Origin of the sequence: Emcibacter sp. SYSU 3D8 (assembly GCF_039655875.1) — a bacterium.
GTDB lineage: Bacteria > Pseudomonadota > Alphaproteobacteria > SMXS01 > SMXS01 > RI-34.
This window is the reverse complement of sequence record NZ_JBBYXK010000001.1, coordinates 225,966-281,127: the sequence shown is the minus strand read 5'-3', so window position 1 is coordinate 281,127 and position 55,162 is coordinate 225,966. Positions and strand designations below refer to the sequence as shown.

Annotated in this window: 59 protein-coding genes and 2 tRNA genes (2 of these 61 only partly in view); 29 read left to right on the top strand and 32 right to left on the bottom strand. The window is 64.0% G+C overall.

The window, feature by feature from the left end; translation table 11 throughout:
- On the bottom strand, positions 1-612 hold the 5' portion of the coding sequence (locus WJU21_RS01440; RefSeq protein ID WP_346321597.1) for a YicC/YloC family endoribonuclease. Its footprint begins 279 nt before the window's first position; 612 of the gene's 891 nt are visible here — the first part of the coding sequence; its start codon is at positions 610-612; its stop codon lies beyond the left edge, outside the window.
- A gap of 60 nt (positions 613-672) precedes the next feature.
- Here WJU21_RS01440 and WJU21_RS01435 point away from each other — a divergent pair, with 60 nt between their 5' ends.
- The gene (locus tag WJU21_RS01435; RefSeq protein WP_346321596.1) at positions 673-1,428 is read left to right on the top strand and encodes an SDR family NAD(P)-dependent oxidoreductase; all 756 of its coding nucleotides are present in this window, start codon (positions 673-675) and stop codon (positions 1,426-1,428) included.
- 287 nt (positions 1,429-1,715) lie between these two features.
- Positions 1,716-2,186: a J domain-containing protein gene (locus tag WJU21_RS01430; RefSeq protein ID WP_346321595.1), complete on the top strand. Its 471-nt coding sequence runs from the start codon at positions 1,716-1,718 to the stop codon at positions 2,184-2,186.
- Between the two features lie 6 nt (positions 2,187-2,192).
- On the opposite strand, the gene mltG is transcribed toward WJU21_RS01430, so the two are convergent.
- The 5 genes from mltG to fabD form a co-directional block, all read right to left on the bottom strand.
- On the bottom strand, positions 2,193-3,149 hold the full coding sequence (gene mltG, locus WJU21_RS01425; RefSeq protein WP_346321594.1) for an endolytic transglycosylase MltG: 957 nt from the start codon (positions 3,147-3,149) through the stop codon (positions 2,193-2,195).
- Between the two features lie 99 nt (positions 3,150-3,248).
- Positions 3,249-4,514, bottom strand: coding sequence for a beta-ketoacyl-ACP synthase II (gene fabF / locus WJU21_RS01420; protein ID WP_346322432.1), 1,266 nt, complete (start codon positions 4,512-4,514; stop codon positions 3,249-3,251).
- Between the two features lie 33 nt (positions 4,515-4,547).
- A complete protein-coding gene (locus WJU21_RS01415) occupies positions 4,548-4,781 on the bottom strand; it encodes an acyl carrier protein (RefSeq protein WP_346321593.1) in 234 nt (77 codons plus the stop codon).
- A 129-nt stretch (positions 4,782-4,910) separates the two neighbouring features.
- Positions 4,911-5,648, bottom strand: a complete 738-nt coding sequence (gene fabG / locus WJU21_RS01410) for a 3-oxoacyl-[acyl-carrier-protein] reductase (RefSeq protein WP_346321592.1) — start codon at positions 5,646-5,648, stop codon at positions 4,911-4,913.
- A 9-nt stretch (positions 5,649-5,657) separates the two neighbouring features.
- The gene (gene fabD, locus WJU21_RS01405) at positions 5,658-6,599 is read right to left on the bottom strand and encodes an ACP S-malonyltransferase (protein ID WP_346321591.1); all 942 of its coding nucleotides are present in this window, start codon (positions 6,597-6,599) and stop codon (positions 5,658-5,660) included.
- A 215-nt stretch (positions 6,600-6,814) separates the two neighbouring features.
- On the opposite strand from fabD, the gene rpsF reads away from it, so the two are divergent.
- From rpsF to WJU21_RS01355, 10 genes are all read left to right on the top strand, one after another.
- Entirely contained in the window at positions 6,815-7,180 is a 366-nt protein-coding gene (rpsF, locus tag WJU21_RS01400; RefSeq protein ID WP_346321590.1) for a 30S ribosomal protein S6, read from the top strand.
- Positions 7,180-7,431 carry a 30S ribosomal protein S18 gene (gene rpsR / locus WJU21_RS01395; protein WP_346321589.1) on the top strand — a complete coding sequence of 84 codons (252 nt, stop codon included), beginning with the start codon at positions 7,180-7,182 and terminating at the stop codon, positions 7,429-7,431. Before rpsF ends, rpsR begins: the two co-directional genes overlap by 1 nt.
- A gap of 9 nt (positions 7,432-7,440) precedes the next feature.
- Positions 7,441-8,010, top strand: coding sequence for a 50S ribosomal protein L9 (rplI, locus tag WJU21_RS01390; protein ID WP_346321588.1), 570 nt, complete (start codon positions 7,441-7,443; stop codon positions 8,008-8,010).
- Between the two features lie 363 nt (positions 8,011-8,373).
- Positions 8,374-9,873: a replicative DNA helicase gene (locus WJU21_RS01385; protein ID WP_346321587.1), complete on the top strand. Its 1,500-nt coding sequence runs from the start codon at positions 8,374-8,376 to the stop codon at positions 9,871-9,873.
- Positions 9,873-10,655 carry an ABC transporter permease gene (locus tag WJU21_RS01380; protein WP_346322431.1) on the top strand — a complete coding sequence of 261 codons (783 nt, stop codon included), beginning with the start codon at positions 9,873-9,875 and terminating at the stop codon, positions 10,653-10,655. Before WJU21_RS01385 ends, WJU21_RS01380 begins: the two co-directional genes overlap by 1 nt.
- A complete protein-coding gene (locus tag WJU21_RS01375; protein ID WP_346321586.1) occupies positions 10,655-11,428 on the top strand; it encodes an ATP-binding cassette domain-containing protein in 774 nt (257 codons plus the stop codon). The genes WJU21_RS01380 and WJU21_RS01375 overlap by 1 nt, the downstream gene beginning before the upstream one ends.
- The gene (radA, locus tag WJU21_RS01370; protein ID WP_346321585.1) at positions 11,428-12,780 is read left to right on the top strand and encodes a DNA repair protein RadA; all 1,353 of its coding nucleotides are present in this window, start codon (positions 11,428-11,430) and stop codon (positions 12,778-12,780) included. The genes WJU21_RS01375 and radA overlap by 1 nt, the downstream gene beginning before the upstream one ends.
- Positions 12,781-12,786: 6 nt before the next feature.
- A complete protein-coding gene (locus tag WJU21_RS01365) occupies positions 12,787-13,353 on the top strand; it encodes a CvpA family protein (protein WP_346321584.1) in 567 nt (188 codons plus the stop codon).
- Between the two features lie 100 nt (positions 13,354-13,453).
- Positions 13,454-14,908 (top strand): amidophosphoribosyltransferase, encoded by a 1,455-nt coding sequence (gene purF / locus WJU21_RS01360; RefSeq protein WP_346321583.1) that lies wholly within the window; start codon positions 13,454-13,456, stop codon positions 14,906-14,908.
- Entirely contained in the window at positions 14,905-15,621 is a 717-nt protein-coding gene (locus WJU21_RS01355) for an SDR family NAD(P)-dependent oxidoreductase (protein WP_346321582.1), read from the top strand. Before purF ends, WJU21_RS01355 begins: the two co-directional genes overlap by 4 nt.
- A 147-nt stretch (positions 15,622-15,768) precedes the next feature.
- Here the strand turns inward: WJU21_RS01355 and der are convergent, their stop codons facing one another.
- The 4 genes from der to panB form a co-directional block, all read right to left on the bottom strand.
- Positions 15,769-17,121: a ribosome biogenesis GTPase Der gene (der, locus tag WJU21_RS01350; protein WP_346321581.1), complete on the bottom strand. Its 1,353-nt coding sequence runs from the start codon at positions 17,119-17,121 to the stop codon at positions 15,769-15,771.
- A 10-nt stretch (positions 17,122-17,131) separates the two neighbouring features.
- A complete protein-coding gene (locus WJU21_RS01345; protein WP_346321580.1) occupies positions 17,132-18,487 on the bottom strand; it encodes a PQQ-binding-like beta-propeller repeat protein in 1,356 nt (451 codons plus the stop codon).
- A gap of 12 nt (positions 18,488-18,499) precedes the next feature.
- Positions 18,500-19,183: a tetratricopeptide repeat protein gene (locus tag WJU21_RS01340; protein WP_346321579.1), complete on the bottom strand. Its 684-nt coding sequence runs from the start codon at positions 19,181-19,183 to the stop codon at positions 18,500-18,502.
- 92 nt (positions 19,184-19,275) lie between these two features.
- Positions 19,276-20,091 carry a 3-methyl-2-oxobutanoate hydroxymethyltransferase gene (panB, locus tag WJU21_RS01335; protein WP_346321578.1) on the bottom strand — a complete coding sequence of 272 codons (816 nt, stop codon included), beginning with the start codon at positions 20,089-20,091 and terminating at the stop codon, positions 19,276-19,278.
- A gap of 165 nt (positions 20,092-20,256) precedes the next feature.
- Between panB and WJU21_RS01330 the strand changes: the two genes are divergently transcribed.
- The 6 genes from WJU21_RS01330 (at position 20,257) to WJU21_RS01305 (ending at position 23,478) form a co-directional block, all read left to right on the top strand.
- Positions 20,257-20,604: a metalloregulator ArsR/SmtB family transcription factor gene (locus WJU21_RS01330; protein ID WP_346321577.1), complete on the top strand. Its 348-nt coding sequence runs from the start codon at positions 20,257-20,259 to the stop codon at positions 20,602-20,604.
- Positions 20,588-21,118, top strand: a complete 531-nt coding sequence (locus tag WJU21_RS01325) for an SRPBCC domain-containing protein (protein WP_346321576.1) — start codon at positions 20,588-20,590, stop codon at positions 21,116-21,118. The genes WJU21_RS01330 and WJU21_RS01325 overlap by 17 nt, the downstream gene beginning before the upstream one ends.
- Positions 21,119-21,274: 156 nt before the next feature.
- Positions 21,275-21,817: an SRPBCC family protein gene (locus tag WJU21_RS01320; protein ID WP_346321575.1), complete on the top strand. Its 543-nt coding sequence runs from the start codon at positions 21,275-21,277 to the stop codon at positions 21,815-21,817.
- A 41-nt stretch (positions 21,818-21,858) separates the two neighbouring features.
- Positions 21,859-22,476, top strand: a complete 618-nt coding sequence (locus tag WJU21_RS01315) for a YceI family protein (RefSeq protein WP_346322430.1) — start codon at positions 21,859-21,861, stop codon at positions 22,474-22,476.
- A gap of 54 nt (positions 22,477-22,530) precedes the next feature.
- Complete coding sequence (locus tag WJU21_RS01310) at positions 22,531-22,992, top strand: DUF4126 domain-containing protein (protein ID WP_346321574.1); 462 nt, start codon at positions 22,531-22,533, stop codon at positions 22,990-22,992.
- A 225-nt stretch (positions 22,993-23,217) separates the two neighbouring features.
- Positions 23,218-23,478 (top strand): hypothetical protein, encoded by a 261-nt coding sequence (locus WJU21_RS01305; protein WP_346321573.1) that lies wholly within the window; start codon positions 23,218-23,220, stop codon positions 23,476-23,478.
- A 7-nt stretch (positions 23,479-23,485) separates the two neighbouring features.
- On the opposite strand, the gene WJU21_RS01300 is transcribed toward WJU21_RS01305, so the two are convergent.
- The 4 genes from WJU21_RS01300 to WJU21_RS01285 form a co-directional block, all read right to left on the bottom strand.
- On the bottom strand, positions 23,486-25,030 hold the full coding sequence (locus WJU21_RS01300; protein ID WP_346321572.1) for a DUF2235 domain-containing protein: 1,545 nt from the start codon (positions 25,028-25,030) through the stop codon (positions 23,486-23,488).
- A gap of 99 nt (positions 25,031-25,129) precedes the next feature.
- The gene (locus WJU21_RS01295) at positions 25,130-25,954 is read right to left on the bottom strand and encodes an alpha/beta hydrolase (protein ID WP_346321571.1); all 825 of its coding nucleotides are present in this window, start codon (positions 25,952-25,954) and stop codon (positions 25,130-25,132) included.
- 121 nt (positions 25,955-26,075) lie between these two features.
- Positions 26,076-26,321 (bottom strand): hypothetical protein, encoded by a 246-nt coding sequence (locus tag WJU21_RS01290; RefSeq protein WP_346321570.1) that lies wholly within the window; start codon positions 26,319-26,321, stop codon positions 26,076-26,078.
- Positions 26,322-26,436: 115 nt separating this feature from the next.
- Complete coding sequence (locus WJU21_RS01285; RefSeq protein ID WP_346321569.1) at positions 26,437-26,739, bottom strand: alkylphosphonate utilization protein; 303 nt, start codon at positions 26,737-26,739, stop codon at positions 26,437-26,439.
- A gap of 149 nt (positions 26,740-26,888) precedes the next feature.
- On the opposite strand from WJU21_RS01285, the gene WJU21_RS01280 reads away from it, so the two are divergent.
- Positions 26,889-27,614 carry a glutathione S-transferase gene (locus WJU21_RS01280; protein WP_346321568.1) on the top strand — a complete coding sequence of 242 codons (726 nt, stop codon included), beginning with the start codon at positions 26,889-26,891 and terminating at the stop codon, positions 27,612-27,614.
- A gap of 49 nt (positions 27,615-27,663) precedes the next feature.
- Positions 27,664-28,503: a DUF3883 domain-containing protein gene (locus WJU21_RS01275; protein WP_346321567.1), complete on the top strand. Its 840-nt coding sequence runs from the start codon at positions 27,664-27,666 to the stop codon at positions 28,501-28,503.
- A 110-nt stretch (positions 28,504-28,613) separates the two neighbouring features.
- Here WJU21_RS01275 and guaA read toward each other — a convergent pair whose 3' ends face one another.
- The 5 genes from guaA to WJU21_RS01250 all read right to left on the bottom strand — a co-directional run bounded on the left by guaA (position 28,614) and on the right by WJU21_RS01250 (position 34,750).
- Positions 28,614-30,161: a glutamine-hydrolyzing GMP synthase gene (gene guaA / locus WJU21_RS01270; RefSeq protein WP_346321566.1), complete on the bottom strand. Its 1,548-nt coding sequence runs from the start codon at positions 30,159-30,161 to the stop codon at positions 28,614-28,616.
- Between the two features lie 11 nt (positions 30,162-30,172).
- Positions 30,173-31,450: an RsmB/NOP family class I SAM-dependent RNA methyltransferase gene (locus tag WJU21_RS01265; protein WP_346321565.1), complete on the bottom strand. Its 1,278-nt coding sequence runs from the start codon at positions 31,448-31,450 to the stop codon at positions 30,173-30,175.
- A gap of 6 nt (positions 31,451-31,456) precedes the next feature.
- On the bottom strand, positions 31,457-32,908 hold the full coding sequence (guaB, locus tag WJU21_RS01260) for an IMP dehydrogenase (protein WP_346321564.1): 1,452 nt from the start codon (positions 32,906-32,908) through the stop codon (positions 31,457-31,459).
- An 80-nt stretch (positions 32,909-32,988) separates the two neighbouring features.
- On the bottom strand, positions 32,989-33,714 hold the full coding sequence (locus WJU21_RS01255) for an RlmE family RNA methyltransferase (protein WP_346321563.1): 726 nt from the start codon (positions 33,712-33,714) through the stop codon (positions 32,989-32,991).
- Positions 33,695-34,750: a Ppx/GppA phosphatase family protein gene (locus WJU21_RS01250; RefSeq protein WP_346321562.1), complete on the bottom strand. Its 1,056-nt coding sequence runs from the start codon at positions 34,748-34,750 to the stop codon at positions 33,695-33,697. Before WJU21_RS01250 ends, WJU21_RS01255 begins: the two co-directional genes overlap by 20 nt.
- Before the next feature lie 187 nt (positions 34,751-34,937).
- Between WJU21_RS01250 and WJU21_RS01245 the strand changes: the two genes are divergently transcribed.
- Together WJU21_RS01245 and WJU21_RS01240 are read left to right on the top strand one after the other, a co-directional pair.
- Positions 34,938-35,011, top strand: a tRNA-Gln gene (locus tag WJU21_RS01245).
- Between the two features lie 139 nt (positions 35,012-35,150).
- Positions 35,151-36,344, top strand: coding sequence for a putative nucleotide-diphospho-sugar transferase (locus WJU21_RS01240; RefSeq protein WP_346321561.1), 1,194 nt, complete (start codon positions 35,151-35,153; stop codon positions 36,342-36,344).
- Between the two features lie 34 nt (positions 36,345-36,378).
- Here WJU21_RS01240 and WJU21_RS01235 read toward each other — a convergent pair whose 3' ends face one another.
- The 3 genes from WJU21_RS01235 to WJU21_RS01225 form a co-directional block, all read right to left on the bottom strand.
- Complete coding sequence (locus WJU21_RS01235) at positions 36,379-36,846, bottom strand: hypothetical protein (protein WP_346321560.1); 468 nt, start codon at positions 36,844-36,846, stop codon at positions 36,379-36,381.
- Between the two features lie 63 nt (positions 36,847-36,909).
- Positions 36,910-38,226, bottom strand: coding sequence for an NCS2 family permease (locus WJU21_RS01230; RefSeq protein ID WP_346321559.1), 1,317 nt, complete (start codon positions 38,224-38,226; stop codon positions 36,910-36,912).
- A gap of 11 nt (positions 38,227-38,237) precedes the next feature.
- Positions 38,238-38,735: a hypothetical protein gene (locus tag WJU21_RS01225; protein ID WP_346321558.1), complete on the bottom strand. Its 498-nt coding sequence runs from the start codon at positions 38,733-38,735 to the stop codon at positions 38,238-38,240.
- A 119-nt stretch (positions 38,736-38,854) separates the two neighbouring features.
- Between WJU21_RS01225 and WJU21_RS01220 the strand changes: the two genes are divergently transcribed.
- Positions 38,855-39,427, top strand: a complete 573-nt coding sequence (locus tag WJU21_RS01220; protein ID WP_346321557.1) for an AAA family ATPase — start codon at positions 38,855-38,857, stop codon at positions 39,425-39,427.
- A 31-nt stretch (positions 39,428-39,458) separates the two neighbouring features.
- On the opposite strand, the gene WJU21_RS01215 is transcribed toward WJU21_RS01220, so the two are convergent.
- The 4 genes from WJU21_RS01215 to WJU21_RS01200 all read right to left on the bottom strand — a co-directional run bounded on the left by WJU21_RS01215 (position 39,459) and on the right by WJU21_RS01200 (position 45,022).
- Entirely contained in the window at positions 39,459-40,244 is a 786-nt protein-coding gene (locus WJU21_RS01215; protein WP_346321556.1) for an SDR family oxidoreductase, read from the bottom strand.
- A 56-nt stretch (positions 40,245-40,300) separates the two neighbouring features.
- A complete protein-coding gene (locus WJU21_RS01210; protein WP_346321555.1) occupies positions 40,301-41,500 on the bottom strand; it encodes an acyl-CoA desaturase in 1,200 nt (399 codons plus the stop codon).
- 130 nt (positions 41,501-41,630) lie between these two features.
- Positions 41,631-43,985: a TRAP transporter fused permease subunit gene (locus tag WJU21_RS01205; RefSeq protein WP_346321554.1), complete on the bottom strand. Its 2,355-nt coding sequence runs from the start codon at positions 43,983-43,985 to the stop codon at positions 41,631-41,633.
- A complete protein-coding gene (locus WJU21_RS01200) occupies positions 43,985-45,022 on the bottom strand; it encodes a TAXI family TRAP transporter solute-binding subunit (RefSeq protein ID WP_346321553.1) in 1,038 nt (345 codons plus the stop codon). Before WJU21_RS01200 ends, WJU21_RS01205 begins: the two co-directional genes overlap by 1 nt.
- A 103-nt stretch (positions 45,023-45,125) precedes the next feature.
- Here WJU21_RS01200 and WJU21_RS01195 point away from each other — a divergent pair, with 103 nt between their 5' ends.
- Together WJU21_RS01195 and WJU21_RS01190 are read left to right on the top strand one after the other, a co-directional pair.
- On the top strand, positions 45,126-46,745 hold the full coding sequence (locus tag WJU21_RS01195) for a peptide chain release factor 3 (RefSeq protein WP_346321552.1): 1,620 nt from the start codon (positions 45,126-45,128) through the stop codon (positions 46,743-46,745).
- A gap of 68 nt (positions 46,746-46,813) precedes the next feature.
- Entirely contained in the window at positions 46,814-47,551 is a 738-nt protein-coding gene (locus tag WJU21_RS01190; protein ID WP_346321551.1) for a phytochelatin synthase family protein, read from the top strand.
- On the opposite strand, the gene WJU21_RS01185 is transcribed toward WJU21_RS01190, so the two are convergent.
- From WJU21_RS01185 to WJU21_RS01175, 3 genes are all read right to left on the bottom strand, one after another.
- A complete protein-coding gene (locus WJU21_RS01185; protein ID WP_346321550.1) occupies positions 47,496-48,131 on the bottom strand; it encodes an MAPEG family protein in 636 nt (211 codons plus the stop codon). The genes WJU21_RS01190 and WJU21_RS01185 overlap by 56 nt on opposite strands.
- Before the next feature lie 121 nt (positions 48,132-48,252).
- A complete protein-coding gene (locus WJU21_RS01180; RefSeq protein WP_346321549.1) occupies positions 48,253-48,747 on the bottom strand; it encodes a type VI secretion system tube protein Hcp in 495 nt (164 codons plus the stop codon).
- 105 nt (positions 48,748-48,852) lie between these two features.
- Complete coding sequence (locus WJU21_RS01175) at positions 48,853-49,641, bottom strand: SDR family oxidoreductase (protein WP_346321548.1); 789 nt, start codon at positions 49,639-49,641, stop codon at positions 48,853-48,855.
- 188 nt (positions 49,642-49,829) lie between these two features.
- Here WJU21_RS01175 and WJU21_RS01170 point away from each other — a divergent pair.
- Positions 49,830-49,905, top strand: a tRNA-Lys gene (locus tag WJU21_RS01170).
- 50 nt (positions 49,906-49,955) lie between these two features.
- Here WJU21_RS01170 and WJU21_RS01165 read toward each other — a convergent pair.
- Positions 49,956-50,138 (bottom strand): hypothetical protein, encoded by a 183-nt coding sequence (locus tag WJU21_RS01165; RefSeq protein ID WP_346321547.1) that lies wholly within the window; start codon positions 50,136-50,138, stop codon positions 49,956-49,958.
- 342 nt (positions 50,139-50,480) lie between these two features.
- Here WJU21_RS01165 and WJU21_RS01160 point away from each other — a divergent pair, with 342 nt between their 5' ends.
- Positions 50,481-50,729, top strand: a complete 249-nt coding sequence (locus WJU21_RS01160; protein ID WP_346321546.1) for a hypothetical protein — start codon at positions 50,481-50,483, stop codon at positions 50,727-50,729.
- A gap of 9 nt (positions 50,730-50,738) precedes the next feature.
- Here the strand turns inward: WJU21_RS01160 and WJU21_RS01155 are convergent, their stop codons facing one another.
- A complete protein-coding gene (locus WJU21_RS01155) occupies positions 50,739-52,646 on the bottom strand; it encodes a PQQ-binding-like beta-propeller repeat protein (protein WP_346321545.1) in 1,908 nt (635 codons plus the stop codon).
- A gap of 120 nt (positions 52,647-52,766) precedes the next feature.
- On the opposite strand from WJU21_RS01155, the gene WJU21_RS01150 reads away from it, so the two are divergent.
- Both WJU21_RS01150 and WJU21_RS01145 read left to right on the top strand, forming a co-directional pair.
- A complete protein-coding gene (locus WJU21_RS01150) occupies positions 52,767-53,711 on the top strand; it encodes an alpha/beta hydrolase (RefSeq protein WP_346321544.1) in 945 nt (314 codons plus the stop codon).
- A 145-nt stretch (positions 53,712-53,856) separates the two neighbouring features.
- Positions 53,857-54,396 (top strand): hemerythrin domain-containing protein, encoded by a 540-nt coding sequence (locus WJU21_RS01145; RefSeq protein ID WP_346321543.1) that lies wholly within the window; start codon positions 53,857-53,859, stop codon positions 54,394-54,396.
- Between the two features lie 160 nt (positions 54,397-54,556).
- Here WJU21_RS01145 and WJU21_RS01140 read toward each other — a convergent pair whose 3' ends face one another.
- Positions 54,557-55,162, bottom strand: partial view of an ABC transporter ATP-binding protein gene (locus WJU21_RS01140; RefSeq protein ID WP_346321542.1) — the 3' portion only. 1,269 nt of this gene lie beyond the right edge of the window; the window shows 606 of its 1,875 coding nt (coding positions 1,270-1,875); the start codon falls outside the window, past its right edge — the gene reads right to left on this strand; its stop codon occupies positions 54,557-54,559.

The window sequence follows — 55,162 nt, the reverse complement described above, 5'->3', positions numbered from 1 at the left end:
GGGCACGCTCGAGCCTTCGAGCAGGTCCGATATCTGCTTCTGCAGCCGTTCGCGCATGGCGCCAGGCTGCTGCGAGGGAATGGCGCGCGCCAGATTGACCAGTTCACCGATGGCGCGGACCTCGTCGTGGAGCACCGCGGCCATGCGGGCGCCTTCGCTCCGGCGCATGGCGACGACACCGCGTACTGCCTCGGCTAGGCCGGCCAGCAAAATCTTGTCCCTCTCGGCCACCTGCTCGTCCGTGAGGCTGGTGTCCTTCACCTCGATAACGCCGCGCAGTTCCAGCAACTCTTCGATGCGAGGCTTCTTCAGACCGTGGCGCTCGGCGGCGGCCTTTGCGGCCTCTACCAGGCTGTCGAGCACCTGATTGTTCACGCTGACGCCGGCATTGGCGTTGACCCGGTCGAACTGCAGCAGGCAATTCACGCTGCCCCGCGACAGGCTCTCGGCGATCAGCGCCCGGGCCGGAATATCCAGGCTTTCCATGCCTTGCGGCATCCGCATGCGGACATCGAGGCCTTTGCCGTTGACGCTTTTAACTTCCCACACCCAGCGATATTCTTGCCACGCGCCGTCGAGGCGGGCGAAACCGGTCATGCTGGCGATGGCCATGGGGGCTCCTGGGTCGTTTCGGTGGGCGCGAACTATATCTTCCTCTGATGATTGGCGTCGATGGAAAACCCCAAATCTATCCTGATAACCGGTGCGTCAAGCGGCATCGGTGAGGCGCTGGCGCTCCATTACGCTGCATCGGGGGTCACCTTGCATCTGTGCGGGCGCGACCGAGCCCGGCTTGAGGGCGTGGCATCGCGCAGCGCGGCGCGCGGCGCCACTGTTTCAGCTGAGGTGGTCGACGTAGCCGACAGGGACGCCGTGCGCGTTTGGGTTGAACATTGCGACGGTCTCGCGCCGCTGGATCTGGTCTTCGCCAATGCGGGTGTCGGCATCGGACAGAGCGAAGGCGCAATGGAAGAGATTGCCGCGCAGACCTTCGCCATCAACGTCAGCGGGGTTTTTCATACCGCCCATCCTGCGGCGGACTTGATGCGCGGCCGCCGCCGCGGCCAGATCGCCATCGTCAGTTCGGTGGCGGGGTATCAGGGTCTGGCATCGGCGCCGGCTTATTCGGCCTCGAAAGCCGCCGTGAAAGCCTATGGCGAAGCGCTGCGTGGCTACCTGGAACCGGAAGGCGTCCGGATCAGCGTCATTTGCCCCGGCTTCGTCGTCAGCCGAATTACCGCGCAAAACACCTTCTCCATGCCGTTCCTGATGCCGGCGGACCGGGCGGCGCGGATCATCGCACGCGGTCTCGCCCGCAACCGGGGCCGCATCACATTCCCGTGGCAGATGGTGATCGCGGCGCGTGTCCTGGCCAACCTCCCCATGTGGGCGCTGGACTGGACAGCCAGGCGCGCGCCACGGAAGTGATCCGATATTACAATTCTTAACGTGCGCGGTAAAATAGGCTGAATTAACAGTATTTAGTGAGAATTATGGAGACGATGGGTTGGTGGTGTTCCGATACGACAGAGGAAGTCACTTAAAACATAAAGCCAACCAACAAATAAAATTGCCATATATTTTATTCGAATTTGATCTTAAAGAGCGAGACGCCGCAGGGACGCCGCTCTCGAGTATTCCAATGCATCCATGGGCCGGCACACCACGGCAGCTCTATGCTGCCGATCCCGTTGTTCATGCCGGAAGGACACGCCATGATCCTGGATAGAGAAAGCATGCAGAACCACAAGCACGTCGAGAAGCAGCGGGTCCTCGTTGTCCTGCAACTCACCTCGGGTGAGTGTCTTTTCGGCTTCTTTCATGCCGGTCATAGCGAGCGAATCTCGGATGTGCTGAATGACCAGCGGACATTCCTGCCGTTCGAGGTGGTCGACGGCGAGCGCATGATCCATGCCAAGACATCGATCATGCGAGTCTACGAGATCTGTAACGTGACCCGTCATTTTCACCATCCGGACCCGTATGTTGTGCTGAATGTCAGCCGGGCCGACAGTTGGGAAACCATCCAGCGCGCCTATCGTCAGCAGATGGTGCTGTGTCATCCGGACCGCTACGCGCACCGCAATCCGCCCGAGGCGGCGCTGGAATTGCTGGACAGGATTGCCAGCCGTCTCAATGAGGTGATGGACCAGATCAAGCCCAACCACATCAGCAGCGTCGCCTGAGGCTTCCTAGCGGACGCCCTGCCGCTCCAAGCTGCGCCAGCGCTGCACGTTGCGCTGGTGTTCGGCGTAGGTGCTGGAGAAGGCATGTCCGCCGCTGCCATCGGCGACGAAATAGAGGTCTGAGGTTTCCATGGGATTCATCACGGCCTTGAGCGAATCCAGTCCCGGATTGGAGATGGGCGTCGGCGGCAGGCCAACAAAAGTATAGGTGTTGTAAGGCGTTATGCCCTGCAATTCAGACAGCAAGATCGGCCGGCCCAATGGTTCGCCGCGCTTGATCCCATAGACGATCGTCGGATCGGACTGCAACGGCATGCCGGCGCGGAGCCTGTTGATGAACACGCCGGCGATGCGCGGCCGCTCGGCCGGTACGCCGGTTTCCTTCTCGACGATTGACGCGAGGATCAGCGCCTGCTGCGGTGTCTTCAGCGGCAGGTCGGGCGCCCGCTTGTCCCACAGCACCGCCAGGTTCGAGTCCATGGCCGCGCGCATGCGGGCAATGATCGTCTGGCGATTGTCTCCCAGGGTGAAATGATAGGTCTCGGGCAGCAGGCTGCCTTCCGGCGGCACCGGGCCCGGATCGCCTTCCAGCGCCGGCTCGGCGCGAATCAACGCGTCGACCTGCCGGACACTGAGACCCTCGGCGACGGTGAAGCGGCGCACCACGGTCTTGCCCGAGCGGAGCAGATCCAGGACCTGTCGCATGCTGGACGATGCCGGTATCCGATATTCACCTGCCTTCAGCATGCGGTCGGCACCGGTGATCTTGGTGGCGATGAGGAACAGTTTCCGGTTGTCGATGACACCGGCCGCGTCCAGCACCGACGCGGTCCCGCGCACACCCGCTCCCTTGGGAATGACAACGGTGGTCTCTTGCGCAGGGCCCGTAGCCGCATAGTACGACCACAGGCCGAAGATGCCGGCGCCGGTTACCGCCACGAAAGCGGCCACGGCTACCGCCACGGCCAGGAGGCGCCACCGTCGCGATGGTTTCCCGGCGGGTTCAGGCGGTGTCTGAAGAGGCTCTGAAGCGGTCGTCGGTTCGTCCGCCATGGGCCGCCGTCAGTCGAACTGCTTGAAGATCACGCTGGCGTTGGTGCCGCCGAAGCCAAACGAATTGGACATCACGGCGCGCACCTGCCGCTGCTTTGCCACGTGCGGCACCAGGTCCATATCCATGCAGTTTTCGGACGGATTATCCAGGTTGAGCGTCGGCGGCACGATCTGGTCGCGCATGGCGAGCAGACAGAAGATCGCCTCCACCGCGCCGGCGGCGCCGAGCAGATGGCCGATCGACGATTTCGTCGAGGACATGGACAGCCCGCTGGTCGCTGCGCCGAACAGGCGGCGCACCGCGCCGAGCTCGATCTCGTCACCCAGTGGCGTCGATGTACCGTGCGCATTGATGTAATCGATTTCGTCCAGGCCGAGGCCCGAACGCTTCAACGCCGCCTGCATGGCACGGTAGGCGCCGTCGCCGGAAGGCGACGGTGCGGTGATGTGATAGGCATCGCCCGACATGCCGTAGCCGACGATTTCGCCATAGATCTTGGCGCCGCGGGCCTTCGCATGTTCAAGCTCTTCCAGTACGACGATGCCTGCGCCCTCACCCATGACGAAACCGTCACGGTCCTTGTCGTAGGGACGCGACGCCTTGGATGGCGCATCGTTGAACTGGGTCGACAGCGCCTTGGCCTGGCTGAAGCCGGCGATGCCGATGGGGCAGATCGCCGCTTCCGCGCCGCCGGCCACCATCACGTCGGCGTCATCCAGCATGATCAGCCGGGCGGCATCGCCGATGGCGTGGGCGCCCGACGAACAGGCAGTGACCACCGCGTGGTTCGGTCCCTTGAAGCCGTGCTTGATCTGAATCTGGCCGGAAACCAGATTGATCAGGCGCCCCGAGATGAAGAACGGACTGACCCGGCGCGGGCCCTTCTCGTTCAGCGTCGTGACGGCTTCCTCGATGCCCGGCAGACCACCGATGCCCGAGCCGATCATGCAGCCCGTGCGCACGCGCTCGTTCTCGTCGGTCGGGTGCCAGCCCGCATCCTCAAGCGCGATATCGGCGGCGGCAACGCCGAACAGGATGAAATCATCAACCTTGCGTTGCTCCTTCGGCTCCATCCACTGGTCCGGATTGAAGGAACCATCGGTACCGTCGCCGATCGGGACATCGCAGGCGATTTTCGCCACGTAGTCCGTCGTGTCGAACTTGGTGATGGCCCGTGCACCCGACTGACCTTCGATCAGCCGACGCCACGGAATTTCGATACCGGCGCCCAAAGGCGTAACCAGCCCCAGGCCTGTAACCACTACTCGACGCATCACCCTGCCTGTTCCATTGATCCCGAATAGGGTTTAGCTGGCCTGCTCGATGAAATCGACCGCATCCTTCACGGTCAAAATCTTCTCGGCCGCGTCGTCCGGTATCTCGATGCCGAACTCTTCCTCGAACGCCATTACCAGCTCGACCGTATCAAGGCTGTCCGCGCCCAGATCGTCGATGAAGCTTGCGCTTTCGGTGACCTTGTCCTCGTCCACGCCCAGATGTTCGACCACGACCTTTTTCACGCGTTCGGCAACGTCGCTCATTTCAGTATTCCCTTGAAGGTTTGTCGTTAAACCGTTGAACTTGCTGCCAAAGATTTTGGCAGAATTTACCCTGCAGGTTACCCTTGGTTGCCGTGTCGTATCATAAATCCTCGACCTTGGCCAGCAACCTCAGATCATCGCCATGCCGCCATTCACATGCAGGGTTTGACCTGTCACATAGCCTGCTTCATCCGACGCCAGATAGACCACCGCAGCGGCCACATCCGGTCCCGAACCCATCCGGCCGGCCGGGATCCGGCCGATCAGCGTCTCGCGTGCCGGGCCCGCGATCGCATCGGTCATTGCCGTCGCGATGAAACCGGGCGCCACGGCATTTACCGTGATATTGCGGCTCGCCACTTCCTGCGCCAGCGATTTCGACATGCCGATCAGCCCCGCTTTCGAGGCCGCGTAGTTGGCCTGTCCCGGATTGCCGGTAACACCGACCACCGACGAGATCGAAATGATGCGGCCGAACCGGCGCTTCATCATGCCGCGCAGCACGCCGCGCGACAATTTGAACGCCGCCTTCAGATTGACATCGATCACCGTGTCCCAGTCTTCGTCCTTGAGGCGCATGGTCAGGTTGTCGCGGGTGACGCCGGCATTGTTCACCAGGACGTCGACCTGGCCCATCGCCGCTTCCGCCTGGCCGATCAGTGCGTCCACGGCGGCGCCGTCGCCCAGATTGCACGGCAGGACATGAACGCGGTCGCCCAGCGCCGCGGCGACTTCCTGAAGCGCCGCCTCGCGGGTGCCGGAGATGGCGACAATAGAGCCCTGCGCGTGTAACGCCTCGGCGATGGCGCGGCCGATGCCGCCGCTCGCGCCGGTCACCAGGGCGCATTTGCCGTTAAGGTCGAACATGACGGTCTCCTACAGATTCTTGAGCAACGCGTCGATTTCGTCGGGCGTTCCAGCGGCGCTGGCGGTCAGGTCCTTGTTGATGCGCTTGGCCATGCCGGTCAGCGCCTTGCCCGCGCCCAACTCGATCACCTCGGTGACGCCGTTGGCGGCCATGTACTCGACACATTCGCGCCAGCGGACCGAACCGGTAACCTGCTCGACCAGCAGGCGGCGGATTTCGTCGGGATCCGAGACCTGTGAAGCGATGACGTTGGCGACCAGCGGCACGGCAGGCGTCCGGAAGGCCACGGCGGCGAGCGCCTCGGCCATTTCCTCCGCCGCCGGCGCCATCAGCGAACAATGGAATGGCGCGCTGACCGGCAGCAGCATGGAACGGCGAGCGCCCTTCTCCTTGCCGATTTCGATGGCGCGCTCAATGGCCTCACGGTGGCCGCTGATCACCACCTGGCCCGGTGCATTATCGTTGGCGGCCGTGCACACCTGCCCCTGGGCCGCCTCGTCAGCGATCTCCCGGGCCACGTTCAGGTCGACGCCAAGGAGCGCCGCCATGGCGCCGACGCCCACCGGCACGGCGCGCTGCATGGCCAGACCGCGGCGCTTCAGCAACCGGGCCGTATCGGCCAGGGTCAAGCTGCCTGCGGCTGCCAGCGCCGAATATTCTCCCAGCGAATGGCCGGCCACGAACCGCGCCTTGTCGGCCAGGTTCACGCCGCCCTCCTTCGCCAGGATGCGCATCACGGCGACACTTACCGCCATCAGGGCCGGCTGGGCGTTTTCGGTCAGGACAAGCTGGTCCTCGGGACCGCCGAACATCAGCTTCGACAGGTTCTGTCCCAGTGCCTCATCGACCTCCTGGAACACCTCACGCGCCGTGGCGGAAGCCTCGGCCAGGGCCTGGCCCATGCCGACGGCCTGGCTGCCCTGGCCGGGAAACGTGAAAGCTCGGGTCATGTAAATCCGTTCCGTTGTTGCGGGTCCCCAAGAACGGCGCCACAGATAACGTCTCTCCTGCGTGTGTCAAGCGCCCGGCTTAGAATGCAGTCCGGGCTTGCCAGAGGAAAGTTTTTCCGTATATTGCGCGCCTTCACCGCTCCTTGCCGGTACTTGCCGGCTATGCCTGTGCGGCCTAACGGCGGCAGGCAATGTAACAGCCAGAAGGAGTTCATATGGCTTATTACGAACACGTGCTGATCGCGCGGCAGGATATTTCCAGCCAAGCGGCCGATACCCTGGCGGAAGAGTTCGCCGGGATCATCCAGAACAATGGCGGTTCGGTAACCAAGACCGAAAACTGGGGCCTGCGGACCCTCGCCTACCGGATCAAGAAGAACCGGAAGGGCCACTACATCATGATGAACATCGACGCGCCGCCTGCCGCGGTTGCCGAGATGGAACGCCTCGAGAAGATCAACGAGGACGTTATCCGCGCCATGACCATCCGCGTCGAAGTGCTGGACGAAGAGCCGTCACCGGTTCTGCGTACCCGCGACGAGCGTGAAGAGCGCCGTGGCCGCGAAGGAGGACGTTTCTAATGTCGACCACTGCACGTCCGCGCACCGCGCGCCGCCCGTTCTTCCGCCGCCGCAAGAGCTGCCCGTTCACCGGTCCGAACGCGCCGAAGATTGACTACAAGGATGTCAAGCTTCTGCAGCGTTATGTTTCCGAGCGCGGCAAGATTGTCCCCAGCCGCATCACGGCCGTTTCGGCCAAGAAGCAGCGTGAACTTGCACGCGCCATCAAGCGCGCCCGCAATCTCGCCCTGCTTCCCTACGTGCTGCAATAGGAGAGCCCGATGCAAGTCGTACTGCTTGAACGGGTTGAAAAGCTCGGCCAGATGGGTGATGTGGTCACCGTAAAGGATGGCTTCGCCCGCAATTTCCTTCTGCCGAAGAAAAAGGCGCTGCGCGCCACCTCCCAGAACCTCGAGTCCTTCAAGGAACGTCGTGCCCAGCTCGAGGCCTCGAACCTCGAACGGCGCACGGATGCCGAAGCTGTCGCGGTCAAGATGGAAGGCGCCCGCGTCGTCCTGCTGCGTCAGGCGGGCGAGAGCGACCACCTGTATGGCTCGGTCAGTCCTCGTGACATTGCCGATGCGCTGCAGGAAGCCGGTTACACGGTCGAGCGCAGCCAGGTTGATCTGGATCGTCCGATCAAGACCACCGGCCGGCATGAAATCCGCGTGTTCCTGCACCCGGAAGTGGCCGTTACCGTTGCCGTCGTCGTCGCCCGTTCCGAGGCCGATGCCGAAAACATGGAGCGCAAGCTCGAAGCCGTCAGCGCCGAGGAAGTCTTCGAGAACGAAGAACTCGCACAGCACGCCACCGAAGAGCTGTCCGAGGAAGAGCCGGCCGAAGAGGAATAGAAGGTTTAGGGAAGACGACTTGAACCATCGTCTAACCAATAATAAACAAACAATAAAAACACTGAGGAAACTCCCGAAGGGCGGCGCAAGCCGCCTTTCTTTTTGGGCCGGGCGCTGTACCGCGCAGGTTTGCGGGTCATCGGCGCAGCCGCATCGTCGAAGGCGCCTGAAACGCTCTCGCGTCATCGCCGGGCCGTCAGGTGAATCGGGGCCAGGCAACGGGACAAGATGTCCCCGTTTTTCCACAGCTGTGGATAAAGTCCTTGTGGATGAAATCAATGTTCCTAGGATGTTCTAATGACCCGGCCGTCATAATCGGGCTCAATCGCCCGCTTCGATTCTCCGCTCCAAGGAAACCGCCCCGTGCCGCCAGGATTCCAGGAAACCGCCCACCTCGCCCAGCTCGACTCGCCCGAGGGATTTGTCGGCCTGCCGCATAACCTGGAAGTCGAGCAGGCGTTGCTGGGCGCGATCCTTGTGAACAACGATGCCGCCAACCGGGTGTCCTTCCTGACGGCCGATCATTTTTTCGACCCGCTCCACCAGCGAATTTACGCGACCGCCATGCGGTTGATCGAGCGTGGCCAACTGGCCATTCCGGCAACGCTGAAGACCTATCTGGAGGCGGATGCCGGGCTGAAGGAAGTGGGCGGCCCGCAATATCTGGCCCGGCTTGCCGCCGCAGGCACGTCCCTGCTCCACGCCGAGGAATATGGCCGGACCATCTACGATCTGTCGTTGCGGCGCCAATTGATCCTGATCGGCGAGGAAACGGTCGAGAACGCCACCAACGGCGATACCGAGAACCCCGCCATTCACCAGATCGAGCATGTGGAGCAGAAGCTGTTCAATCTGGCCGAGAGCGGCCAGGCCGAGGAGGGCTTCAAACCGTTCTCCCGGTCGTTGAGCGTTGCGATCGAGAACATCGAGGCCGCGCACAAGCGCGAGGGCAAGCTGACCGGCGTGTCCACCGGCATGCGCGCCATGGACGATCTGCTCGGTGGGCTGCACAGGTCGGACCTGATCATCCTCGCCGGCCGCCCGTCCATGGGCAAGACGGCGCTGGCCACCAATATCGCCTTCAATGCGGCAAGGCGCTGGCAGCGATCGAAGGTCGAGGGCGAAGACCCGAGCAAGGGCGGCGGCGCGGTGGTGGGCTTCTTCTCGCTGGAAATGTCGGCGGAGCAGCTTGCCTCCCGCATGCTGTCGGAGCAGGCGGAAATTCCCTCGGAGAAGCTGCGGCGCGGCGACATGACGTCAGACCAGTTTCGCGCCCTGGTGCGGGCGTCGCAGGAAATCGAAGACATCCCGCTGTTCATCGACGACACGCCGGCCCTGTCCATCGCGGGCGTCATGTCCCGCGCCCGGCGGCTGAAGCGGCAGCACAATCTTGGCATGGTGGTGATCGATTATCTGCAGCTGGCGCGGCCATCGGGCCAGTCCCGCTCCGAGAACCGGGTTCAGGAGGTTTCCGAAATCACCCGCGGGCTCAAGGCTCTGGCAAAGACGCTCGATGTTCCCGTACTGGCGCTGTCGCAGCTCAGCCGATCGGTCGAGCAGCGCGAGGACAAGCGCCCCCAGCTTGCGGATCTACGCGAATCCGGCTCGATCGAGCAGGACGCCGACGTGGTGATGTTCGTGTACCGCGACGAGTACTACCACGAACGCAAGCAGCCCGAGATGGGCACCCCGGCCCACCAGGAATGGCTGGAGCGCGGTGAGCGCATCCGCGGTGTCGCCGAGGTGATTATCGGCAAGCAGCGCCACGGGCCGACCGGCGTCGCGCGCTTGCACTTCGCCAAGGAAACCACCAAGTTCGGCGATCTCGCCGAGATGGACCACTTGCCGGACCGCACATTTTGATCACAGTCAACAATCCCGTCGCCAATGTCGGACGCGCCACGCTGGAGTTCCTCGCGGATGTCGGGCGGCTGTGCATTTTTGCCGCGCAGGCGATTGTTGCCGTGTTCACCCCGCCCTTCTATTTCGCCAATCTGGGCCGGCAACTGCTGTCCGTAGGGTTCTATTCGCTGCCGGTCGTCGGGCTGACCGCCTTGTTCACCGGCGCGGTGCTGGCGCAGCAGATCTATATCGGCACCGGCAGGTTCAACGCCGAATCGACGGTGCCGACCATCGTCGTTTTCGGCATCACCCGCGAGCTTGGGCCCGTCATCGCCAGCCTGATGGTGGCCGGGCGGGTAGCCGCCGCCATGGCGGCTGAACTGGGCACCATGCGGGTGACCGAGCAGATAGACGCCCTGTCGACCCTTGCGACCAACCCGTTCCGGTATCTCATCGCGCCGCGCGTGCTTGCGGCGACACTGATGCTGCCCCTTCTTGTGCTGATCGGCGATGTGATCGGCGTGATGGGCGGATGGCTGCTGGCCACGGCCTCGCTCGGGTACAATTCGGTGGGTTACCTGCAGCGCTCGCTGGATTTCCTGGAATGGTGGGACGTCATCTCGGGGCTGATCAAGGCCGCCGTATTCGGCTTCATCATTGCGCTGATGGGGTGTTACCAGGGCTTCAACAGCCGCGGCGGCGCCCAGGGCGTCGGCCGCGCGACCACCAACGCCGTGGTGTCCGCGTCGATCCTGATACTGGCAGCCAACTACGCGATCACGTCGATTGTGTTCACAGACTGATGGATAGTCCCAAGCTCAGCCTGCAGGACGTGCGCAAGCGGTTCGGGAGCAAGGTCGTTCTGGATGGCATCGACCTCGATGTCTATGCCGGCGAGTCCGTGGTCATCATGGGCGGGTCCGGCACCGGCAAGTCGGTGATGCTGAAGTGCATCCTTGGCCTGATCCAGCCCGACAGCGGCCGCATCCTGCTCGATGGCCAGGACATCACCCATATCCATGGACGGGAGCGGGAGCAGTTGCTGCGCCGTTTCGGCATGCTGTTCCAGGGCGGCGCCCTGTTCGACAGCCTGCGCGTGTGGCGCAACGTCTCGTTCGGCTTGATCGCGGCACACCGGATGCGCAAACAGGAAGCGCGCGCCCAGGCCGTGGAAATTCTCGCCAAGGTCGGTCTCGCCCCCGAAGTTGGCGACCTGCGTCCCGCCGAATTGTCCGGCGGCATGCAAAAGCGCGTGGCGCTGGCCCGCGCCATCGCCACCAACCCGGAGATCATCTTCTTCGACGAGCCGACCGCCGGTCTCGATCCGATCATGGCCGATGTCATCAACAATCTGATCATCGAGCGGGTTCGCGACCTTGGCGCCACGGCGCTGACCATCACCCACGACATGGCCAGCGCGCGCAAGATCGCCGACCGGATCGGCATGCTGCACGGCGGCAGAATCATCTGGATCGGGCCCGCCGCCGACGTCGATAATTCCGGCAATCCCTATGTGGAGCAGTTCATCCACGGCCGCGCCGAGGGTCCGATCACCATGACCGTGCGGAGAACATAGTGGCGAAGGCCGCGGAAAATTTCGTCTGCCAGAATTGCGGCACGTTCTACCGCAAATGGCAGGGCAAGTGCGACGGCTGCAACGAGTGGAACACCATCGTGCAGGAAATCGGCGCCGATCCGATCCCGCGCGGGCTGACCATCGGCAAGGGCAATGTCATCGAACTGACCGGCTTGACCGGCGAGACCGAGCAGGCGCCGCGGATGGCCACCGGCATCGCCGAGTTCGACCGGGCGTGCGGCGGCGGTCTCGTGCCCGGATCGGCGTTGCTGGTGGGCGGTGATCCCGGCATCGGCAAGTCGACCATCCTGCTGCAGGCGGCCGCCCTGCTCGCCCGCCGGAACGTGGCCTGCGTCTATATTTCGGGCGAGGAAGCGGCCGCACAGATCCGCTCCCGCGCCGCGCGGCTGGGGCTGTCGGATTCGCCGCTCGAGCTGGGTTCGGAAACCAGCCTGCGGAACGTCATGGCCACGCTGGAACAGCGCCGGCCGCAGATGGTGGTCATCGACTCAATCCAGACCCTGTTCGCCGACAATGTGGAATCGGCGCCGGGTTCGGTCAGCCAGGTGCGCGCCTGCGCTCAGGAGTTGATACGGTTCGCCAAACGGCGCCAGTGCACGGTCGTCCTGGTGGGGCATGTCACCAAGGATGGCCAGATCGCCGGGCCGCGCGTGCTCGAGCACATGGTCGACACGGTGCTCTATTTCGAGGGCGAGCGCGGTCACCAGTTCCGCATCTTGCGGGCGGTGAAGAACCGGTACGGCGGTACGGACGAGATCGGCGTATTCGAGATGACCGACAAGGGCCTGGCGGAAGTACCCAATCCGTCGGCGCTGTTCCTGACAAACCGCCGCGAGCCGGTGAGTGGCGCGGCGGTCTTTGCCGGCATCGAAGGCACACGGCCTGTGCTGGTCGAGATTCAGGCGCTGGTCGCGCCGTCGCCACTGGCCACGCCGCGCCGCGCGGTGGTGGGCTGGGACACCGGACGGCTGGCCATGGTGATGGCGGTGCTCGACGCCCGCTGCGGCCTGGGGTTCGGCGGCCAGGACGTGTATCTCAATGTGGCCGGCGGGCTGCGCGTCAGCGAACCGGCGGCCGACCTGGCGGTGGCGGCGGCGCTGATATCCTCATTGACCGATGTTCCCGTCCCCGCCGAGACCGTGATCTTCGGAGAAATCAGCCTGGCGGGCGAGGTTCGGCCGGTGGCACAGACCGACGCGCGGCTCAAGGAAGCGGAAAAGCTCGGCTTTTTCCACGCCTGGCTGCCAAATTCGTCGAAGACCGCCAAGACCAGCCTGCGTCTGACAGAACTGGAGAAGCTGCAGGCCGTCAACGATCTGTTTGTTGTCTGAACGATCATGGAAAGCATCAACACCCTTGATCTCATCATTGTCGCCGTGGTCGGCCTGTCGGCAATCATCGGCATGTTCCGGGGACTGGTCCGCGAGTTGCTGTCGCTGGCGGCATGGATCGGTGCGGGCTGGATCGCGCTGACGCTCTACGAACCAGCCAGGGAGCTGATGAACCGCTGGATCGACGATCCATTGTGGGCTGGCATCGTCGCCGGGGCCGGACTGTTCGTGATCGTGCTCGTGGCGCTGCTGATCATTGCCGGCTTCCTGTCGCGCAATACCAAGCGCGCCAGCATGCTCGGACCGGCGAACCGCATGCTCGGCGTGGTTTTCGGCATTCTGCGGGGCGGCGTTGTGGTCGCGCTGGTCCATATCGCGACCGTTCACGTCATGGGGCTCTATGGGAGCGAAGGCGAGCAGGAAACGGATCCTCCCAAATGGGTGGAAACTTCGCGGCTTATGCCCCATGTAAGGGCCGGTTCGGCTGCGCTGGAACGCCTCGTGCCGAAACACATGCGGCCGGACGCCAAGGCAAAACGGCAAGACTCCCATCACGGAACGAAGGAGCTGTAGTGCATTCGGGAACTGACATGATCCGTGAATCGGGATATACACCCCGACAACAGCAGATACCGAACCTGCTAGTGACGCAACCGGCGGAGTCAGGGCCGAAGTGACGGTATCCACCAATCCATTCGACGACGACAAGCTGCATGAAGAGTGCGGCGTCTTTGGCATCTACGGCCATCCGGATTCCGCAGCGCTGACTGTGCTGGGCCTGCATGCGTTGCAGCACAGGGGCCAGGAAGCGGCCGGTGTCGTGAGCTATGACGGCAAACAGTTCCATTCCGAGCGCGCGCTGGGCCTGGTTGGCGACACGCTGAGTTCGGAAAGCGTCATCGCGTCCCTCCCCGGTGACTCGGCCATTGGCCATAATCGGTATTCCACGTCGGGCGGCACCGTGCTGCGTAATGTCCAGCCGCTGTTCGCCGAATTGTCGGGCGGCGGTTTCGCGATCGCCCACAACGGCAACATCACCAATGCCATGACGCTGCGGCGCATGCTGGTCAGCAAGGGCGCCATTTTCCAGGCCAGTTCGGACACCGAGGTGATCATCCATCTGGTGGCGCTGAGCCAGCAGCCGCGTCTGGTCGACCGCGTGGTCGATGCGCTGCGCCAGATCGAGGGCGCCTATTCACTGGTGATGCTGACCCAGAAGAAGATGATCGGTATCCGCGATCCGCTCGGTATCCGGCCCCTGGTGCTGGGCGAGATGGAGGGAGGCGTTCCGGTGCTGGCATCGGAATCGGTCGCGTTCGATATCATCGGCGCCAAGTATGTGCGCGAGATCGAACCGGGCGAGATGATCGTCTTTACAGAAAATGGCATCCAGAGCCTGCATCCCTTCCCGAAGCAGAAGGCGCGGCCGTGCATTTTCGAGAATATCTATTTCTCCAGGCCGGACACCCTGACCCGCACCGGCAGCGTCTACGAGATACGCAAGCGGATCGGCGCGGAATTGTCGCGAGAGATGCCGGTCGATGCCGACCTGGTGATTCCGGTGCCGGATTCGGGCACGCCTTCGGCGCTAGGGTATTCCCAGGAATCCGGCATTCCGTTCGAGTTGGGCATCATCCGCAACCACTATGTGGGGCGAACCTTTATCGAGCCGACGGATTCGATCCGCCATCTGGGCGTGCGCCTCAAGCACAACGCCAACAAGGCCCAGATCGCCGGCCAGCGCGTCATTCTCGTGGACGACAGCATCGTGCGCGGGACCACGTCGATCAAGATCGTGGAAATGATCCGCAGCGCTGGCGCTCGAGAGGTGCATATGCGCATCGCCAGCCCGCCGACGACCCATTCCTGCTTCTATGGCGTCGATACGCCCGAACGGCACAAGCTGTTGGCGGCGCGGATGACCCATGAAGAGATGGCGCGGCTGATCGGCGTCGATTCCCTGGCGTTCCTGTCCATGGATGGTCTTTACCGCGCTGTCGGCGAGACCGGACGTAACGAGGTTCAGCCGCAATATTGCGACGCCTGCTTCTCCGGCGATTATCCGATTCGGCTGGTCGACCATGATGGCGGGCAGCAATCCCAGTTGTCGCTCCTCGCCGAAGCATGACCCAGCCACTGTCCGGAAAGATCGCGCTCGTTACCGGCGCCTCCCGCGGTATCGGCTATCAGGCGGCGCTCGCGCTGGCTAGGGCCGGGGCACATGTCATCGCTGTCGCCCGCACCATCGGTGGCCTTGAGGAACTGGACGACGAAATCCAGGCCGCCGGCGGATCGGCGACACTGACCCCGCTCGACCTGAAGCAGGGCGACCTGATCGACCGGGCCGGCGGCGCGATTCATGAGCGCTGGGGCAGGCTCGACATCCTGGTCGGCAATGCCGGCATCCTGGGTGAACTGGCGCCGATGAATCACATCTCGCCCAAGGTCTGGGACGAGGTCATGGCCGTGAACCTGACGGCCAACTGGCGGCTCATCCGCGCCTTCGACCCTTTGCTTCGCGTCGCGCCCGCGGGCCGCGCCCTGTTTCTCACATCCACCGTCGGCCACACGCCGCGCGCTTACTGGGGCGCCTACGCCGTCAGCAAGGCGGCGGTCGAGATGATGGTCCGCACCTATGCCGACGAACTGGACGACACCGAGGTCAGGGTCAATCTGCTGAACCCGGGGGCAACCCGCACGGCCATGCGCGCCAAGGCCATGCCCGGTGAGAATCCGGACGCCCTGCCCCAACCTGCCGACATCGCGCCGGCTATCGTGCGCATGGTGTCGCCCGACTGGACGAGCCAGGGCGAGTTGGTGAACTGGCGGGAAATGCGTTAACCCGCGCTTGCTTGGACACCGTCCCGGCATTGGCGGGTCGTGAGGCCGCAGATCGCCGGACCGGTCACGGCGAGACCCTGCCTGTGACTGCCCCAGATTGCTGCGCCAGACCGGCAAGACGACATCTCCCCGAATCTGCAGCGCAGACTAATCTTTATCGGCGAATGGGTTATCCGACTTCTTTAACCTGATTCGGATGGGCGTTCCCCACATGTCGAATGTATCGCGCAAGCCGTTCTGCATGTAGCGGATATAGGATTCCGGCACCTCGTCGGGACGCGAACAGAAGCAGACGAACGTAGGTGGACGAGCCTTTACCTGGGTCATGTAGCGCAGCTTGAGGCGGCGTCCCGCCGGTGCTGGCGGCGGATGGGCCTGGGTCGAGGCGTCGAGCCAACGGTTGAGCCGCGCCGTCGAGATGCGGCTGTCCCATGCCTCATAGGCCTTCATCACCGCCGGCATCAGCTTGTCGAGGCCGCGCCCGGTCAATGCCGAGAATTGCACCAACTGCACCCCGCGGATTTCGGGCATGTCCAGATCGAGCATGTCCTCGACTTCCTTGAGAACGTCTTTCTTGTTCTCCACCAGATCCCACTTGTTGAGCGCGACGACCAGCGCCCTGCCCTCGCGGGCCACCAGATTGGCAAGGACACGGTCCTGACGATCGAGCGGTGATGTGGCATCGACCAGAAGCACCACGATCTGGGCGAATTTCACGGCTCGCAGGCCGTCAGCCACCGACATCCGCTCGAGCTTGTCGATGACCCGCGCCTTGCGGCGCATGCCGGCGGTGTCGAACAATTTGATCCGCTTGCCGTCGTATTCCCATTCGACCGAAATCGAATCCCGCGTCAATCCGGCTTCCGGCCCGGCCAACAGCCGTTCCTCGCCGATCAGCGTGTTGATCAGGGTCGACTTGCCGGCATTCGGGCGGCCGATGATGGCGAGATGCAGAACGCCGTCCTCGTGCTCTACACCGTCCTCGTCGTCCTCGTTGGGGATGATGATCTCGGCGTGATCGGAAAGCGCATCATAGAGTTCACCCATTCCCTGGCCATGCTCGGCCGAGATTTGCACCGGCGTGCCAAGGCCGAGGCCGAATGCTTCGAGATAACCGCTCTCGCCCGCCGACCCCTCCGACTTGTTGGCGACCACGACGACCGGCTTGCCGGTCTCGCGCAGCCACTGGGCAAAATGTTCGTCGAGCGGCGTGATGCCGGCGCGGGCATCGATCATGAACATCACCACGTCGGCGGACTCGACCGCGAGTTCGGTCTGATGGCGCATGCGCGCTTCCATGGAGTCGTCGTTGACGTCCTCAAGACCGGCCGTGTCGATCAGCTTGAACTCGAGGCCGGCGATGCGCGCATCCGCCTCGCGGCGGTCGCGGGTGACGCCGGGCCGGTCGTCGACAAGCGCCAGACGCCGACCGGTTAAACGATTGAAAAGTGTAGATTTTCCGACATTCGGCCGGCCGATGATTGCTGCGGTGAAGGACATCTCGTCATCTTTACCGCATCGCCAGCAGTTCGCCATCGTCGCCCATCAAGTAGAGCGTGCCGTTGGCGACAACTGGTTCGATGTAGTTTCTTTTGCTGGGAATGTCGATGCCGCCCAGATACTCGCCCGTATAGGGTGAGAACGACGCCAGCATGCCGTTGTTGGTCACGACCAGCAGGCGGTCGCCGGCCAGCACGGGACCGGTCCAGGTGATCAGCGCCTTCTTCTTGTTATTGTTCTTGTAGCGCAGCATGTCGGTGACCCACTTGGCCTTGCCGGTCCTGCGCGAGAGGCACATCAGCTGGTTGTCGGCGGTCACGATGTATAGGAAGTCGCCGGCAACCCAGATTTTCTGGGCGCTTGGCACATCGTTTTCCCACAGGCGTGAGCCGGTGGTCAGGTCGATGGCGGCCATGCGGCCCGAATGGCCGACGGCGAACACCGAGCCCCGGTCGATCACCGGCGAGCCATCGATGTCGTTGATCGTCGAAAGCGCGGTCATGCGCCCGACGCGAGTGAGCGAATCCGCCCAGGCGACGCGGCCGTTACTGGCCTGTAGCGCGAACAGCTCGCCCGAGGAGAACGCCGCGACGACCGTGCCGCCGATCACCGCAGGGCTCGCCGCACCGACCAGCCCCGCCGCTTCGGCGATGGCGACGTGCTGCCAGACATTGGCGCCGGTCTCGGCGTTGAGCGCATAAAGCTGGTTGTCGTGGGTCGTGACGAAGACGAACCCTTCCGAGGCGGTCGGCGCACCGCGCAGCGCCACGTCGAATTTGACCCGCCAGATCTCGCCGCCGGTGCGCGGATCGAGCGCCAGCGCCTCGCCGGTGCCGAGCGTGACGTAGAGCTTGCCATTGTCAAAGGCGATGCCGCCACCCGAGGCGGTATCCTCCTTTTCCTTTTCCTTGGGCGCCTTCAGCTTCTGGCGCCAGATCACCGCGCCGCTGTCGGCGCTGAACGCCGAAACTTCCCAGCCCGAGCCCATGGCGAACACCGTACCCTGGGCGACAACCGGCTGCGCCACCAGATTGCGGTTCCTGGTGGAACCTTCCACGCGAGCGCGCCAGATGATGCGGGGCGCCGCGCCGAGCGCGAGGTGATGCATCGCATGGTTGGCATAGCCGCCGGCCTGAGGCCAGTCCGGATTGGCGAAGGGTTGCGGCAAGGTGACGGGCACCGCCTTCAACGCTTCGTCCGGCGTGACCACGTCGTTCAGTTCGACGATGGACTTGCGCTCACCCTCGAGGATGACCTTTTTCTCCTTGCCACTGCAGGATGACAGCAGCGCGACCAGCGCGACCATGGTGACGGCTGTCCAGGCAGCGCTGTGCGCAGAACCGGAATTGCTACGGAACATCGGCATCAGGCGCACCACCTACTCGGTAACCAATTGAGCTTTGATTTCATCAGCCGGGACGCCGAGGACCGCCAGCATCTGCTGTGCCCTGAGCTTGAAGCCGGAATCGGCGGGTGCATTGCCCAGCAGATCCTTGAAGGTTTTCACGGCGGCTTCGCGTTGCCCCATCTTGTACTGGTTGAGACCCCGGAGTTCGGTGACCGACAGGTGCCAAACGTTGTCCTTGCCGGACATGGCCTCCAGCCGCTTTTCCAGCTCGGGTCCGCCGCCGCTTTCAAGCATGAGAGACGCGGCATAATAGCCCGCCAGGTCGCGATAGACCTGATCGACGCCGGAATCGGCAACGATGGCATCGTAGGTTGCCTGCGCGGCCTTGCTGTCCTTGGCCTGGTGCTGCAATTCGGCGATGCGGAAGCGGCCCAGCAGGCCATAACTGTCCGACCCGCTTTCCTCGGCGAGGGCCTGCAGTTTGGGCAGGGCTTCGGTCGCCTTGCCCTCATCGGCAAGTTCGACGGCCGCTTCGAACGCGTTGCCCTGCGCGGCATGGCTGGCGCGCTGCTGATCCTGGAAATAGCGGTATCCTGCGACGAGGGCGATGGCCAGCACGATGACGGCCGCCAGGTACTTTCCATAGCGCTTCAGGAAAGTGACAATCTGCTCTTGGCGGACTTCCTCATCGACTTCGCGGAAGATGTCGCTCACTCAGTGGTCTCCTACTCGGGAACGGGCGGCTACCTTAGCTTGCGGCCCGTGGGTTCGCAAACGCTGAGGCGGCCGAAAACGGTGTCGCGGGGCTAATCCCGCATAGAATATGTATGCTCGCGCGCCGGGAATCGCCTGGCCTTGACCTCTTCGGCATAGTGGGCGGCCGCCTCGTCGATCGCCGCACCCCATTCGGCATAGCGTTTGACGAAGGTGGGCGTGGTTGCGAACAGGCCGATCATGTCCTCGGTGACGAGTATCTGCCCATCCGTTCCCGCGCCGCCGCCAATGCCGATGACCACGTTGTCGACGCTTTGCGTGACCTTCTCGCCCAGTTCAGCAGCGACCGCCTCGAGCACCGTGGCGAACGCACCCGCATCGGCGACTGCCTTGGCGTCGTCGATCACATCTTCCCATTCCGCGCGGCGCCGGCCCTTGGCGGCATAGCCGTGCATGTTCACCTTCTGTGGCTGCAGACCAATGTGAGCCACCGTCGGGATTCCGCGATCGACCAGGAATTCGATGGTCGGTGCCATCACCCTGCCGCCCTCGAGCTTCACGGCGGCACAGCCGGTCTCGCGCATGATCCGCGAGGCGTTGAGGAACGCCTGCTCCGGCGAAGCCTCGTAGCTGCCGAACGGCATGTCGACGACGATACAGGCGCGCGGCGCGCCACGCATCACTGCCTGGCCGTGCAGGATCATCATTTCCATGGTCACGCCTACCGTATTGGGCAGGCCGTGGATCACCATGCCAACGGAATCGCCGACCAGCAGAAGATCCACATAGGGATCGAGCAACTTGGCAACGAGCGCCGTATAGGCGGTCAGGCAGACCACTGGTTCCTTGCCCTTGCGCGCCGCGATGTCGCGCACGGTGACATTGCGCTCTCTCTCGAACTTGGACATGACTACTTCCCGTTCGTCTTGACTGGGGACATCCGATCGGACATCCGGCGCCTTCATAGCATCTGTGCGCTGTCGCTCCAACGAAGTTGACCGATCCTGATGGTTGACGCTTTTTCGAAAAATTTATATTTTACCGGTCAGTTATATAACCATGTGGTAAAAGCCATGGCCACCGACCGCCTGAGCGACACGTTTTTCGCCCTTGCCGACCCTACGCGGCGGGCGATCATGGCGCGCCTCACCCGGGGCGAAGCCTCGGTGACCGAACTGGCCGAACCCTTCGACATGACCATGCCCGCCATTACCAAGCACCTGAAGGTGCTCGAGCGCGCCGGCCTGGTCGCTCGTGGCCGCGAGGCGCAGTGGCGTCCCGTCCGGCTCGAGGCGGCGCCGCTGCGCGAGGTGTCGGGCTGGCTGGAGAACTACCGCCGGTTCTGGGATGAGAGCCTCGACCGGCTCGACGATTATCTGCAGGCCATCCAGAAGGGAGATCCCGATGCCGGACGTCACTGAAGCGATCGCAAGCAATCTTGTCATTACCCGCACCCTTGATGCTCCGAGGGACCTGGTCTGGAAACTCCATTCGCAGGCCGAGCATCTGGCGCGCTGGTGGGGTCCGAAGGGGCTGACCTGGGTGAGCGGAACACTGGATTTCCGCCCCGGCGGCCGGTTCCACTACTGCATGCGCGGCGGCGACGGCTATGAATTATGGGGCAAGTTCGACTACCGGGAGATTGAGGAACCGGCGCGGATCGTCTGGGTGAACGCGTTTTCGGATGCATCGGGCGCAACCGTGCGCGCGCCCTTCATGGCCGACTTCCCGCTGGAAATCCTCAACGTGATCACGTTCCGGGAGGATGGCCGCCGCACTCTCCTGCGACTGCAGAGCGCGCCGCTCGACGCGACGGCGGCCGAATGGGCTGCTTTCAAGGGCTTGCATGCTTCCATGCGGCAGGGCTTTGGCGGCACCTACGACCAGCTGGCAGCCCTTCTTCAAGATATTCAAAGCGAAGGCCAGAACGGCTGATTGTTTGCCATAGGTGGGGACACGTCGATGTTGCGCCGGAAACGCGCGCCGGCATGAATGAGGTCTGGATGCAGAGCCTTGACCGTTGGCACGAATTGCGGGCCAATTGATCCAAGACGAGTGTCCCACGGCAAGCCGCCGCCCCGGAGAGGTTTCATGTGGATCGTTCTTGCCCTTGTTGCCGCCCTCATCGCTGTCGTGCTTCTTGTGGCCGCCATGAAGCCGGACACCTTCCGGGTGGCCCGCAGCATCGCCGTCGGCGCGCCGCCGGAGGCGATCATGCCGATGATCGACGACTTCCATCGCTGGACCGGATGGTCGCCCTGGGAAAAGCTCGATACCGATCTGAAGCGCACCTATGCGGGCGCCGACAACGGGTTGGGCGCTATCTATGCCTGGGAGGGCAAGAAGGCCGTCGCCGGCCGCATGGAGATCGTCGGTATCACGCCGCCCCACCTGGTTTCCATCAAGCTGGACATCACCAGACCATTCAAGGCGAGCAATATGGCCGAATTCTCCCTGCGCCCTGAAGCCGGCGGTACCATCGTGACCTGGTCCATGACCGGCAGGCAGACTCTGGTATCCAGGATAATGAGCATCTTTTTCAGCATGGACAGGCTGGTCGGGAAGGATTTCGAGACCGGCCTTTCCAATATCAGGCAGAACGCCGAACATCAGGAAACGGGAGATCACGGATGAAGAGACTGCTGACGATCTGCGCCATCGCGATGCTGACCGCAATGCCTGCCCTCGCCGCCGGTGAACAGCAGGCGCCGCCAGCCGCCGCCGCGCCGGTTCCGGCGGGCGCCTATACGCTGGACAAGAGCCACGCCAGCCTTACCTTCACGGTCAGTCATCTTGGCTTCTCGCTCTATACGGCGCAATTCACCCGCTTCGACGCCGCGCTGCAGTTCGATCCGGCGAAGCCGGAAGCCGGCATGGTCGAGGCGACCATTGACGCCAACTCGCTGGAGTTGCCCGCACCGCCCGAGGGTTTCACCGAAACCATGAAGGGGCCGCAATGGCTCGACACGGCCAAATACCCGACGATCACCTTCAAGTCGACCAAGGTGGAGCCGACCGGCGAGAACACGGCCACTATCACCGGCGACTTCAGCCTGCACGGGGTGACGAAGCCGGTGACCCTGGAGGCAACCTATAATGGCGGCTATGCCGGCCATCCGATGGATCCGCACGCCCGTATCGGCTTCTCGGCCGAGGGCACGTTCAAGCGGTCGGACTTCGGCATCGCCTACGGTGTGCCCGCGCCCGGCACCACCATGGGCGTGGGCGACGAAATCAGGGTCATGATCGAGGCCGAGTTCAGCGGTCCGCCGCTGGCCGGCGCCGGTGAATAGCGGCCGGAGGCTGTGTTCAGGAACAGCGCCCGCGGGCGCTTGTAGGGTCGTCGAATGATCTATCTCCTCGCGCTGCTGATCGGAATCGTGGCCAGCCTGCGCAGCTTCACCGCGCCCGCCGCGGTGGCGTGGGCGGTCCATTTCGGTTGGATGCCGCTTGAGGATACGTCGTTTGCGTTTCTGGGCCGCGGCATCACGCCCTGGATCCTCGGTATTCTGGCATTGGGCGAACTGATCACCGACAAGCTCCCGGCAACGCCCAGCCGCAAGATTCCCATGGCGCTCATTGCCCGTCTGATCGCCGGTGGCTTTTCTGGCGCGGCTATTGGCGCGACGGGCGGCATCCTGATCGCGGGGCTGGTTCTGGGTATTGCCGGCGCGGCCATCGGGACTTTTGGCGGTCATGCATGCCGGATGCGGCTGGCCGCCATGTTCGGCCGGGACCTTCCGGCCGCGCTTGTCGAAGACGCTGTCGCGGTTGGCGGTGCATTGCTGATCGTGGGCGCCCTCACCTGACCCGGCCTTCGCCGAGAAACGCGTTGTATCCTTGGGAAAGCGGTGTCACGCTCATTGTTACGGGAGGGTTACAGTTGCATCGCGCCAGGCCGGTTAGCCTGGGCACCGGTCCAAGCCAGCGTTGGTGTACGCCTCGCCGTCCTGTCGCAGTTCCCTTGGTCCCAAGTGGAGAATGCAATGCATGTAGCGTTTCGAGCCTGCACCCTGATCAGTATCTCAATGTTGATGGCGGCCGCATCCGCTGCCAGCGCCGCGCCCGTCGCGGCGAGCAATATGGGCGCCTATTGCCGCAGCCAGGCGGCGAAGGAATTCAGTGCCCGTCCCAGTTATGTGAAATCCACCAGGGCCATGCCGGCCGAGGACGGTTCCGCCACGGTCAACGGCACCTATGCGGACGGCAACGGCCATACCAAAGCCTTCACGTGCAGGTTCGATGCACAGGGAAACTTCGTCGAGGTCAAGGCCGCCGATACCGGAAAACCGTAGGCCCGGCCTAGGCCAGACTGACAGTGAGCCTGACGCTGCCGCGATTGTTGTCGTAGAAGTGCCAGGCGTCATTGGCGAAGCAGTAGAGGTAACCGCTTGCCTTCGGCGAGAACGTGGTTCCCTTGCCGATCAGGAAGGTCTGGTGCGGCAGGGTGTTTCCCTTGTCGTCCGGCCTCCAGCCGTTGGCGACCATGCCGATCAGTGAAAACCAAGGGCAGCTTTCGTCGCGGCGCGTGCCGAACAGATCGGCCTGCTGGTTGTGGGTCAGCCGCTTGAACAGATCTTCGGCGGCGCCGAAAATCGAACCGGCCAGGTGGACGACTTCGCCGATCGCGAACTTGCCGTCCCTGGTGCCGCCGGGACCGCTCGGGACCGACGCGTCGAGCCACTCGCCTTCCGCCGCGAACGTGTATTTCGTGCCGGCTTCGAGGTAGAGACCCGTCGCATTCCACCGCTCCCGCGCATAGATGCTCAGCTGCGCCGGCTTTGCCCGTGCAACATGCGCACTGGGCCAGTAATCGCCCTGGCTCAGCGGCGGGTTCACGTGCCGGTCCAGCGCAGAGGCGTGAAGCACATCCGCCTTGACCGCGGCTTCCCCGAACCGGGGCACCTGCCGCGGCCGGGTTTTCAGCTTGGCGAACACGCCGACACAGGAATCATGCAGCAGACCCCGGGGATCCGGCTGCAATTGTGCGGTGATCCCGTCGCGGAACGCCAGGCCCTGAAGCCGCGCCTCCTCGATCATCCAGCCGAGCGCGCCGTCCGACAGGCCGCAATGGCCGTAGCCGCCGCCAACATCGCTGTGGACGCCCGGGAACCACACCTGCTTTACCGTCGGCCGGTCCTCGATCCCGGTCCACAGCGTCGGCATGAAGCTCTGACGGGTTTCATCGATGGCCAGCGCGTGGCGCGCATGTGCAACCTTATGGCTCAGCGCCGTATCGTGGAAGCTGTGCTTGTCAGGATCGTCCAGCAGGTTGAACAGGGCCACGTCATCCGGCACGCCAAGGGCGCCGACCGTGTCCCACACGCCGAGAAAGTGGATGTCCATGGAACCCTGGGGCGAGCCGCCATGCGCCGTGTGGTGGAACCGGCGCCTTGCCGTCGGCTTCAGCGTCTTCTTGTCGCGGTAGGCGGCGAACAGGTCATCGACCATGGCCCAGATATCCGCATCGGCCAGGTCCCCGCCGGATGCGTCCAGCAGGCCGCAGCGCGAGATCATGCCGCCCAGGCTGCGCACCGTGTAGGCGCCGCGGCTGAAGCCGAACAGCCAGATGCGGTCGCCGGGCCGGTAATGCCCGGCCAGCCAGCGATAGGCGCTCATGATGTTGCGGCCGAGTCCCCGGCCCATGCCGCCGCCGGCAATCTTGTCGACGATACTGCCTTCGGTGCCTACGCCGGGATGATAATAGCGTTGCTGGGGTACGCCGGCCGCGTCGGCCGCAGCCAGCGCGTTGTACAGCTTGACCACGTTGGTCGGCGACGGCACGACGCCTTCCTTGTCGCCGGGTGTGTTCCAGGTGCCATCGCAGCAGACGATCAGGTTGCCCATCGATCCCTCCCGTGGAAAAGACAAGGATACCACGTCCCCTAGCCGGCCGGATCACCCGTTGCCGGATCGCCGGTGACGGGCCCGCTTCTGGCGTCCCTGTCAGCCCTTGATGAACGCCAGCAGGTCGGCGTTGATGGTCTCGGCCTCGGTTGTCGGCATGCCGTGCGGAAAGCCGGGATAGGTCTTCAGGATACCGTTGCGCAGCAGCTTGGCCGACAGCGGCGCCGAATCCGCATAGGGCACGATCTGGTCGTCGTCGCCGTGCATCACCAGCACCGGCACGGTGATCTGCTTCAGGTCCTCGGTGAAATCGGTCTGGGAAAAGGCGACGATCCCGTCGTAATGCGCCTTGGCGCCGCCCATCATGCCCTGGCGCCACCAGTTCCAGATAATCCCCTGTGACGGCTTTGCGCCGGGCCGGTTGTAGCCATAGAACGGACCGGCGGGCAGGTCGTAGTAGAACTGGGCGCGATTGGCGGCAAGCTGCGCCTGCAGGCCGTCGAAAACCTCCTTGGGCAGCCCGCCCGGATTGGCCTCGGTCTTGACCATCAGCGGCGGCACCGCGGCCAGGATCGCGGCTTTGGCCACCCGGCTTTCGCCGTGGCGGGCAATGTAGTGCACCACCTCGCCGCCGCCGGTGGAATGGCCCACATGCACCGCGTCCTTCAGGTCGAGATGGGCGGTCAGCGTGGCAAGGTCGTCGGCGTAATGATCCATGTCGTGGCCGTCGGCCACCTGGCTGGAGCGGCCATGGCCGCGCCGGTCATGGGCGATCACGCGAAAGCCCTTGCCGGCAAAGAACAACATCTGAGCGTCCCAGTCGTCGGCCGACAATGGCCAGCCGTGACTGAATACGATGGGCTGTCCGCTGCCCCAGTCCTTGTAGAAAATCTCGGCGCCGTCGCTTGTGGTGATTACAGGCATGACTGTTCCCTCGCGCGGGTTGAATGCGTGCAATTGTCGCCGAGAAACCATCGATTGTCGACGGCCAGCCACCATGCGCGGCAGCCATTTTCGTGAATTTTTCGTGGCGGCCGCGTGCCGGTCAGCGCCGCTTCTGCACCGGATCCAGCCCAGCCAGAAATTCCTCGATATCGTTCAGGTCGGCGCAATAGGGGTATTCGGCGTCCCCGAACACGATGGTGAAGGTTTCGGGGTCGCGCAGCATGTAGCCGCCATGCGTCTGCACCCGCTTGTCCGGATTGTCGGCCTTGAGCATGTGCCAGCCGCGCCGCACGACCAGGCGGCGGATACGGCGCTCGATGGCGACAAGGCTGTCGCGGCGGCTCATGTGTGATCTGTCCGTGTTATCGCCCTGCTCCCGGCCATTGATTCCCCGTCAGTTTATCACGGCGCCCGGACTATTGGCGCGGGGCACGGCGGCATTACGGGGTGATGACGCCGTCTCAGCGCTTGCGGACGAACTCGGTGCGCAGGACGAGGCCCTTGATCCCGTCAAATCGGCAATCGATCTCGTCGGGGTCGCCGGTCAGCCGGATCGAGCGGATCACCGTGCCCTGCTTCAGCGTGGTGCCGGCGCCCTTCACCTTCAGGTCCTTGATCAGGGTAACCGAGTCGCCGTCGGCCAGGATGGTGCCCGCCGCGTCGCGGACCTGGATCTCGTCTTCGGCGGCGGCCACAGCCATCTCGCTGGCTGGCCGCCACTCGCCCGTCGCCTCGTCGTACACATACTCGTCGCCGTCGGCCATGCTGGTCTCCATGAAGGAATGCCGCGTTCTGGCAGGTGGCCGCCCGGTGTGCAACGATCAAACGCTGCGCGCATGGCTGACCGGCCATAAACCGCTCCGGCGCAGCCGCGTTGTGGATGGATGCCGATCCTCTTCCGGGAGTCGCAGAAATGCCCGACTATGAGTTCTACTACTGGTCCTTGCCGTTTCGCGGCCAGTTCGTGCGCGCCGTACTGGCCTTCGCCGGCAAGACGTGGACGGAAGCCGGCGATGCGGCGATCGCGGCGCTGAAGGATGGGCCGATAGAGCAGATGCCGGTGCCGTTCATGGGCCCGCCCCTGCTGGTCGACACCAAGGCCGATGTCGCCATCGCCCAGATGCCCGCCATCATCCTCTATCTGGGCGAGACGCTGGAGCTGATGCCGGCCGCCCCGGCCCTGCGCGCTTTGACCATCAAGATCGTGTGCGACGCCAACGACGTGCTCGATGAACTCACGCTCGGCGATGGCCGCCAGATGTGGACGGCAGAACGCTGGCGGACCTTCGTCCCTCGCCTGAAGAAGTGGATGAGTTTCTGGGAAGAAACCGGCCGCCGCCATGGCCTGCAGCCTGGCTCAGGTGTCCTGCTCGGCGGCACGGCGCCGGGCATCGCCGACGTGGTGACCGCCACCCTCTGGCCGATTATGGCGGACCGCTTCCCGGCAATCGGGGCGATCCTCGCCGAAACCGCGCCCCTGACCGCCGCCCTGTCGCGCCGGATCGCCGGCCTGCCGCCGCTCGCCAGGTTGTCGGAGACGGCGAAGGAGGAATACGGCGACGCCTGGTGCGGCGGCCAGATCGAGGCGTCTCTGCGGAAGGTACTTAAGGCCTGCATTCCAGCAGCACTTGGCCCATAGCGAACGACAGACTAAATTGCCTTAGACTGGTACGTTGTCAGGATCACGAATGGCCGCCGACTGGACCGATGAAGAGAATGATGCCATCGTCGCTGATTACTTCTCCATGTTGGCCGACGACCTAGTAGGGCGATCCTATAGCAAGGCCGAACATAATCGGTTGTTGCAAGCGGCAACTGGCCGCGCCCGAGGCTCCATCGAATTCAAGCACCGGAACATCAGCGCCGTACTACAGGCCCTCGGCGAAACGTGGATACCCGGTTACAAACCGGCCTTCAATTTTCAATCCTCTCTGGTAGATGTGGTGAACCGCTGGCTCGACCGGCATCCCGACTGGCTGGTGCCTATTGCGCGGCTCGGCGAAGGCGTTGCACCGGCCGTATTTGCCGAAGAGGCGATCCTTTGGATCGGCCCACCGCCAACACAAACTAACCGACCCCCTCCAGCCGAACTGGAACAGATGGCCGCCATCGCGCGAAAATATGACGTGGCGGAACGTGACGCACGCAACCGGGTGCTCGGGTCAGCCGGCGAGGAGCGTGTTCTCGCTCATGAGCACGCAAATTTGCGCGCCGCTGGGCGAACCGATCTTGCAAACCGCGTTCGTTGGACATCCCATGTGGACGGTGATGGTGCTGGCTATGACATCGAAAGCTTCGAACCTGACGGCGACAAACGGCTGATCGAAGTGAAGACAACGAATGGCTGGGAACGTACGCCGTTTCACATCACGCGCAACGAACTGGAGGTTGCCGATGCCCAATGCGAGGATTGGCGTCTGATGCGTTTGTGGAATTTTTCCAGGGAACCGCGCGCGTTCGAATTGCGTCCGCCGCTGAGAGCCCATGTCTCCCTGATCGCGACCAATTTTCAGGCTATGATTCTGTAAATTTCATTTTTGAGTATGGTCTCATTACGTCAAATTTCATTGCATCGTGTTAGAAGAGCAGCGGTTACCTGCACAGCCTAGTTGCTGAAGATGGTGAAGAGGGCCGTCCCTCACTCCCACTCGATCGTCCCCGGCGGCTTCGACGTCACGTCGTAGACCACCCGGTTGATGCCCCGTACCTCGTTGATGATGCGGCTGGACACCCGGCCCAGGAAGTCGTGGTCGAACGGGTAATAATCCGCCGTCATGCCGTCGGTCGAGGTCACCGCCCGCAGGGCGCAGACATATTCATAGGTCCGCTCGTCGCCCATCACGCCCACGGTGCGCACGGGCAGCAGCACGACGAAGGCTTGCCAGATGGCGTCGTAGAGGCCGGCGCGGCGGATTTCTTCCAGATAGATCCTGTCGGCCTTCTGCAGGATGGCGATCCGGTCTTCCTCGATCGTGCCGGGAATGCGGATGGCGAGGCCCGGGCCGGGGAACGGGTGGCGGTCGACCAGCGTCTCGGGCAGGCCCAGTTCCCGGCCCAGCACCCGCACCTCGTCCTTGAACAGCTCGCGCAGCGGCTCGACCAGCGCCATGTTCATGCGCGCCGGCAGGCCGCCCACATTGTGGTGGGACTTGATGGTCACGCTGGGGCCGCCGCTATAGGACACGCTTTCGATCACGTCGGGATAGAGCGTGCCCTGGGCGAGGAACTTCGCGTCGCCCACCTTGCGCGCCTCGGCCTCGAACACGTCGATGAAGGTGGCGCCGATGATCTTGCGCTTCTGTTCCGGGTCGGACACGCCCGCCAGCTTGCCCAGGAACAGCTTGCCGGCGTCCACATGCACCAGCGGGATGTTGTAATGGCCGCGGAACAGGCTCACCACCTGCTCGGCCTCGTCGGCGCGCAGCATGCCGTGGTCGACGAACACACAGGTGAGCTGATCGCCGATGGCCTCGTGCAGCAGCACGGCCAGCACCGAACTGTCGACGCCGCCCGACAGGCCGCAGATCACCTTTCCCTGCCCCACCTGGGCGCGGATCTCGGCGATCTTGGTCTCGCGGAACGCGGCCATCGACCATTCGGCCCGGCAACCGGCGATGTTCAGCACGAAGTTCTTGAGCAGTTTGCCGCCATCGGGCGTGTGGATCACTTCCGGGTGGAACTGCACGGCGTAGATGCGGCGCGCCTCGTCGGCGATGGCGGCGAAGGGTGCATTGTCGCTGACGGCGACGATCCGGAAACCCTCGGGGATGGAATCGACCCGGTCGCCGTGGCTCATCCACACCTGGTGGCGCTCGCCCGGCGCCCAGACGCCGTCGAACAGCGCGCAGTTCTCCTTCACGTCGAGCCAGGCGCGGCCGAATTCCCTGTGGTCGGCCTTCTCGACCGAGCCGCCGAGCTGGGCGCACAGCGCCTGCTCGCCATAGCAGATGCCGAAGATCGGCACGCCCCGGTCCAGCACCTTCTGCGGAATGCGCGGCGTGTCGGCCTCGATCACGCTGGCGGGGCCGCCGGACAGGATGATTCCCCTGGGATCGAAATCGTCGATCATGCCGTCGACCTTGTTGAACGGCACGACCTCGCAATAGACGCCGGCCTCGCGCACCCGGCGGGCGATCAACTGCGTCACCTGGGAGCCGAAATCGACGATGAGCACGTGTTCAGACATGGACTGGGACCCTATGGCGAGCGTTGGAGGACGGCAACGAAAAAGCCGTCGGTATCATGGGTTGCGGGACTGAGGACGAGATAGTCAGGCGACGCCGACAGGCTGGCGGGCGGGCCGCCTTCCGTGGCCGGCCAGCACGCCGAATAGGCGGCTGGCGCAAAGTCCGGATGGCGCTCGAGAAAGGCCGCGATCCGGTCCTCGCCTTCCTCGGGCAGCAGCGAGCAGGTCATGTAGACCAGCTGTCCGCCCGGCTTGACCAGCCCCGCGCCGCGATCGAGCAGGGTATCCTGCAGCCGCGTAAGCTCGGTGAGCCGTTCCGGCGTCAGCCGCCAGCGCAGTTCCGGATTGCGCCGCCAGGTGCCGGTGCCGCTGCACGGTACGTCGAGAACCACCCGGTCCATGCCGGGCGGCAGCTTCGCCTGGCTTTCCACATACTGGATGGTTCGCGCATCGGCCCGTTTGGCGCGGGGACGCAGCCTGTCGAGCCGCCGGCGATCCGTGTCATAGGCATAGATCTGGCCCGAATTGCCCATCAGCGCTGCGATGGCCAGGGTCTTGCCGCCGCCGCCCGCGCACAGGTCGAGTACCTGCATGCCCCTGGCCGCGCCGGTCAGCAGCGAGGCGATCTGCGATCCCTCGTCCTGAATTTCAATAAAGCCGCCCAGATAGCTGATATGCCTTGAAATATCCATGGCGGTTTCCAGCCTCAAGCTGGTCGTGAGCCTGGTGCTGCGGCTTGCGTCCGGCAACAATTTCAGCGCGTCGTCGACGGTGCCGCGCAGCAGGTTGACCCTCAGGTCCAGCGGCGCCCTGCCCTCCAGCGCGGCCAGTTCCTCGACCAGGCGGCCGCCAAAGCGGCGCTCGAGCGACGCTGTCATCCAGGCCGGGAAGTTGTGCGAGGCCCAGACGGGCGCGGCGGAGATGTCCGCCCCTGCCGCCTCGTGCAGCGCCGCGGCTTCCTCGGCGGTGATAGGCGCTGGCGCGTGACTGTCGCCCTCGAAGCGGGCATTGAGTCCGTCCAGGTCCGCGCCATCCAGAATGACCTGCAGCAGGACGGCCATGCGGGCCGGGGTGGCTTCTCCGGGCAGCCGCCAGTTCAGTTCGCCGCGCCGGCGCAGCACGGCATAGAGCAGGTCGCCGACCGCGCGGCGGTCCTTGGAGCCGGCATAGCGGCGCTGGCGGAAATAGTCGCGCAGGATGGAATCGGCGGCCGCGCCGCCCTCACGGGTGGAGTTGTCGACCGCCGCAACCAGGTCGATCGCGGCCTGGATGCGGGCGCCTTCCCTCATGGCGGCTCAGGAACCCGGGTAATTGGGGGATTCGCGGGTAATCACCACGTCGTGGACGTGGCTTTCGCGCAGGCCCGCATTGGTGATGCGCACGAACTGCGCCCGCTCCTGCAGGTCGGGTACGGTAGCGGCGCCCGTATAGCCCATGGCGGCGCGCAGGCCGCCTACAAGCTGATGCACCACGCTGCCGGTCGGACCCTTGAAAGGCACTTGTCCTTCAACACCTTCCGGGACGAGCTTCATCGTGTCCTTCACTTCTTCCTGGAAGTAGCGATCGGCCGAGCCGCGCGCCATGGCGCCCACCGACCCCATGCCGCGATACGCCTTGTACGAGCGGCCCTGATACAGGAAGACCTCGCCGGGCGCCTCTTCAGTGCCGGCCAGCAGCGAGCCGACCATGACGCAGTTTGCGCCGGCGGCGATGGCCTTCGCCACGTCGCCCGATGTCTTGATGCCGCCGTCGGCGATCACCGGGATCCCGGCCTTGGCGGTCACGCTGACCACATCCATCACCGCCGTCAATTGCGGCACGCCAATGCCGGCGACGATGCGGGTGGTGCAGATCGAGCCCGGGCCGATACCGACCTTGACCGCGTCGGCGCCCGCATCCATCAGCGCCCTGGCGGCATCGGCAGTGGCGATATTGCCGGCGATCACCTCGACGCCGCCTGCCTTTTTCAGCCGCGCGACGGTGTCGATGACCCGGCTGGAATGGCCGTGGGCCGTGTCGACCACGATCACGTCGACCTGGGCGTCGATCAGCGCCGCGGCGCGTTCGAGGCCTTCATTGCCGACGGTCACGGCCGCACCCACGCGCAGCCGACCCTTGGCGTCCTTGGACGCGTTGGGGTGAAGCTGGGCCTTTTCGATGTCCTTGACGGTGATCAGGCCGATGCAGCGATAGGCGTCGTCGACCACCAGGAGCTTTTCGATGCGGTGCTGATGCAGCAGCTTCTGTGCATCCTGGGTGTCCACATTGTCCTTCACGGTGATGACCTGCTGGGTCATCAGGTCGCTGACCGGCTGCGCCTGGTTGGTGGCGAAGCGCACGTCGCGGTTGGTCAGGATGCCGACCAGCTTGCCGCCCTTCTCGACCACGGGAATGCCCGAGATGCGGTGATATTTCATCAACTCCAGCGCGCGCGACAGCGGCTCATGGGGCTGGATGGTCACCGGATTGACGACCATGCCGGATTCGAACTTCTTCACCTGCCTGACTTCCTCGGCCTGTTGGGCCGCGGTCATGTTGCGGTGAAGGATGCCCATGCCGCCCGCCTGAGCCATGGCGATGGCCAGCCGGCTTTCGGTCACGGTATCCATGGCCGCGGAAAGCAGCGGAATGCCGAGTTCGATGGATTGGGTAAGACGGGTACGGGTGTCAACCTGACCGGGCATGACGGCAGACTCGCGAGGCACAAGAAGGACGTCGTCGAAAGTCAGTGCCTCGCGAATGTCCATCGGACCTCCTGGGTCGCCTGCGCCGAAGTGGCGGGGAATATGACACCGTGAACGCCCAGGTACAAGGGCTAGTATCGGTGTTATTTGAGGCCCTTGAATCCGGTCGCAACCACGTAGGCTTCGGCGGAATCCTGCCGGCTGGCCTTGGGTTTTGCGTGCCGGACAGACCTGAAATGCTGCTGCATCATAACCAGGAGTTCGTTCTCGGTACCGCCCTTGAGCACCTTGGCAACGAAGCTGCCGCCGGGCGCCAGCACGTTGACCGCGAACTCGATGGCGGCCTCGCACAGGGCCATGATCTTGATGTGATCGGTGGCCCGATGACCGGACGCGGGCGCGGCCATATCGCTCATGACCAGATCCACGGGACCACCGGCCATCTCGACCAGCCGATCGGGCGCATCGGGGTCGAGGAAATCCAGCTGGGTGATCTCGACACCGGGAATCGGCTCGAACTCATTGATGTCGATCGCGATGATCCGGCCCGACGGACCCACCTTCTTGACCGCCACCTGGCTCCAGCCGCCGGGCGCCGCGCCCAGGTCGATGATCCGGGCTCCCTTTTTGAGCAGATGGTACTTTTCGTCCATCTCGATCAGCTTGTACGCCGCCCGCGAGCGGTAACCCTCGCGCCTGGCGGCCGCCACATAGGGGTCGTTGAGCTGGCGCTGCAGCCACAGGGTGGACGACAAGGTACGGCCCGAGGCGGACTTGACCCGCACACTCAGTTCCCGCTCTCCGGATCCCTTGGCTGGACTTTTTCCCGGGGCGCTGGGGCGCGAGCCCCTAGGCGGACGCGGCGCCATACCCGCTCCGGCGTTGTTCGGTATCGGCATCGATCATCAGGTCGAGCAGCAAGCCCTCGCGCAGGCCGCGGTCGGCAACGCGCAGCTTGGCGCAGGGCCACATACGGGCGATCGCCTCGTAGATGGCGCAGCCGGCGATCACCAGGTCGGCGCGGTCGCGGCCGACGCAGGGTTCTGCCATGCGCTCTTCATAGCTCATGCCGGTCAGCCGGCGGGAAATGTCATGGATATGCTCGCGTTCGATCCACATGCCGTCGACCCGGCTGCGATCATAGCGCCTCAGCCCCAGATGGATGCCGGCGATGGTGGTGACCGTGCCCGACGTGCCGATCATCTGGACCTGGTGCGTCTTGACCCTGTCGCGGAGCCGGTGCTGTTGCTCGAACGGCTGCAGCAGGTCCTCCACGTGGCGGACCATGGCCCGGTACATCTCGTCCGTTACCTCACGGCCGCCGAAGGCTTCTGCCAGCGTCACCACACCGCAGGGCAGCGAGGTCCAGGCACGGATGTCACAGGCCTTGTCCGGCGTGGCCGCGACCCAGATCAATTCGGTGCTGCCGCCGCCGATATCGAACACGAACGCGAATTCGGAACCATCGTCGAACAGCGAAATGCAGCCCGAGACGGCAAGCCGCGCCTCTTCCTCCGGGGTGATGACGTGCAGGTCCAGACCGGTTTTCTCGCGCACTTCCTCGAGGAATTCCAGATGGTTGCTGGCGGCGCGGCAGGCGGCCGTCGCCACGTGGCGCTGGCGGGTGACGCCGCGCCGGTCGATCTTGTCGGCGCAGACTTTCAGCGCGTCGATGGTGCGTGCCATGGCCTCGCGTGACAGCGCGCCCTTGTTGGCGACACCCTCGCCAAGCCGGACAATGCGCGAGAACGAGTCGATAACGCGAAAGCCCGCGCCCGTCGGCCTTGCGATCAGCAGCCGGCAATTGTTGGTGCCCAGGTCGACAGCGGCGTAGGTATGTCCCCAGCGCCCGGCGCTCTGCCCGTTGCCAGGCCGCGCTTCGATATGGTCGGCCGCGTGACGCACGTTGCTTTGGGGCTCCATTCAAGGACTTGAGACTTCACACCAATGTAACGCGGTTTGGCGAAGGCGCAAGGCCGCGCCTGAATCGCCATTTCCGGCGGCTGGCGGCGGCGACGATTTTCCATCGCCCAAATGCCTCTCAAGTCGTTGACAGGCCGCGCCGCTCTCCCTATGTTCCGCCCGCCTTCGTTGGGGGATCGTCTAACGGTAGGACAGCGGACTCTGACTCCGCCAGTCTAGGTTCGAATCCTAGTCCCCCAGCCAACCACTCCTGACAATTCCCGGATAGCGTGCCGCAGGGTTCAATTCGCGCGGTGTTTATGCGATTGTTGCACGCGGGCAACAACTTCAGCGCAGCTCCCTCATCATGACATCTGCAAAAATACCGAGGATCGTCGCTTCGGTGAACGCGCCTTACATGCGGCTGCTGAAATTGTGGCTGGCGCAGTCGGCGGCGCACATGCCCGGCGACCTGCATGTGGGCTGCATGGACATGGACTCCTATGCGCAATGCGCCGGCCTCGAGCGGGTGACCGCCACTGCACTGCCCCAATTGGACATCTCCAGGGACAGCCGGCATTCGTTGCTGGTCCGGCATATGGCGTTCTTCCGGAGTTTCCTCGAGCAGGGCCACGACATTCTGCACACCGACATCGACGCCTTCTGGCATCGTGCGCCGTTGCCGGATTTCGCAGGCTTCGACGATGACATCATCTGTTCGACCGAATTCGGCATTCCCCGAAATCTGGCGGCCAAATGGGGATTTGTTCTTTGTGCCGGCTTCTACCTCGCGCGGTCGACGCCGGGCACAACGGCTTTCTTCGCACGCTGGCAGGAGCGGCTGGAATACCACACCCGAGAGCAGATCGCCTTCAACCAGCTTCTGGACAGTTTGCAGCCGTTCTGGGAGGACGTCGCCCTGGGCGGTCTGACCGGCAAGCGCTGCCGGGTCGAGATCGACGGTCAGCCGCTGTCGGTTCTCGCCCTGCCCTACGAATTGGTGACGCGGGACTCGCCCTTTACCGCGCCGCATGCCGCCGTCGCGCACCCATATTTCGAGCGTCCTTTCTTCACCAGCCACGTCGAGTTGCTGGAGTTCGTTCTGAGCGAGACCGGCGCGACCAACGGCTATGTCGTCCCCGACGAGGCTCTGGTCGAGGTCAGCGGGCTCTCACCCCGGGATGCCGCGGCGCTCTGCGCGCTGAAATGGCGGCTGGCTGCAAGCCCGGCCAGCGGCCCGAACTGGACACATCTGGGTTGCCTGCAACTCCGGCATGGCGATCGTCCCGGGGCCGCGCTGTCGTTCGATCAGGCGTTGCTGCACGGTGTGGACGATCCCAACAGCCAGCTGGCGCTTGGACTTGGCCTGAGGGAACTGGGTAACCGGGAGCAGGCGCGCCGGATCCTGCGGCGGACCGCTGCGAATCTCCAGCTTGAGGCGTTGGTCAGCCGGCAGGCGGCCATCGCGCTCATATCTCTGGGAGCCGTTCTGGACGGTCTGTTGCTGGGGGTGCGGTCGCTACGGCGATTTGGTTTTCGAGAAAGCGCCCGCCTGTTGCCGCTGATGGTTCGCAACAAGCTGCGGGGCGCGCTTTAGGCGCAAAACCCGGCCCGGATGGGCGAGCGGTACATTATTGCTCGAATGTATCGGGTCTGCGGATCTGATCACAAAACGTCAGGTCGGCGGCGATCATCGAATCCCTGAGCGGGTCGCCGCCCGCCTCGATTATCGGCTCTGCAAGCTCCATATATCTCATGCCCATCTGGTTGGCGCTGCTCATCGTATCGTCCAGGGCCCGTTCGAAATCGAGTTGAACATCCCTGCTCAAGTGTCTGGCGGCGGCATAAACGTGGAACTCGCCACGGTCGATAAAGCGATTGGTTACAGTTGGATCATCTTCCGACATCCACTGGGTCAGCAGATATACCCCTGCGCATCGCCTATGGATGATCGGCCAGCTCCATGCATTCGCCTCCTCGTAATACATCTCGTCGAGTGGCGGAAAATCCTCAGGCGTGACCGTCGGCGCCAAGGTTTCACCGGTTGCTGAATCGAGCAGCAACCCGAGTGCCAAAATACCTGCCAAAACCTGCCGCATGCGCTGCCGCCGACTGAATATATCCCAAAGCATACCTGGCCACGAACGATCGGAAAAGATCGGCTATTCGGCGAGCCACAGGAAACGAGCGGCGAACAGGATCGCGAGCAGCAGCATGAGCCAGTCGGCGCGTCTCAGTTTTCCCCTCGCCAGCTTCAGCGCTACATACGCGATGACGCCAAAGGCGATTCCGTTGGAAATCGAGAAGGTGAGCGGTATGCCGACAAGAATAAGAAATGCCGGGATCGACGTCATCGGATCGTGCCAGTCCACTTTCGCCAGTGGCGCCATCATCATGGCGCCGACCAGGATCAGGGCCGGCGCGGTCGCCGCGGCTGGAATCGCCTGGGCGTAGGGCGCCGCAAAAAGCGCGACGAGGAACAGCAGGCCGACCACAACCGCCGTGAGACCGGTTCGCCCGCCCGCCGACACGCCCGAGGCACTTTCGATATAGTTCACCACTGGACTGGTGCCGGCGACCGCCCCGGCCATGCTGGCCGCGGAATCAGCAAACAGCATGCGTTTGAGACGCGGGATACGGCCTTCGGGCGTCATCAGCCCGGCGCGCTGGGTTACCGCGACGAGGGTGCCCACATTGTCGAACAGGTCGACGAACAGGAAGATGAAGATGATCTCGATGAGCGCAAAGCCGGTTCCCTGCCCGCCCAGGCCCAGCGCCGCAGGTATATCCAGGCGGAAAGCTGTCGAGGTCAGGGCGGCGACGCTGTACTCGACCGGCTTGACCACCACTTCGCCGAGCACCCACGCCAGCATCGTGGTCGCAAGGATACCGATCAGGATGGCCGCCCGCACCCGCCACACCATCAGCGCGCCGGTCAGCGCCAAGCCGAAAATGGCCAGTCCCGCCGACGGCGTGGCAAGATCGCCCAGCGCCACGGTGGTTGCCGGATTGGCGACGACGATGCCCGCACCGTGCAGGCCGATAAAGGCGATGAACAGGCCGATGCCCGCGGCAATGGCGGCATACAGCGACGGGGGAATGGCGGCGATAATCAGCTGTCTCAGTCCCCCCATGGTCATCAGCAGCATGGCAAGGCCCGACAGGAACACGCATCCCAGCGCCGTCTCCCAGGGCAGGCCCATGCCGTTCACCACCGTATAGGTGAAATAGGCGTTGAGACCCATGCCGGGCGCCAGGGCGATAGGCGTGTTGGCGGCGAGGCCGATGAGAATCGATCCCATCGCCGCACCCAGACAGGTCGCGGCGGCCGCGCCCGCAAACGGCATACCCGCATCGGCCAGAATCGCCGGATTGACGACGATAATATAGGCCATGGTCAGGAAGCTGGTCAGGCCGGCCAACACCTCGGTGCGGACGCAGGTGCCGTGTTCGGCGAGGCGGAAGAACCTGTTGAGCAAGACGGACCCGATCAGTTGGCGGCGACCGCGGCGCGGCCGCGTTTGAACGCCAGATATCCCAGCAGGACGAAGGTGAGCAGCACAGTTCCCTGTGCCGCCAGGAACGGCGGTTCCGACTGGGTCGGGGCCAGAGGCTGGAGAACGCCCAGTTTCTGAAACGACTGCACCACCAGCACAAAGCAATTGAGATAGAGCGCGGCGACGGCCGTCACCACGTAGACGCCGCGCCAGCGCCCTTTGAGATGCGCTCTATAATAGGCGAACAGCGCGGCGCCCAGCAGGATCGAGGAGACGAGCCCGGTCATCAAGGCCGGGGTCAACCCGCTGATCGGGAACAGAAACCCGCTCAAGGTCGTGGCCACGGTGGTCGCCAGGAACAGATGATTGAGCATCGGCATGGGCATTCCCCTGATCATGCCGTAGAGCACCACCAGGCCCGCAGCAATTGCGATCAGGCTGATGGCCACATGAAGTGTGGTGAAGGCGGAAACGGACAAACCCAATATCATAACCCATCCCCCGGTGGCTCATTATATGGAACGAGTGTCAGGCTTTTTCCGGTAATTGCCAAGCCGCCACATAACCGAGCGTGCTGCCCCGAATATTGGAGATTGGAGACGGTAAACCCATGACCAGCGAAGCAACCTACCGGCCGGAACTGGTCGAGACTGCGACCGACCGGCTGGTGATCATTTCCGGCTGCTCCGGCGGTGGCAAATCGACTTTGCTCGCCGAACTGGCCCGGCGGGGCCATGCGGTCCGACAGGAGGCAGGGCGACAGGTCGTCAAGGAGCAGCTCTTCATCGGCGGTACTGGGCTGCCATGGGCCGACATCGACAAGTTTATCGAGCTGACCGTGTCACGCACGATGCACAACATGATTTCAGCGTCCCAGACAGGCAAGCTGACGTTCTTCGACCGGGGCATCGTCGACCAGATCGCGGGCAGCGGGCAGGTTCCCAACCATCTCATGACGGCCGCACACCGCTTTCGATGCTACAGGCGGGTGTTTTTCGCGCCGCCCTGGCGGGATATCTATCAATGTGATGCGGAACGTCGGCATGGCTTCGAGGATGCCGTGGCAGCCTATGGGCCACTGCGCATCGCTTATGAAGCGTTGGGATATGACGTGGTGGAACTGCCGAAGACCGACGTGGGCGCCCGCGCCGCTTTCGTCCTGCAGCGGCTGATCCTGGAATAGCGGTGCTCGGGCGTTCCCTTCCCGGCCGCGATCACCGTGCCGTGTAGCCGCCGTCCATGACCAGTTCGGCGCCGTGCATGTTGCTGGATTCGTCGCTGGCAAGGAATCGGATGCCCGCAGCGATCTCCTCGGGCTTGCCCATACGGCCGATGGGGTGGGCCGCGACCGAGGCGTCGTAGGCCGCCTGAGCGGATGGCGCGAAACCAAGTTCGTAAAACCGCTGGAAAATCGAGCCCAGCATGTTGGTCTCGATGCCGCCCGGATGAACCGAATTGACCCGGATCTTGTAGTTCAGCGCGCTGAATTCCATGGCGAGCGCCTTGGTCATCAGGCGCACGGCGCCTTTGCTGGTGCAGTAGGCGACGTTGAATTCGGCGCCGATCAGGCCGGCATTGGACGACAGGTTGACGATCGACGCGCCGCCCTTGCGGCGTCCGCCCGCGTCGCGCAGCAGCGGCAGGCAGCTCCGCACGCCGAGATAGACGCCGTCGACGTTGATCGCCATGACCCGGCGCCAGGATGCCAGCGTGCTGCCCTCGATGGGCTCGACCACCGAGATACCGGCATTGTTGACCAGGATGTCCAGGCTTCCGTGATTTTGCCGGACGGCGGCCACGGCGGCGGTCCAGTTATCCTCGTCGGTGACGTCGAGATCGAGCCATTCGACGCCTTCGGGACGACTGGCCTGGGGCGTCGTCGGCAAGTCCGTGGCGATGACGTGCGCGCCGCCCTCGCGCAATGCGGCGCATGTGGCGCCCCCGATTCCGCCGCCCGCACCGGTCACCAGCGCGACGGTTCCCTCAAGTGATATGGTCATGAGATTAAACCCCGTTTGGCGCTATGCCTGACAGTCGAACCGGCGGGAGGCACGCCTCAGGCGTGCGAGCCGGCTGCCTGCCGGCCCAGCAACTCATCACGAACCCCGTCCATCAGCATCTGGCGCGTCCGTTCGACGATGTCATTGATGCTGGGCGTATGGGCAAACATGGAGGCCGCCTTCTCGCGAAGCTCGGTCGCGCTTGGCATGGTCGGCACATGAATCGCGTGGAACAGCTCGTCCAGGTCGTGGCGCAGGTGATCCACCTTCTCGTCGAGCTGGCGATGCCAGCGATCGATCAGTTCGGACATCTCGTGCTGGACGTGGCCACGCTTCTCGGTCAGCCGGGTACGCAGGTCGGCAGCAATACTTTCCACCTTGAAGCTGGCAGCAAGTTGCCCGGCGGCCTTCTCGACCACGGCCGGAGTCAGCTTTTGCTCGTACTGGATTGCCCGCTCGGACGGCAGCCGAAGATCCCAGACGAGACCGACCGCCGACATGGCCCGCAGCACATAATAGCTGATATCGATTTCGTACCACCGGAAGCCCTGACGGGCCGACCCCTGGTAGTGATGATGGTTGTTGTGCCATCCTTCGCCAAAGGTCAGCAGCGCCAGCCACCAATTGTTGCGGGACTGGTCGCCGGTCACGTAGCGGCGCTTGCCGTGGACATGGGCCAGCGAATTGATGGCGAAGGTGGCGTGCCAGCACAGCACCGTCGACCACATGAAGCCGACCACCAGGCCGGACCAGCCGGCCAGCAGCCAGACGACGAAGCCGGAGATCAGTGCCGGCAGATACGGATGGCGCTCAAGCCACAACAACTCGGGATACTTGGCGAGATCGGGCACCAGGCTCAAATCGGTCGTGTCGTAGCGGTCGCTGAATATCCATCCCACATGGGAATAGACGAAGCTGCGCCGGACCGGGGAATGCACATCCTCGGGACCGTCGGAAAAGCGGTGATGGTGCCGGTGCGTGCCCGCCCACCACAGGATGCCCCGCTGGGCGGAACTCTGCGCCAGGAAGCCAAGGATGAACGCCATGACGCGGCTGGTCTTGTAGGTCTTGTGCGAGAAATATCGATGATAGCCGCCGGTCACGCCGAACATGCGCGCTGCATAGAGTCCGGCGCATAGCGCCAGGTCGGCGACCGACACACCGGTCCAGATGGCGGCGAAACACGCGAGATGCGCGGCGATGAATGGTAGGGACGTGCCTAACAGGTAGCGTTCGTTTCTGGGGGCGCGGTGCATCCGGCGACAGGGTCTTTCAGCGGAGAATGTGGCCTGGTCCGTGAGAACGCGCCCTCTCGCTGGCAGGTATCTCGTGGAGGATCGAAGATCCGGCCCTCTATATAGAAACTAACGGGCCCGGATCAAAGCCCTATCGCGCGGACCGCGTGATTGACCGCACCCGCAGCCAATGGAATGCAAGGCCGGAAATCAGCAAAAGTGCGCCGAAAAGGTCGCTGTAGAAGCCTGCGGTCAGCAGCAATATTCCGCCCAGGCCGCAAAGAACCCGCTCGATCAGGCGGGCCGGCGCGGCCGCGTAACCCGTAATGCCGACGGCCAGCCCAAGCAGCGCCAGCGCCGACTTCAGCACGGCTACCAGAATACCGGTCCAATCCGCCCAGCTGACCGGATCGGCGCCCTCGGGCGTCAGGGTCAGCAACTGGAGCCCGTACGGCGTCAGGCAGAACATCACGGGAATGACGAAGGCCGGCAGCGTGTATTTCCATGTCTGCATCATGGTGCGGAACGGTTGCCCGCCGGTGATCGCCGACGCGGCGAAAGGCGCAAGCGCCGTCGGCGGCGAGACTTCGCCCAGCACGGCGTAGTAAAACATGAACATGTGCGCGGCGGGTTCCGGAATCCCCACACGGGTCAGCGCGGGAACCAGCATCACGGCGGCGATGATGTAGCTGGCGGTGACAGGGAGCGCGGCCCCGATCACCCACATGGCGATGGCTGCGAGCAGGATCACGACCAATCGATCGCCGCCGCCCGCGCTGACGATGATCGACGAGATCGTCAGGCCAAGTCCGGTCAGATTGACCACCGAGACGATGAGGCCGGCGCATGCGCATGTGGCAACGATGCCCAGTGTCGACACGGCGCCGTCGTGCAGCGCCGATGCCATGCCAAGCGCGCCATCTGTTGCCGCAACGTTCCGGCGCCATGCCCGGTACCCCTGAAATGCCGAGAACAGGGTGGCTGCCAGGATCATCCAGAACAGGGACACCGAAATACGCCCGTCGAACAGGTTGCCGACACCACTTGCCTTGGCCAGCCCGGTCACACCGAACAGATAGGTCGCGCCTGCGACGCACACCCCGACGGCAAGGGCTGCCGGTGTGACGAGGCGATCCTCGCGCCGCAGCATGGAGAGAGCGAGGGCCAGGGCGATCGACCAGAAAACGGCCATGAATGCCGAGAAGCCCAGCGCCAGGAGGAGCGCAATCGTCAGCAGCGAAAGAAAATGATAGCCGTGCCCGCGCGTCAGCGCCCAGAGCGACGACTGCGAGGTACGCACTGCGGCCACGCCAAGTTTGCGCGCGTCGGCCTCGGTGGTGAGCCAGCACGAGAAGTAATACAGCAATGCGGGAATCGCCGCATAGATGATGACCTGAAGGTAGGGAACCTGAAGGTATTCGGCGATGATGAACGCCACTGCGCCGAGCGTCGGCGGCGCGATCAGCGCGCCTATGCCTGCCGCCGACAGCATGCCGCCGGCAACATTTGGCGGATAGCCGCTGCCCTTCAGCATCGGCCACGCCAGCGAGGCCAGTGTCACCGTCGTCGCCACGCCGGAGCCCGATACGGTGCCGAGCAGGAAACCGGATGCCACCACTGCCCGGCCGGGCGCGGCCGGCGACGGCTTCTTGCCGAACAGGGCGAACGCCCAGTCGATGAAGAAGCGTCCTGCCCCTCCCCGCGCCAGCACGCTGCCGAACAGCGTGAAGACGATGATGAAGGTGGCCGCCACGTCGAGCGGGGTCGAGAAGACGCCCTCGAAGGTCAGATAGTTCTGAGCGATCATCCGGGTTACCGAAAATCCCCGGTGGTCGAACGGCAGCGGCACGTAGGGACCCAGGTAGCAATAGGCGAGGAAGACCAGCGTGATCGCGGGCAGAATCCAGCCGATGGCCCGCCGGGTCGCCTCGAGAATCAGCACGATCAGCGCCAGTCCCAGTGCGATTTCTTCCGGCGTGGGCCGGGTTGCGCGGTTCTTGTACAGGTCGATCTGGGTCGCGAGGTACACGGCGCTCCAGATTGCCAGCGCCGCCAGAATCCAGTCGGAAAGACGCAATCGGGCAACAATCGGAACCGAGGTGGCAATCGGGTACAGCAGGAACGGTACCGCCAGCGCAGCCAGGATCAGGCAGCCCTTCGTATCCCCCTGCATCAGGTTCGTGTCATGCAGCACGAGGCCGATGAGCCCGAGCGCCACTCCCGCCGTAAGCCATTCTTCGAGCGTGGCGCGCCGGAATGTGGACGGCGGCACGAGCGGGCGCCGCAGGAACACCAACGCGAGGGCGATCGCCAGGAAACTCGCCCGGTACCAGGTCGTGTTGATCGCAAACTGGGTCCAGTAGAGCGCATAGCAGGCCAGGGCGAAAGCCACTGCACCGGTGGCGTATTTCAGCCAGCCCTGCACATATTCCGGTTCGCCATCGTCGGACAGCGTTGCGGCCAGGGCGAGTTGTTCGTCGATGACGTCCTGTTCGTCGTCCTGCATCAGGCGAGCACGCCGTGGGCACGATAGAAGGTCTCGGCGGCCGGATGGAACGGCACGGCCGTGCGCCGGGCGGCGCCGGCCAGAGTGAGCTTGCGCGCTTCCGGGTGAATGGCGTGTACCTCATCCAGGTTCTTGAACACGGTGTTGAGCACGCGCGTGACGAACTCGCCATCGACGGCCTCGGGCACAAGCAGCAGGTTTGCCACACCCAGCCCGGATACAGGCTCGTCCTGCGTTCTGTAGACCCCGGCCGGCAATTCGAATGCCGAATAGATCCCGGGCCAGGCCGCCTCGAGCGCCGCCAGTTCCCCGCCGGTCGGCACAAAGCGCAATGCCGGTTGTCCGGAAAGCGCCAGGTCGTTGATTGCCGAGGTGGGAATGCCGCCCACCCAGAACAATCCGGCAATCTTGCCGTCCTTCATGGCGCCGACGGATTCGGACACGCTGAGATTGTCGCGGGTCACGTCCTTGAGCGGATCGAGGCCGGCGGCGCGAAGCACCCGATCCGCGAATGCCTCCGTCGAGGAGCCGGCCGAGCCGATGGAAATCCGCCTGCCCCTGAGATCGGCCACACGCCGGATGGGCAATGACGCATTGACCACCAGATGCAGAAAGCTGTCATAGAGCACGGCCATGGTTCGAATTTTCTGGGGACCGACCGTATCGTAGGGCGGCCGTCCCTTGATCGCTTCGTAGGCGGAATCGACGGTCGAGAAGCCCATTTCGGCCTGGCCGGCATCCAGCAGCATGATGTTGTCGACCGAGCCGCCGGTGACCTGCGCGGTCGCCTGGATGTCGTTGCCATGCTCGCTGAGCAGTTTGGCGAGGCCACCGCCATAGGGATAGAACACGCCGCCTGTGCCACCGGTCACGATGGCCATGCGAAGGCGGCGCGCATGGGCCGCGTGGGGCAGTAACATGCAGGCCATGCCGAGACCCGCGCCCAGGCTGAGGACGCGCCTGCGGGAGATGCGCGGACTGCTGGAGCGGAGGAGATGCGGCAAGAGATTTTCCGTGTAGTCGGCAAGGTTGGTCACGATAAGAACACACCAGTTGTGCTGCGTCAGGTCAACATTAGCGTGGCATTGACGTCGTGGCGGGCCTATATGTGCGCCCAACCCCAACGGCGTTGCGAGAACCATGACGGACTCCACCACGGCCGCCGCGGTGCGGGACCGGACCGGCACCACCCCTTATGCCTCGCGGCGGACCTTCGCGATCATTTCCCATCCGGATGCGGGCAAGACCACGCTGACCGAAAAGCTGTTGCTGTTCGGCGGCGCGATCCGTCTCGCCGGCAACGTCCGTGCGCGCGGCGAGCGGCGGCGTACCCAGTCGGACTGGATGGAGATCGAGCGCGCCCGCGGCATCTCGATCACCAGTTCGGTCATGACCTTCGAGCGCGACGGCATCACCTTCAATCTGCTCGATACGCCCGGCCACCAGGACTTCAGTGAGGACACCTACCGCACGTTGACCGCGGTGGATTCCGCCATCATGGTGATCGACGCGGCGAAAGGCATCGAGGCCCAGACCCGCAAGCTGTTCGAGGTGTGCCGCCTGCGCGACATTCCGATCATCACCTTCATCAACAAGGTGGACCGGGAGGCGCGCGACCCGTTCGAGTTGCTCGACGAAATCGAGAGCACCCTCGCCCTCAGCGCCTGTCCCATGACCCTCCCGATCGGCTCGGGCACGGCTTTCCACGGTCTCTACGATCTTCAGGCCGGCCAGCACCTGACCTCGAGCGCCGGCCGCGACGGCAAGTTCGACCTTGTCATCGATGCACCGTCGCCCGACAGCCCTGCGCTGGAAGAACGGGTGCCGCCGCATGTGCTGGAGCCGTTCCGTGAAATGGCGGAACTGGCGCAGGTTGGATATCCGGAATTCGATATGGCCGCCTACCGCGAAGGTCATCTGACCCCGGTCTTTTTCGGCAGTGCCCTGAAGGACTATGGGGTCGACAGGCTGCTCGATGCGCTGGAGAGCTTTGCGCCGCCGCCGCAGCGCCAGCCGGCCGAGCCTGCACCGGTCGATCCCGGCGAGGACCGCGTCACCGGGTTCGTCTTCAAGGTCCAGGCGAATATGGACCCGAATCACCGCGACCGTGTCGCCTTCGTGCGACTGGTATCGGGCCAGTTCAAGCGGGGCATGAAGCTGCGGCAGGTGCGCAGCGGCAAGCCTCTCGCGATCGCCAACCCGATTTTCTTTTTCGCCCAGGAACGCGAGCTCGCCGAAGAAGCCTTCCCTGGCGACATCATCGGCGTTCCGAACCATGGCACCTTGCGGGTCGGCGATGCGCTGGTCGAAGGCGACGATGTCAGATTTACCGGCATTCCCAGCTTCGCGCCCGAAATTCTGCGCCGTGTGAGATTGGCAGACCCCAGTCGCGGCAAGCAGTTGCGCAGCGCTCTTGAGGATCTTTCCGAGGAAGGTGTCGTTCAGGCATTCCGGCCGTTGCTGGGATCGAGCTGGATCGTCGGCGTGGTCGGCCAGCTCCAGCTCGACGTCATGGCCTCGCGCGTTGCCGTCGAATACAAGGTCGCCATCGACTTCGAACCCGCACCCTTCGAGACCGCCCGCTGGGTCGACAGCGACGACCCAGCAGAGCTCAGGAAGTTTCTCGATGAACGGCGCTCGGTGCTGGCCGAGGATCGCGACGGCGCACCCGTCCTGCTGGCCCGGAACATGTGGGAGCTGAACCGGACCATGGAAGAATGGCCCAAGGTGCAGTTCTACAAGACCCGCGAACGGGCCTGATCCGCCCGGGATAGCCGGGCCGCATGCCGCTGGCCTATGATCCCGGGATGCGGATGCTGCGGCCATCAATGACACGAAATCGCTGGCTGGCGGCCGCCGCCCTGATCGGGCTGGCGGTGTTCGGGTTGTGGGCGAAACCCTTCGCTCTGCTTCCGGAGCGGCAGGATCCGTCGGTCGTCTCGATCGAACTGGACCCTGTTTACCGGCAACAATATCTATTGGCGCAGGCGTGGCGTTTTCCCGTTGCGGTCGCCTATCGCCGTGCCGGCTTCACCCATCAGGACAATGCCTCCTTCTGCGGACCGGCCAGCGCGTCCAACCTGTTGCGGTCGGCCGGGATCGAAGCATCGCAGGACGCGCTTGCCGCGTTGTCGTCCGCGCAGTCCATCCTGGGGTCCCTGCCAATGGGTCTAACGCTTGACGAGGAAGCCGACATGCTGCGGAAGGCGGCGCCCTGGCCGGTGACCGTGGTGCGCGATTCCACCCTGGCCGACTTTCGCGCCCACCTTTCGGGCGCGAACGACCCGGCGCGCCGCTATATCGTCAATTTCGACCGTGGTGCCCTGTTCGGACGCGGCCACGGCCATTTTTCGCCGGTTCTGGGCTATTTGTCAGGCCCCGACCTGGTGTTTGTGGGCGACGTCAACCGGGACTATGGCGCCTATCTGGTTCGGACCGAGCGGCTTTGGCGGGCCACTGACACCGTGGACTCCACGAGTGGCAAGTCCAGGGGCCTTATCGTGGTCGATATCAGGCCTGAACCAGACGGCACAGCACCAGGTAGTAGAACGCCGTCGCCACCATGAAGCTGATGGCCAGGATAGTCGACTGGATGCCGACGATGCGGCCGAAACTGGCCATCGGATGCCGGGTATAGCCGTAGGCGTGCAGGTAACGGGCCAGCACCAGCAGGCCGCCGCCGGCATGCACCATGATCGCCGGCGCCCCGGACAGTTCGACCATCACCAGCAGCGCCAGACCGGTCGGCACATATTCAGTGAAGTTGGCGTGCACCCGGGTCACGCGCAGGGACTTCTCGTCCTCGCCCTGCGAGCCGGGCGCAGTCATGATCCGCACCCGGTGGTGCATGACGTTGTAGGTCAGCATCACCAGCAGAAGGCCAAGTGCGGCGCCATAATACAGACTGACCGGTACCGCCCGCCCCGCCACCGCCACCGGCATGCCGCCGGTCAGCAATCCGGCGACGATCAGGCCCGTCCCGGCGATCAGAAGAGCGTAGGCCGCGCGCATGAAGTTCTTCAGGATGCTGGCGCCGGGCGCATAGTCCCACGCGCCTTTGGCGTATCCGTAGACGATGCCGGTGCCGACCATGATCAGGGCCATGCCCAGAATCACGGCGAATGTCGGCCATGGAATGACAGTCATGGTTCCCCTCCCCGTTTGCCGGCTGATCAGACCAGCAAGTGAGGATGACCGCAATCTTTGTGCATCGCCGTAAGGGGAACAGGCCCCGGTCCGCACCGGAGCCTGTTGGAAACCACAGCCGTCAGCGCGGCGCGGCAGGTCCGGTCGACATCTCCGACGACGATGCGGGCGCCATTGTCCGCTTGCTGGACGGCGCGGAAGTGATCGAGAGATCGCTGTAGGAGGCCTTGCCGTAGCTCATTTCCATCACATGCGGGTCACCGTGGACATCGCAGGCCGACACAGTGACGTCTTCCAGGGTGTAGCTGCCGGTGCGGGCCGTCAGGACCGCCGTCGGGAAATGCTTTCCCTTGGCACAGGCCGCGGCGCCGGCCGTGGTGACCGTGACGCGGCCAGGGCCGGCGGGAGGCGACGCCGCCACGCGTCCAGCGTTCATGCCGCTGGCGCCGGACGCCGCGGCATTGCTCGCGCCCCACGAGAACGACTGGATTTCGATCTGTCCCTTGTCGGTCGCCTCGCCCTTGATGTCTCCAATCTTGAGATATCCGGCCGCATGGGCGCCCGTCGACAGCAGCATCACAGCCAGCGAGGCCGCCGCCAGAGTGCGAATGGTCATGGTTCATCTCTCCCAACTCGCCGGAATCGGCGATAGATGGGATATTGCGCGCCCGCGATGTTTCGCAAGCAGGGCTGACGGTAATTTATCGGGTTCGGCTGCGGCTCACGGTAACGTGTGCATGCCGCCTTCCAGCATGAAGGTCGAGCCGGTCATGTAATCCGAGCCCGGACTCGCAAGGAACACGGCGATCGGTCCGGCGTCCACATCGGGATCGCCCAGACGGCGCATGGGGATGCGCTCCTTCAGTGCCTCGACGAATTCAGGCCGGGCGGACTTCCAGGCGTCGAATGCGCGGGTCTCGAGCGCGGGGTTGATGGTGTTGACGGTGATGCCGTACTGGCCCCACTCGTTGGCCGCTGTCCGCGTCAGCGCGCGGATGGCCTCTTTGGTGGCGTTGTAGCAGGTGTTGCCCGGGAACCCCATCTGGCCCGAGCTGGAGGCGAAGTTGATGATCTTGCCGTATTGCTGCGCCTTCATGTGCGGGAACACCGCCTTCATGAACCACAGCGAGGCCGTGGCGCCGGTGCGGAAGGTGTATTCCCACTCGTCCTCGTTGGTGTCTTCCATGGCAATGAACACGGTCGACGGCTGGGGATCGCTCTCGGTGCCGAAGCCCTGGGCGTTGTTGACCAGGATGTGGACGGTGCCGAATGCCTTCACGGTCTGGTCGACGGCCGCGAATACCTGGTCGCGCTGGCCGACGTCGCAGGCGATGCCGATCGCCTCGCCGCCCGCATCCTTGATCTCCCTGGCGACAGCCTCGACCGTCGACGGTGTGCGCGACGCCACGGCGACCTTGGCGCCTTCCTTCGCATAGGCCATGGCGATGGCCCGGCCGATGCCCCGGCCCGCACCGGTAACGATGGCGACCTTGTCCTGCAGCTGCTTCATGATCCGGTTCTCCGCATGTGACGCCGCGACCGCCCATCGGACGCGCGCTCCCCAGGAACACAGGAAAACCCTAGTTCAGCCGGCATCCAGAGACAACCGGGACGCTGAGAACCGTCTCATTTGAAATGCGGGGTTCAGACGGGGATTGACCGCCCCCCGCGCCAACCGTATGGTCCGCGCGTTTTTGGGAGCCTGTAGCTCAGCTGGTAGAGCATCTGACTTTTAATCAGAGGGTCTCGGGTTCGAACCCCGACGGGCTCACCAAACAATCCCCGGTACTGCCAGACGGCAGATGTCTCAAGCGGCCGTGTCGGTCACGGGCCTGACGCCGCGGCATCTTCCGCGCCGCGCTCGTCGTAGTTTGCGGGGCGTGAATACGTGATCGACGCTTTGGGGTTTTCGGACTTCACGAATTTGGCGGCTTCAAGCGCATCTTCGGCCTCGATGGTCACATGCTCCGACGTCTCATCGATCCGGTAGCCCACGGTATACAACATAGCGCCTCTCCAATCTGGGGTGTGCCTTGCCAACGCCCCTGCGCCCCCGACAGTTCCGGGCCTGGACAGCGGCAGTAATTTAAATATGTCGAAAATTTTAACAAAATAATTACTTAAATTCTGTGTTTATCGTGACCTGATTTGTCGTGAAGAGTATCTCCAGCCGAAGATGCGGCCTACTATTTCTATTTTTATCAATCGATTGTTACAAAACTTAACATCAGTTAACTTGCCTGAGCGGTGCGAAATGGATATTCGAAAGATGCCAACATTATTGTCGCTGCGCGGGTCTCCACGTTCATGGGGGCGAGCGGATCCACGCAGCAAAGCGCGGGGCTGAATATGTCAACACCGATTATCGACAGGATCATGGATGAGCAGGACAAGGATTTTATCCGCGTTCTCGAGGATCTCATCGACGTCCTGGTCGCACGGGGCGTCATCACCATGGATATGCTGCCGAAGCAGGCCACGGACAAACTGGCCATGCGCCGGCAGATGCGTGACAAGCTGCGCGACCAGTCCGGACCGCTAAGGCGCGACGCCAGCGCCCTCGACCGCAAACTGGCCGGTCTGCGCGTAACGGGCTGAGGCTGTCCGCTAGTCGACCGTAAACACCATGAGCACATTCCCGCCCATGGCGCCCACGAATCCATAGCCCGAATTCATGATCAGCGAGCCGCGCCAGATGATCGGCCCGGCGCCGCCCCCCATGGATCCGCCCCGCGCCGGCGCGCCGTTGACCGACTCGAAGTCGCGTACCGTGTCGTAATCCCAAAGGATCTTGCCGCTTTTCGTATCGAAGGCGCGCAGGTGGCCGTCATTGGAACCGGCGAACAGCAACTCGGGCGTCGCGGTGATGGTACCGCCATAGCCGGGATGGCAGAACGGCTTGCCGTTGCAGATGTCCACCGCCGGCGCCTTCCACAGGTAATTGCCGGTCTTGATGTCCAGGGCGTAGACGCCCGGACGGGCCGCTTCGCCATAGGTGCGGCCGTCTGGCGCGTCGCTGACCGGCACGAACACCGTGTCGCCCCAGGCCGCGAGACCGAAATGGATACCCGCGACCACGCCGCCCCGTCCGACCTTGGTCTCCCAGACCAGCTTTCCCGTTTCGGGATTGATGGCGTACAGGATGCCTGACTTCTGTCCAGCCAGCACATAGTCGCGGCCGTCGCTGGCCGTGGCCAGCACTGTGCCCGCGCCGAAGTCGTAATCCGGCCCGTTCTCTTCGGGACAATTGGTCTTGTCGATGTTGTCGCAGGCGCCGTTCCAGGCATCGCCCTCCAGCGCCTGAAATGACCAGACGATCCGGCCGCTCTTCATGTCGAAGGCAACGATCGCATCGCTCAGATCGGTGGTCGGCGACGAATAATTGTCGCCGCTGGCGATGTAGAGACGGCCGCGCTTCTCGTCGACCGATGGCGAGTTCCAGAGCGCCACACCGGACGGCCCGAAGCGCCTGGCCCCGACCGCGTTGACGCCCTGCTGGACGGGTTGTTCGGTCATGAATGTCTGCCATTGCCGCTTGCCGGTGCGGGCGTCGTAGGCAATGAGCGATCCCCTGAAGGTGCAGCACTCGTAAGTCGGATTGCTGCTTCTCCCCTCTTCCAGCGACGACACGGCCACATACAGCGCCTCGCCATGCAATACCGGCGCAGCGGTGATGGTGGCGCTGGCGTGCGGATCGGCGCGGGTCTTCCAGATCCGCATGCCGGTCACCGCGTCGACGGCATAAACATTGCCGATGAGGTCACCAAAATAGACCAGCGGCCTGGCCGTCGTGTCGCCGGCCTCCCACGGCGACACCACGATGCCGGTGCGCACTTCGGCAGAGGCGTGGAACTGCCAGCGAGTGCAGCCGGTCTCGCGGTCGAGCGCAAACACCGTCCCGTCATGGCTGCCGACGAAAATGGCGCCGCCCGCAAGCGTCGGTTGCGATCGGGCGCGAATGGCGTTGGGAAAGGCAAGCGACCATTTGAGGGTCAGCTTTCCCAGGTTTACACGGTCGATGCCGGCGTCCTCGGTGCTGATCGCGTGGCTGCTGGCAGGTGTCAGACCCCAGCCCGCGTAAGGCGGCGGCTCGCCGAAATCGAATACCGACGTGCCGGCGGCGCACATCAGCGGGCCAGCGGTATCGGTGTCGCCGAACTTCCGGCCGGCGATGAATTCGGCAACCGCCACCTTGTCCGGCCCGGTCAGGCCCGTGGCCTGGGCGCGCATGACGCCCTCGGTGAGTGCGCGGTGGATGGATTCCGGCGTCATCAGCGATAACATGCCTTTTTGCGGCGCGCGGTTCAGGCCCTTGTCATGACAGGCGCCGCAGGTCGCCGCATAGATGTCGCCGCCCCGCTTTGCCGTTTCCGCATCCAGCTCGTATTTCACGCCCTGGTAGGCATCGCTGAACGCACGCGGCGCCTCGGGCGCCGCCTGGGCGCCAGGGCCGGCCAGCAACATGAGGCAAAGAAGCGGCATCGCCATCAGGCGACCGGCAGCGATGACTGACACTCGAATCTCCCCCGTTCACGCGGGCGTCGGCCCGCCTGGGGATAATAGGGCAACGCCCGGACATGGCCAAGGCGGGCGGTTCTGCTACACTTGGCGAATATGCTACATGGGGAGAACGGCATGGCCTCCATCGAGGACCTGATCGATCCGGACGTTCGCGTGAACTTCACGCCCGAGCGCGGCGAGCAACTGGCCATGATCGGGCCGGATATGACCGCAGCACGCGCCCGCTGGGCCGAGCTTCTCGTGGCGTGGCGGCTGATCCTGCCGGGCTTCGATGGCCGCGAGGAAGCCTCGACCGTGCCGGGCCTTGCCGGCAACCCGGACGTTCCGGTTCACATTTACACGCCGGACAGAGCGGAGTTTCCAGACGCGGTGATGATCTGGGTGCATGGCGGCGGCTATGTGATGGGCACGGCCGACGATCCCTTCGTTTTCCGTTACACGCCGCTGATGAAGGTGATCTCGGTCGATTACCGGATGGCGCCCGAGCACCGCTCCCCCGCCGCCGTTCTGGACACCTGCGCGGTGATCGAATGGGTCGCGGCCAATGCCGGCCCGATGGGCATCGATCCGGCGAAGATCATTCTCGGCGGTCCAAGCGGCGGCGGCGGCGTGGCCGCAGGCGCGGCGCTGATGAACCGCGACCGGGGCGGACCCGCCCTGCTCTATCAGATGTTGATCTATCCCATGATCGACGACCGGCATCACACGCCGTCCGGCCACCTGGACCTGCCCGCCTATTGCTGGACCCGCGAGGTGTCGCTGCGCGCCTGGTCCATGTATGTGGAAGCGGAAGGCGAGCCGTCATGCTATGCTGCCGCGGCCCGGGCCGAGGACGTCACCGGGCTGCCATCCGCCTACATCATGGCCGGCGACCTGGACCTGTTCCGCGACGAGGACGTCGCCTACGCAAACCGTCTGATAGGCGCCGGCATCCGCGTCGACCTTGCCGTTTTCCCAGGTGCGCCGCATGGTTTCGACCTGGTCGCACCCGAGGCACCGGTGAGCCGCCGCGCCATCGCCCACCAGCTGGACTGCCTGCGCCAGGTGCTGTCGCGCTGAACGGATTCCACACCCCTCGACGAGGGCCTTGGCAGCGTTAAGGAGATGGCTGGATCTGCCGTGGCGGCGCATCGATTTTGGGGGGAACGGTTTCCGGGGGGCCGACGTTGTGGATGCAGAGCGCACCCCAACATGGAGAGACCACGTGCCGAAGACCCAGCCTGACGCCATCGCCCTGCTGAAAGCCGACCACCGCAAGGTCGAGGACCTGTTCGCCAAGTTTGACGCGGCGAAGGGAACAGATCGCAAGCGTCAGCTCGCCGAGCAGATCTGCATGGAGCTGACAATTCACGCCATGATCGAGGAAGAGATATTCTATCCCGCCTGCAAGGGTCAGGTCGAAGAGGACCTGCTCGGCGAATCCTACGTGGAGCATGACGGCGCCAAGGTACTGATCGCCGAGATCGAGGCCGGCAACCCCGACGACGACTTTTATGACGCCAAGGTCACCGTGCTTTCGGAAATGATCAAGCATCACGTGAAGGAAGAAGAAAAGCGCTCGGAAGGGTTGTTCGCCCAGGCCCGCGACGCCGGCCTGGATGTTGACGACCTGGGCGCGCGGATGCAGGCCCGCAAGGAAGAGTTGACCAGCCAGTTCAAGGCCAGCGGCCTGCCCTCGCCTGAAACCCGCAGCTTTACCGGCCATGAGCTGAAACAGGGCGCGCCGGTCAGCGTTGCCGCGTGACGCCACATGCCAGTCTTGGGCCGACACGTGGGCCCTAACCTGGATGCGGCATTTGTCGTGGTCCTCCGCGCGCTCGAGATCGCGCGCGGAGGCAGCGGCTCACGTCCCTGTCCATATTGCGCCTAGGGTACGCGCAATCCGCGAGCGCCTCCGCCAATAGCTAGCGATAGCCCGCTGCCTGCAGTTCGAACAGCTCCGCATAGCGGCTTGATGCGGTGAGCAATTCCTCATGGGTTCCCGCCGCCTCGATCTGGCCGTCTGCCATCACCAGGATCCGGTCGGCCATGCGGACGCTGGAGAAGCGGTGGCTGATCAGCACCGCGGTGCGCTGCTCGCTCAGGTCGCGGAAGCGCTGGAACACCTCGAATTCGGCTCGCGCGTCGAGCGCCGCCGTCGGTTCATCCAGGATCAGCACCTGGGCGTCGCGCATATAGGCCCGGGCGATCGCGATTTTCTGCCATTCCCCACCCGACAGATCGATGCCGGTGCGGAACCGCTTGCCAAGAATCTGGTCATAACCGGCGGGTAAATGGCGGATCACGTCGTCGGCCATGCTGCGGCGCGCGGCCCTCTCGATGCGGTCCCGGTCCTCGCGCGCCTCGATGCGGCCAATGGCGATGTTGTCGGCCGCGCTCAGGTGATAGCGCATGAAATCCTGAAAGATAACGCCGATATTGCCGCGCAGGTCGTCCAGGTCGTAGTCGCGCAGGTCGCGTCCATCGAGCAGGATCCGCCCTTCGGACGGATCGTAGAGCCGGGCGAGCAG

Excerpts from the sequence above, each read along its gene's own strand:
- WJU21_RS01375 (WP_346321586.1), top strand. The coding sequence starts at position 10,655 with ATGGATAGTCCCAAGCTCAGCCTGCAGGACGTGCGCAAGCGGTTCGGG.
- WJU21_RS01345 (WP_346321580.1), bottom strand. The coding sequence starts at position 18,487 with ATGCCGATGTTCCGTAGCAATTCCGGTTCTGCGCACAGCGCTGCCTGG.
- WJU21_RS01300 (WP_346321572.1), bottom strand. The coding sequence starts at position 25,030 with ATGGGCAACCTGATCGTCTGCTGCGATGGCACCTGGAACACACCCGGC.
- WJU21_RS01180 (WP_346321549.1), bottom strand. The coding sequence starts at position 48,747 with ATGACCATTCGCACTCTGGCGGCGGCCTCGCTGGCTGTGATGCTGCTG.
- WJU21_RS01415 (WP_346321593.1), bottom strand. The coding sequence starts at position 4,781 with ATGAGCGACGTTGCCGAACGCGTGAAAAAGGTCGTGGTCGAACATCTG.
- WJU21_RS01355 (WP_346321582.1), top strand. The coding sequence starts at position 14,905 with ATGACCCAGCCACTGTCCGGAAAGATCGCGCTCGTTACCGGCGCCTCC.
- guaB (WP_346321564.1), bottom strand. The coding sequence starts at position 32,908 with ATGGACATTCGCGAGGCACTGACTTTCGACGACGTCCTTCTTGTGCCT.
- fabD (WP_346321591.1), bottom strand. The coding sequence starts at position 6,599 with ATGACCCGAGCTTTCACGTTTCCCGGCCAGGGCAGCCAGGCCGTCGGC.
- WJU21_RS01195 (WP_346321552.1), top strand. The coding sequence starts at position 45,126 with ATGACGGACTCCACCACGGCCGCCGCGGTGCGGGACCGGACCGGCACC.
- rplI (WP_346321588.1), top strand. The coding sequence starts at position 7,441 with ATGCAAGTCGTACTGCTTGAACGGGTTGAAAAGCTCGGCCAGATGGGT.
- WJU21_RS01430 (WP_346321595.1), top strand. The coding sequence starts at position 1,716 with ATGATCCTGGATAGAGAAAGCATGCAGAACCACAAGCACGTCGAGAAG.
- WJU21_RS01435 (WP_346321596.1), top strand. The coding sequence starts at position 673 with ATGGAAAACCCCAAATCTATCCTGATAACCGGTGCGTCAAGCGGCATC.
- WJU21_RS01325 (WP_346321576.1), top strand. The coding sequence starts at position 20,588 with ATGCCGGACGTCACTGAAGCGATCGCAAGCAATCTTGTCATTACCCGC.
- WJU21_RS01330 (WP_346321577.1), top strand. The coding sequence starts at position 20,257 with ATGGCCACCGACCGCCTGAGCGACACGTTTTTCGCCCTTGCCGACCCT.
- WJU21_RS01290 (WP_346321570.1), bottom strand. The coding sequence starts at position 26,321 with ATGAGCCGCCGCGACAGCCTTGTCGCCATCGAGCGCCGTATCCGCCGC.
- WJU21_RS01150 (WP_346321544.1), top strand. The coding sequence starts at position 52,767 with ATGGCCTCCATCGAGGACCTGATCGATCCGGACGTTCGCGTGAACTTC.
- rpsR (WP_346321589.1), top strand. The coding sequence starts at position 7,180 with ATGTCGACCACTGCACGTCCGCGCACCGCGCGCCGCCCGTTCTTCCGC.
- WJU21_RS01275 (WP_346321567.1), top strand. The coding sequence starts at position 27,664 with ATGGCCGCCGACTGGACCGATGAAGAGAATGATGCCATCGTCGCTGAT.
- WJU21_RS01280 (WP_346321568.1), top strand. The coding sequence starts at position 26,889 with ATGCCCGACTATGAGTTCTACTACTGGTCCTTGCCGTTTCGCGGCCAG.
- fabG (WP_346321592.1), bottom strand. The coding sequence starts at position 5,648 with ATGTTCGACCTTAACGGCAAATGCGCCCTGGTGACCGGCGCGAGCGGC.
- WJU21_RS01320 (WP_346321575.1), top strand. The coding sequence starts at position 21,275 with ATGTGGATCGTTCTTGCCCTTGTTGCCGCCCTCATCGCTGTCGTGCTT.
- WJU21_RS01205 (WP_346321554.1), bottom strand. The coding sequence starts at position 43,985 with ATGCAGGACGACGAACAGGACGTCATCGACGAACAACTCGCCCTGGCC.
- panB (WP_346321578.1), bottom strand. The coding sequence starts at position 20,091 with ATGTCCAAGTTCGAGAGAGAGCGCAATGTCACCGTGCGCGACATCGCG.
- WJU21_RS01235 (WP_346321560.1), bottom strand. The coding sequence starts at position 36,846 with ATGCGGCAGGTTTTGGCAGGTATTTTGGCACTCGGGTTGCTGCTCGAT.
- guaA (WP_346321566.1), bottom strand. The coding sequence starts at position 30,161 with ATGTCTGAACACGTGCTCATCGTCGATTTCGGCTCCCAGGTGACGCAG.
- WJU21_RS01210 (WP_346321555.1), bottom strand. The coding sequence starts at position 41,500 with ATGCACCGCGCCCCCAGAAACGAACGCTACCTGTTAGGCACGTCCCTA.
- WJU21_RS01365 (WP_346321584.1), top strand. The coding sequence starts at position 12,787 with ATGGAAAGCATCAACACCCTTGATCTCATCATTGTCGCCGTGGTCGGC.
- WJU21_RS01160 (WP_346321546.1), top strand. The coding sequence starts at position 50,481 with ATGTCAACACCGATTATCGACAGGATCATGGATGAGCAGGACAAGGAT.
- WJU21_RS01315 (WP_346322430.1), top strand. The coding sequence starts at position 21,859 with ATGCCTGCCCTCGCCGCCGGTGAACAGCAGGCGCCGCCAGCCGCCGCC.
- WJU21_RS01265 (WP_346321565.1), bottom strand. The coding sequence starts at position 31,450 with ATGAGGGAAGGCGCCCGCATCCAGGCCGCGATCGACCTGGTTGCGGCG.
- WJU21_RS01220 (WP_346321557.1), top strand. The coding sequence starts at position 38,855 with ATGACCAGCGAAGCAACCTACCGGCCGGAACTGGTCGAGACTGCGACC.
- WJU21_RS01215 (WP_346321556.1), bottom strand. The coding sequence starts at position 40,244 with ATGACCATATCACTTGAGGGAACCGTCGCGCTGGTGACCGGTGCGGGC.
- rpsF (WP_346321590.1), top strand. The coding sequence starts at position 6,815 with ATGGCTTATTACGAACACGTGCTGATCGCGCGGCAGGATATTTCCAGC.
- WJU21_RS01175 (WP_346321548.1), bottom strand. The coding sequence starts at position 49,641 with ATGAAGCAGCTGCAGGACAAGGTCGCCATCGTTACCGGTGCGGGCCGG.
- WJU21_RS01310 (WP_346321574.1), top strand. The coding sequence starts at position 22,531 with ATGATCTATCTCCTCGCGCTGCTGATCGGAATCGTGGCCAGCCTGCGC.
- WJU21_RS01190 (WP_346321551.1), top strand. The coding sequence starts at position 46,814 with ATGACACGAAATCGCTGGCTGGCGGCCGCCGCCCTGATCGGGCTGGCG.
- WJU21_RS01285 (WP_346321569.1), bottom strand. The coding sequence starts at position 26,739 with ATGGCCGACGGCGACGAGTATGTGTACGACGAGGCGACGGGCGAGTGG.
- WJU21_RS01225 (WP_346321558.1), bottom strand. The coding sequence starts at position 38,735 with ATGATATTGGGTTTGTCCGTTTCCGCCTTCACCACACTTCATGTGGCC.
- der (WP_346321581.1), bottom strand. The coding sequence starts at position 17,121 with ATGTCCTTCACCGCAGCAATCATCGGCCGGCCGAATGTCGGAAAATCT.
- WJU21_RS01185 (WP_346321550.1), bottom strand. The coding sequence starts at position 48,131 with ATGACTGTCATTCCATGGCCGACATTCGCCGTGATTCTGGGCATGGCC.
- WJU21_RS01295 (WP_346321571.1), bottom strand. The coding sequence starts at position 25,954 with ATGCCTGTAATCACCACAAGCGACGGCGCCGAGATTTTCTACAAGGAC.
- WJU21_RS01255 (WP_346321563.1), bottom strand. The coding sequence starts at position 33,714 with ATGGCGCCGCGTCCGCCTAGGGGCTCGCGCCCCAGCGCCCCGGGAAAA.
- WJU21_RS01165 (WP_346321547.1), bottom strand. The coding sequence starts at position 50,138 with ATGTTGTATACCGTGGGCTACCGGATCGATGAGACGTCGGAGCATGTG.
- WJU21_RS01305 (WP_346321573.1), top strand. The coding sequence starts at position 23,218 with ATGGCGGCCGCATCCGCTGCCAGCGCCGCGCCCGTCGCGGCGAGCAAT.
- fabF (WP_346322432.1), bottom strand. The coding sequence starts at position 4,514 with ATGCGTCGAGTAGTGGTTACAGGCCTGGGGCTGGTTACGCCTTTGGGC.